Below are 57,671 nucleotides of genomic sequence, written 5' to 3' on the forward strand. Positions count from 1 at the left end.
AGAATATTTTACAGACTCCAACCTGTCTTATAGGAGGTGCCTCTTCGTGTTATTTGGTATATTCCATGACTTCAAAGGATTGGATCTTACTGAATGCTATATAATCTTTTCTAGCAGTAAATGGTCCCTTGTTAAAGTCCTTATCGAACATATAGGTTTCTTTTCCACGTCCGTCTGCACGATCATTATACCAGTCGATGAAGTTCTGCACTTCGGATGCAGTTAATTCAAACTCTTTCTCGAGTCCACTGATCATCTTGATAACAAGAAGTGCGTTATCACCAGATGGCTGAGGTTTTGGATCTGGATCTGGATCTGGATCTGGGTCTGGATCTGGATTTGGTATCTCAGCATTTCCTTCCATGAATTCAATTTCACTTATTACAGTATGAGTATTGCCATGCCCATTATTGGCAGTAATATTTAAACGATACGCTTTATAGGGCTTGGAGTTATTAAATGTAAATTCTCTTTTCTCACCAAGTTTCCATCCTGTTATATTCGTTTTTACGTCTAGGCTAATCCAGTTAGTACCATTCCATCCTTCCAACATCCAAGTGGTAGGAGCTTCTAAATGTCTATATGTCATGTCAGAGGCTAATTTTATCGTATACTTTCCTACTGCTGTTTCAGTTGGGAATTCATACCCCAAATAATAGGGGAAGTGACTAATATTAGCCGGATGCCAATAGGTTTTCTCATCATCGTCGAAGGCTTTATATGCATCAGTTTCTGTACTCCAAATGTTATTCGCACTTGCGATGCCTGTAGGTGATGTGTTACTCGTCATAGTTGGAACTAAATCAACTGAGTTTTGATCTTCGGCATGCCCAATGCTTTGACCAGAAAATATAACAGAAAACATGAATGCCAAACTAAAAATTTGCTTACGATACCTTTTTGCTAAAAACATCAATAACCTCCTTGAATTGTTAAAAATGGATAATCGGTCTATTTCCAATAAAAATATAGTATAGTTCTTTCGTTTGAGCAAAACATAAAAAGGGATAAATTACAAATTGAAGGAGGAATCTGGGATTTTATTTAGTTAGTTCAAGAAATACAAAACCCGTCCCTGATTTTAGGAGACGGGTTATTCTTATTCTGAGAATTGGTATTGTGAATTTTGTTAGATAGAGGATGTTCCTCCAGATTCGCTACTTTCCGTGTGAAAGGGACACCTCAAAGGCATCTAAAATCTCTAGAAAATGCGAGGCTTCTCTAAATACATGATCAGCGAGCAATGGGGGGATAATGCTTTTCACTTTGCATTCCTCAATCAGATCATGAGCTGTTTTTTTGAAGTCACGCAATTGACGGACTGATACGCGATTTTGATCCACGAACTGATTCAGTAGTGGTTTCGTTTGTGACTGGGGGCGCATGGAATCAAGATCCTGAGCTTGGAACAATAATTGATCAAAGTCATGACTAAATTCCCTAGCTTGTTCCACTAGCTTTCTTTCGGAAGGATCGAGCAAATGGTTAATAAATTTGGCATGGTCAGCCATGATTCGTAGAAAGAAGACATTCTCATTAATCACCGCATCAGGTAAGGGATCAAGGTTTCCCGTATTCAATTGTTCTAATCGATTTCGAAAATAGTTGGCTTCCCTGCTCACGTGATCGACTAACAGCGGAAAGTTGTTACCACCGATTTTACAACGGATAATGAGTCCGAGTACTTTGCGTTTGAAAGCCCAAATATACGAAACGGCATTGTGAACGACTCGATTAAAGTCATAGATTCGTTGAGGATCTACATCAGAAGAAAAGGCAAGTGCCTGACTTTCAATTTCTTCAAAAATACTGTAAAAGCGATTGGCTTCTTCAATCAATTTTGTGTCTTCGCAGTTAAAGCCTAATTTGAGAAACAGGGAATGTTCTTTCATGATGCGAGACCAAAAACGTATTTCCTCTAATGATCGATCAACAAATACATCTGTCATATGGACCTCCGATTAAGAATTTGGATGGATCATTGTATTTCTATGTGTTTACCCAGTTCCGTGAGTGGGCATGAGCACAGAATCAACATAAGAGAGAAGCCTATTTCTTTATACGATTGTCGCGGGGGGTTAAATTGGCTTGTCCCACAAAAAAACTCCCTGTAATGGGAGTCTTCGAAGTCATTAGCGACGCATCGAATGCATTTGCATTCTGTGGTGATGTGCCCGCATGCGATGGAAGTGTTCTCTTTCTCTAAAGGTATGATGACGCATGCGATCATGGCGATGTTCAAAAGCTAAAGAGCGATAACGATCTGCTTACCGTAAGTGATGACGCATTCTCTGTCTATGATGCTCAATCGGATCCATGACACGTTCCCCTTAACGATGGTACTTTATATGCTATGAGGACAGCTTCTTGCTTGCTTATGCATGAGTGGATACCGCAAAGAGTGAATGGAAAAGAGGCGTATAGCCTTTAGCTTTCGCCCAGAAGTGTGTAACGGATGGACCTTGACTCCCAAATGGACATAAATGGTAAAATGCTTGTAGGAGGAGCAGCAGTAAGGGGGGAGATTATGAAGAGACCTATCATAAAAATACCAAAGACAGGCAGCGAATGGTTGTGGGATGTAGTTGGTTTTTTATTTTTCGTGGGATCGATACTCTTTTTAGTCTTTGCATGGAATAAGCTTCCTGACGAGGTCCCTGCCCATTACAATGCTTTGGGGGAAGTAGATCGCTGGGGCTCAAAATGGGAACTGCTTCTTTTAGCTGGGATTGGTGTTTTTATCATTTTCCTCATGCAGGTACTCGAAAAGCATCCGGAGCTGCATAATTATCCGGCACGCTTCCAAGAATCGAATGCCAAGCAGTTTTATTTGCACAGTCGAAAAATCGTGAACCAAATAAAAAATAGCTGCTTAATTATTTTTTCCGTCATCTTATTGGAGTCGGTTTCTATAGCTTTAGGATGGGGAGGCGGTATTGGAAAGTGGTTTCTGCCTATCACGATCATTGGGATGATCGTTCTGCTTGTGATAGGGATCGTGAAACAAAAAAAGATTCAATGAGAAGCGCGAGAGGTCCTTCTAACAGGAAGGGCCTCTCCTTTGTTTTATGGGAATGAAAATCAAAAGGACATATGTCCTTCCCTATCTACCTTGCCATCCCTTTTAATTAGGAACAGATCAGTGTGAGGTGAGAGGATGAAAGGAATAATTTTTGCAATTTTGGGCGGCGTTTTCATTACCGTGCAAGGTGTAGCGAATTCAAGAATTAGTCAAGATATTGGTACTTGGCAAACCGCGACACTCACGCAGTTAACGGGCTTCCTCACAGCTTTTTTACTCCTGTTGTTTTTTCGGGATGGAAAATGGCAGGCATACAGGCGAGTGAGGCCGTTATATTTGACAGGTGGGGCATTCGCCGCATTTATCATTTTTAGCAATGTGACGGCCATCCAGCATATCGGGGTAACCATGACGATTTCAGCCCTCTTAATTGCGCAGCTAAGCCTGACTTTTCTCATTGACAGTAATGGGTGGTTTGGTGTTAAAAAACAAAAGATGAAGCTGCCGCATTTTATTGGGATCGGGATGATGATTCTAGGCGTGCTGATACTGAGAGCCTGATGGCGAAAGGGTGAAACCGAGGAATGAAGGAAATCGAAAATCGTGAGCTTTTGCAACAATATCTCCATGATCACCAGTTAGCGTCTGTCTTTCATGAGCCTTTTCTGCCACACCTGTCCTTGTATCAATTTGATCAAGGAGAACCGATTTGTGCCCAGGGTGAATCTGCCTATCATCTGTATGTATTAGTGAAGGGAAAAGTAAAAGTTTTTACGACATCTCCCGAAGGAAAAACACTGATCCTTTCCTTTAAAAAGCCGCTTGAAGTGATCGGAGATATTGAATATGTAAGGGGAATTTCTTATATGAATTCGGTGGAAGCGGCCTCGTCTGTTCAGATGATCGGGATTCATTATCGCTGGCTGAAAAAATACGGAACAGACTACGCTCCCCTCCTGCAATTTTTACTGCAAATCATTACGCAAAAATTTTGTGTAAAGTCCAACTCATTAAGCTTTAACCTTCTGTACCCCGTAGAAGTACGTTTCGCTCGTTATTTGTTATCCGTTTCTATAGAAGAGTGGAATCCTGAAAACAGAGAACAAATCAGTACGAGCAATCTCTTGGATGCAGCGAATATGATTGGAACGAGCTACAGACATTTGAATCGGGTCATCCAGCAGTTCTGCAAAGAGGGACTGATTGAGCGTGCCAATGGATTCCTCCTGATTAAGGATAGGGAAGGTTTAGCTGAAATGGCGAGCGAGATTCTGAACGAATAATGGGACAGGAGTGTCAAAATCATGGTAGTCGGGTTATTCTTCGCGTTACTGGCTGGCTTGCTGGTTAGCCTGCAAAATATTTTCAACAGGAAAGTAAGTGAACAGGCAGGAACATGGTCTACGACGACACTTGTTCTTGGGATGGGGTTTCTGTCGTCTTTGGCGATGGGGCTCATTTTGGAAGGAAATCAGTTGTTCTCGCTTCCATCTATGCAGCCGTGGTACTGGTTCAGCGGCATGGTCGGCGTTGGGGTGGTCTTTTGTCTGGTGCAAGGGATGAGACTGCTTGGCCCAACGTACGCCATCTCCATCGTTCTCACTGCTCAGCTCGGCTTTGCTTTATGGTCGGATTCAATCGGCTGGTTAGGGCTGGTTCAAGTGCCGATTACTTTTACGCAATGGTTTGGTGTTCTGGTCATTGTCGGGGGTGTGATCGTATTTAAATTAGGTGGCGAATGGCAACAGAAACGCTCAATCAGTAAGATGTAAATTTTTTGTTGACTTAATTTTATACGTCATGATAAAATAAAAATTTTTTAATTCGATAAGTGTGCTATAATGGATATAGATTGCTTTGAAGGAGGTGGACGTATGTTTCAAGTTGGAGACAAGGTTTTTTATCCGATGCACGGAGCAGGCGTAATCGAGGCGATGGAGGATAAAGAATTTCTGGGTGAAAAACACCTCTATTATGTGCTCAACATGCTGCTGAAAGAGTTAAACATCATGGTCCCGGTTGAAAAGATGTCCGCTCTTGGTATCCGAAAGGTGGTCGAAGCAGACATTCTGGAGAATGTTTTGGCCGCCATACGAGAGGGGCAGCGCGACACCACCTTGAATGCAGCGCAGCGCTACAAGCTTCATACAGAAAAAATGAAGAGTGGCGATATTTATGAGCAATCTGAGGTCATTCGCGATTTGGTTAGCATGAGTAAAGAAAAAGTATTGGGAACGAGCGACAAAATGATGCTGGATACTGCGCAGCAGCTTCTCGTTAGCGAGATTGAACTTGTAAAAGACGTAGATACGGAACAGGCAACAGAGATGCTAAAGCAAGCTGTATGCCCAGAAGAAATGTCTGAGATTGTGCCATAAATATTGTCTATACAAGGTAAGCAAGGGGAGTGATTGTTATTGCAATCGCCCCCTTTTTTGTTTGTCCGTTAGAGCAACGAGTCATGATCTAGGGAAAATTCTTGGCGACTGGCAAACTGGTAATATCCAGCACGTAAAAAGGCTTTGGCCATTGGCGTGTTTTTTACATCGGTATCTGCACGGATGTATGTTTTGCCTGCTTGTACCAGAACTTCTGTGGCCTGCTTCAGCAATCGATCAATATAGCCGTGTCCTCTTTGCTCGGGGAGAACACCGATGTATCCAATCGTAGCAAAGGTAGGGCTGACCGTAGGCATCAAAAAACCAATGAGCTCATTATTGGCTGTATAGGCAAGCTGCCACCATTCCGGTTCGTATTTCATTTGTTGCAAATCTTGGAACATTTCCTGTGCTTGGGCTAGAGGGCCTTTTTCCAAGCGCTCCTCTGTAATTTGTTGATCATGCGTGAATTGCGAGACACGCAGGATGGCATCCACAAATGCAGCCTCGCCAACCTCAGAAAGACTGCGGTACACGATTCTGTCATTCGTTTCTTGTGACGGTATTGCAGTTGCCTCAATCGGAGTATGCCATTCGAATCGGTTTGTTTCCCGGCTGATCCGAAAGCCGAGCCCTTCCAGAACATTTCTTCGCTCTTGGTGATCCGTTTGCCATTGAGGAGAGGAGGAAGGTGAATCCAGAACATAGCCGATTTTCTCCGTAAGATTTCCCGCCATGAGTGTGAAGACTTCGCGTAAGAAATGAGCTCCGAGTGAATGACATTCTGTTTCTTTCCATGGTAGCTCCCACAATACCAAATCAGACGCTTGCTTACTTCCAGGCAATGTCCAGAAGGCGAGACGACCAGTTATCTTACCATGTACCTCCAGAACGAAGCACCAGTCCTTGCGCATAGCTCCTTGTGTGAACATTTTATCGAGGTAAGCGGCAATATCATCTCGAACTGACGCAGGGTGGTCCGGGAATGCAATAAATGCAGGTAAATCCTCCGAGTGGATACGGCGAACGGTGATCATGCAAGTAATCTCTCCTTTGTAACCATCTAAAGTATTTTTGTTAGTTACAATTGGATTTTACCAAAATGTTCTGCGAATCGTCAATCGTCGTCTATGTAGAAAAATAGGGAGGGTAGGGAGCAAAATGCCCGCTCCCTCGTTTGCTCCAGTGTTATTCAATCAATACCCCCCGCGACCTACCTATGATGCGGATGGCGCGATTCCACAGCAACTGGAGCTTTTTTCTATGCAAAGGTCGCAAATATAGATCAGGGCTTTTCAGATACGAACGCATGGGGATGACACGAAAGCATATACGCCCTTGACTTACATATCGTTGCGAATACGTCGGGATGACCGAAATTTGCTCGAGTGAAATCTGATTCCTCTCATCCTTTTCGACAGTAAATCGCAGGATTGCCCCGCACTGGGATTGATCAAACGAGAGCATTTTCTCAGATGTGAAATTGCCCAAAGAGTAAGCGACGAGGGTTTGTTTCTTTGTTCCTTGAGCCGTCGTGATACTCGGGGTGACAACGGGTTGCAGAACATGTGGATGAGCCCCGAGGATGACATCAGCACCGTTGTCGAGCAGGCTTTGTACGAGCTGTCGCTGACGAGTCGTCGGTGTATAACGGAATTCAATCCCAAAGTGAAGAGAGATGATCACAAGATCGACGAGAGGACGGACTTTTCTTAAGTCGGATAATATCGTGTCAAGCTGCAGGAGTCGGACAATCCATGGTGTTTGAGCGGGGATTACCTGCTTGTTTGTCCCGTAGGTGTAAGCAAGCAGGGCGATGCGAATGCCGTTTACTTCCTTGATCAGGTAGGTATTCGCCTCCTCGGGGCTTCGATAGGTTCCGGTATGAGCAAGCTTGTATCGATCCAAAACATCAAGGGTTCGGCATAGTCCGGTTACCCCGCCATCCAAACAGTGGTTATTCACTGTAGTCAATACGTCAAATCCAGATGTTTTCAAGTCCCGAGCCAGTTCATCTGGACAGTTGAAGCGGGGGTAACCGGTTCGTGCCGAACCGATTTGATAGGGCTGTGTTTTCCCGGAAAAGGTGGTTTCTAAATTGCCAATCGTGAGATCCGCCGCTGAGAGAATCGGTGCCACGGGAAGAAACATATTCGTAAAAGAAAATTGATTGCCTCCTGGCAGGCTGGCAGTTGCCACCTGTTCTTTCCACATCAGGATGTCGCCTACAGCGGCAATGGTGGCCTTTTTTTTCATGCGCTTCACCTCCCCTCCTACTCTATTCCAGAAGTCGTCCGTCTGATTTGGATAGTAGCGGAACGTTTTCATAGATAATGGTCTATACAGGCTGTCTATGCCGTTCATACAATAGGAAAGCTGATCGAGAGAAGAACGAGGCAAAGGGGTGATGCCCGTGAAAAAGAAGAGAAGAGCTGTTGTACCTGTAAAGACACTGATTCTCGACAAGCCGGTTATCGCTGTGACGGGAAGTGCAGGGAAGACCACAACAAAGGAAATGATCTATTCCATCCTGAATCTACGCATGCCCACATATAAATCGATGTACAACAAGAACTTCCTGGGAAATACACGAGCGCATACCAAAAGAATTCGGGACGAGCACAAGGCCGTAGTGCTTGAGTATGGTATTTATCGAAGCGGCCATTTGCGGCAACATTGCAAAATCATACAGCCGTCGATGGGAGTTATCACGAATATTGGCACGGCTCATATCGGCAATTTTGGCGGGGATGTCAGGCTGCTGGCGTTAGCCAAAACGGAGTTAATTCGTCATTTGAAATCCACGGGAACCATTTTTCTCAATTGGGACTGTCCCTTTTCTCGCGAGTTTATTCAACAGCCTTACCTGGGGTCGTTCTTAGGAAAAATCGTGACATTTGGCAAGGGGCAGGAGGCGGACTATAAGGCGGGCCGAACGAAATTAGAGGACAATGGGTTTCGATTCGAATGTTCTTTACGCGGAGAGAAGGAGTCATTTTTTGTCCCTATTCCGGGAGAGCATAATTTGTCCAACGCTTTGGCTGCTATTGCTGTCGCGCATACGATGGGGATTCCCGTCGATGTTATTCGTCGCGGATTAAGTCAGTTTCGCGGACAGCGCAAACGACTAACTTGCTATCGCCTCGCGGATAACATTCAGGTGCTGGATGATACCTACAGCTCGAATCCGGATGCGGCCAAGGCAGCAATTGATGTGTTAAGCCAGGTAGGGCATACCACAAAGATTGCGGTGCTCGCCAGTATGCTGGAAATGGGCAAATATGACGTGAAAGGTCATGAGGATGTCGGAAAATATTTGAGTCAAAAAAATGTAGACTTCTTATATACACTGGGAAGAAGTGCTAGGTATATTGCCAGAGCAGCGATTCGCTCCGGATTTCCAGCAAATCGGGTCAGACATTGCTTGAGTAAGGCAGGCTTGCATCGGTGTCTAGCAAAACAGTTGAAGCCAAATACAGCATTCCTCGTAAAAGGATCGAATCGGTTGAAAATGGGAGAGACTGTACAATTTTTGTGCAGGGTAACAGCCAATCGAAACCTGCAGAATGGATGAAAGAGTGGGGACACCTGCGGGGTGGCGGACAAGGGATTTGCCTACAGGCAATTGCGGAAAAAATAGGTGAATGACGGCGGGCAAACGCACATACCATCTGTGCGTTTGCTGCATCTCCTATAGGGAGACTTGTAGGAGGTGACATGTCATGTCATATCAATTTCCACCTGGTTCCCCAGGCTATCCAGGTTCCTCCGGTGCGCCGGGAGGTTTCCCTCCGCCACCACCGGGTCCTCCGCCGGGCAGGACGCCAAGTGCACCGGGAGCAAGAGGCTACGGGGGGACACGCAGGATTGATGCAGGCGGTTTCTATCCCTGTTTATATCGCTACACATACGTTTGGCTGCGCAATGGTAGGTCTTTCTGGTTTTACCCCGTCTATGTCAGTCGTAACTCTGTAGCCGGATACCGCTGGAGAAGAAATCGGTGGGAGTATTACGGGACAGACTTGAATCGAATTTCCTATTTTACCTGCTGACTACCTTTATCAGCAAAAAGGCCATTCCCTGGGAGGATGGCCTTTTTATTTTGAAGTACTTATTTTATTGAGAGTGAAAAATCCTTGTGATCATGTATGTCTCCTTTTTCCACATGGACCTTCACGGTATAATCCCCGGCGGTAGGGAACTGTACGTTACCTACATACTGTCCTGCCGCAGTTTCCGTTGCATCGGCGAAGCTGTGCTTCACGTCATTTCCCTGCCAGAACTCGAATTTGACTGTCGCTTTGTCCAATGCTTTGTTGTCTTTCATGAGATGAACCGTGAGAGCAGCTGGTGTTACTACTTGAATATTGTCGGCTGGGGAGAAATGATAATCCACTGTTTCCGCATTCGCGTGACCTGCCGCCCCATGATCGTGTGACTGACCTGTGCCAGCTTGAGGAGCGGATGACGTTGCCCCAGGAGTATCGCCAGCCTTGCTGTTTACGGTAAACGGTGTCTTCTGCATGTTGTGGAAATCACGTGCCGTTACATGGTAGTAGACAAAATAGGAACCTGGCTCGCTAATGGTTTGTTGGGCCGTGTAGACACCGTCTCCTTGCAGCGCAGCCGGGATCGTTTCATGTTTTTCTTGTCCATCCTTCCACCATTCGAACTTCACTTCCTTGGCATCGTCCACGGGTTGTCCATCTTGTGTGACTTTAACCGAGAAGGTAACCGTGTCGCCGGCTACAAGTTCCTTTGGTTCCAATGTAAAGGCAGCCTCGACGGGAGATCCGGGTAGCAAGGCTTGTTGATCGTTCTCTTTTCCACAAGCGGCTAAAAGGAGCATGAGCATGGATAAGAGCAGAATCATTGTACGTTTCATGTTGGATTACCCTTCCTTCTTCAATTTCAACAGTTCCTGATAAATTTGTTCGGGATCGAAATCGTCTCCCATGCCGAATTTTTGAATGACGGTATTGTTATCATCCACAAGATACGTACTCGTTGTATGAGAGATAAATCCATCTTCCATCTTATTGGCCAAAAAGCCAAGTGAATTTGTAACCGTTTTGATCGTTTCGTCATCACCCCTAAGCAGGGTCCAGCCTTGCTCTTGAATCCCCAACTGCTTGGCGTAGTAACGCATGACATCAGGGGTATCGTTTTGCGGATCAATCGTGATGGTCAAAAACTCAACGTTTTGCCCCATCAAGTTTGCTTCAAGCAAGCGTTTTTGCAGCTGAACCATTTTTACCGTTGTCGTAGGACAAATATCCGGGCAACGAGTATAAATCAGCTCCACCAAACGAAACGTTTTCTTTTGCGGTGCTAACGAATAGGATTGTCCATCGATTGTTTGCAAAGTCACATCATCTGGTAATTTCGCCTGGGCGTTTTTGGGTCCGAACCAAACCCAAGAAGCGACAAGAACAATTAGGACAAGGATGGGTAATAGCAAGAGCAACCGTCTGATTCGGATAGCGGTAGCAGGGGCGATATTCACGTGTGTGTGTCGCCTCCTTTCTGATTCTTTTTGGCTATGGCGTCATGAGTCCGTCCTCTTCCTGATTCTTTTCTTTTCGATACCAGGTAGCGAAGATGTAAGCCAAGACGACCCCGTACGTTAGCTCCTGCATGAGCTTCATCACAATTCCGCCCAGCCGTTGATCTTCCAGAGGGGGCAGTGGAACGGCGAACATCGATTTGTCGATCGGCGTGGAAAAGAATGGAGCGCAGAGCATGGAAGGACCGTCTACATATGTCGTATACAATGGTGTTGCTGAAAAAATAATCAGTGCGCACGCAGGTGTAATCAAAACACCGTTAGCAAAGATGTAGGCAAGCTTTTGTAGTTCCGACAGACGATGAATTTCCGGTATCGGTGCGATAACAGGCATCCACATCAAAATCGCTGTTACCAGCAGCAGTAAATGAATCAAATTATGGAGGGCCAGGTTGTTCATCGCCAAGTCTAAAATAACTGGCATATGGTAAAACGAGAACAGGGCATTGAACATGAGAATAGCGGGTATCGGGTGACTCGCTATACGCATGAAAGTCTTGAGCCCCCGGCGATAGAACAGGGAGCGGATCAGCCATGACGGAGTCCCTGCCAAGAGCAGCAAGGGCATCGCGAGATAGAGCAGCGACTGCTGCAGCATGTGGGCGCTAAACAAAAAATGCCCAGCTACGTTCAAGGGACTCCCCATACTAAAGTAAAAACCGATTAAGCCGAGAGTGAAAAAAGTCTTTTGCTTGCGAGTAACAGGTGTGGAATCTTGAAAAGTTTGGCGTAATGGTCCGATCAGCGCGAAATAAGCCAGACCGATCAAGAAGGTCAGAAGAATCAGCTCTGGATTCCATGTCGCTCGAAAGCCAAAGGTTTCAGTGAAATAAGTGAGGGTCATGCGATTACCTCCGTTTTCAAGGATTATCCCCAGTACTCATTATAGGCAAATAACTGGAAAAGCCTAATGACTCGTTCGGGCTATTTCTTCCAAGGGAACGGAAATCTTCACATATTTGTCACGTATGTCCAAATGAAAAGAGCCTCCCGCAAAGAATCGAGGGAGGCTACCACACGTTATGATTTTTTCTGTTCTTCCAACCAAGTTTTCCATTCGCTTGCATCGCGTCCGCCGACGAGTCGAGCCACTTCCTTGCCGCCCTTGTAATGAACAAGGGTCGGGGTAAACTCGATCTGGTAATTGTTGTAGCTGCCATTGAATTCAAGCAGGTTGTGCTTTTTCATGTCGATATCCAAGCTTTTGACAATCGGCACCAAGACAGGCGTGGTCGCTTTGCAATGCTCGCAGAGTGGACTGAAGTAGTATACAAACATGTCCTCCTGATTATCGAGCTTGGTTTTGAGCTCATCAGGCATGATGAGATTATCGTACAGCGGGTCACTCAATTGTTCGAGAGTGGCGGGGTGCAAATTGGCTTTACCATAAGGGTTTCCTTCCGCAAGCTGTCGGTTCGAAATATCAGCGTACACGATCGCACCGATCAGGATAGCAGCAACAAGGATGGATAGAAAGATGATTTTCTTCATGAATCATTTCTCCTTTGCATTTTTCATAACGATGACAAGCAGGATACTGATCAAGGTGAAGGCAATGAGAGCAAGGAACGGAATGGTGATAAACCCAAGCCAGTTAATATAGTCCGTGTTGCATGGCACAATGCCGCAAGCACTACCCAGATCTTGCAGGGCAGGTATTTTTTGAATCGAGTAATGATACAGAGATGTGAGTCCTCCTATGATGGAGAGAATCAAGGCGTACGACGCGATCTTGTCATCTTTTTTCGCGGAGGCGACCCCGAGTAAGATGACGAGCGGGTACATCAAGATTCGCTGGTACCAGCACAGGTCACACGGTATGTACTTTAACACCTCTGAAAAAAACAAACTGCCTCCTGTGGCGATTAAGGAGACTCCCCATGCGGCAAACATGGCTTGTTCCACGATTTGCTGACGTTTCATATAAACACCTCGTTCATATCTTAACATATTACAAATCGAAAGTTGATTATAAAAAGTAATAATTTATTGAATGAATGGGCTTGTCTCCTGCATCATACTGGATGCACTACCCGATGCGCTTGCAGCAGGTAGGAGCACCCGTGCGTAAGCTCCCAGTTTTTCCGAGCATGATCAGTAGACCCGAACTTGTGGGGAGGATTGCCTATCCCGAATCGGTACGAAAATGGATTGGAGAGAAGGCCATTCGACAAGCATGACGCCTCGCCAATATCCTGCACCACCATCAATGCCGACTATATTGTCTCTGCGCCAAGGACCGTTGCCTGTGTATTGAGGTAATCCTGGAACAGGTGTATGGCCAAAGATGACAGGGAGCTCTCCATCATAATAAAGGTAAAAAGGCTCGCGAATCCATAGTAAATCATGCGGATTTTGTTCCTGCAAGGGGATGCCGGGTCGAATTCCTGCGTGGACCAAAAGTACGGCTGGAGCGCCTGTTCTCGGATCGGCTGGCAGCTCTATATACAAAGGAAGAGAGGACAAGGCCGGTAAAATTGTTGGATAGCGAGAAAGGATGAATTGCCGCGCTTCTTCTTGTTCCTGCAAAGAAGGCATCCGGTTAAGAAAAGCTCGCCGCAGCGGGTGATTCCCTAAGAAAGAGCGTATGGTGGCATCGCCGCCATTGTAGCGCAGGTATAACTCCGGATTGCCGTTGCCAGACAGCCAATCCTCAAGCATTTGCTCGTGGTTGCCTTTTAAGAGATAGATTTGGTTCGGGTACGCCTGCCGAAGAGCGAGTAGATCGAGCAAAACTTCCTTTGATTCAGGACCCCGATCGATCATGTCCCCCAATACGTACAGCCGATTACCAGCCTGAGGGGAGAAGGAAACGTCCCGCAGCGCCTTTTGAAAAGCCTGATTCTGACCATGTATGTCCGAGACCAAATAAGTAGCCAAACAAGATCATCCTCCTCGATTACCCGTTATGCCTTTTAGTAGGATATGTTTGTGCAAAGTGGAGGGTGAAAGGGGTGTCTCTTGCTCGTTTGTATAGATGGGTGCACATATTTTGTGAACGGGAATAGAGATACAAAAATGAGTCAAATACCCATACGGTGGGAGGATCAAACGACAGATGGCTACTTCCTATCGCGACTACACATCGCCAAATACTCAGTTCACGTACGATATGAGAAATAATCTGTTTTTCAAAAAGGACGATCGGAACTTCATCGATTCCCTAGGGATCGCACAATTAAATACATTAGGAAACAGTTCGTTGCTAGATATTTTTCTGACAACCGGAAATGTTGTCGAGCCACACATCCATCAAAATGCATCGGAGCTGGTATACTGCATCGCGGGTGAGGCCATTGTGTCCTTAATCAATCCTTTTACCAATCAATTGCTCAATTACAATATTAAACCGAGACAAGTTGCCAATATCCCGCAGGGCTGGTGGCACTATGAAATGGCCTTGACTGACGATACGCACTTACTGGCTATTTTTGATGCGCCTACTCCTGAGGTGATCTTTGGCTCGGATATTTTGCGTTTGACTCCAGCGAGTGTGTGGGCACATACGTATTGTTTAGACGAAGCAAAGGTAAAAGAAACATTTGCGCCTCTCACCAAAACAGTCGTGATTGGACCGCCAGTAGGATGTCAGCAGCAAGGGCAGTTACCAGATAGAGCTGCCTCAAGTCAGTATCCGTACTATGGTTACTCGAGCCAACTGCCAGACAGTTACGGTTATTACGATGCCAACTATGTGCAGCAGGGTGGATATGGACAGCACACAGTGACTGGTTATCCGCAATATGGCACGAGCCCCTACCATACCGGATATATGCCACAGCCCGTTTATCCATCTTATTGAATGATAAGACAGATGGCGTTCTGATGATGAGCAGGTCTCCCAAATCCGGCATTCTTCTATTACAATCAGGAGTAGAACATTTTCAAAGAAGAAGGGGAGACCATGATGGATCATCTGGCACACTGGTTGCGGACATCTTCCTATACAGTTGTATTTACCGGAGCAGGCATGTCGACAGAGAGTGGCTTGCCTGATTTTCGTTCACAGTCTGGGCTATGGCGCGGCAAAGATCCGATGCAGCTCGCGAGTACACGTGCGATGATGGAGAATCGGGAAGCGTTTGTGGAATTTTATCAAATGCGCATTCAAGGACTGATCTCTTGCAAGCCACATGCCGGACACGAGTGCTTGGCGGATTGGGAACGGCGTGGCTTGATTCATGGGATCATTACACAAAATGTAGATGGCTTTCATCAAGAGGCAGGAAACTTGGCTGTAGCCGAACTGCACGGCTCTCTTGCGAAAATCCGTTGTCTCGCCTGCGGGACCGAGTATGCCAACACACGTTATCTGGAGGAACAAGGAACGATCTGCGCATGTGGAGGATTTTTGCGTCCAGGGGTAGTCCTGTTTGGAGAATCTTTGCCGCAATCGCAAGTCGATCAAGCCATCTCGTGGACGGAAGAAGCCGATTTATTTATCGTATTAGGCTCTTCACTTACCGTGAGTCCAGCCAATTGGTTCCCGCAGCATGCAAAAGAAAGAGGAGCCAAACTGGTCATTGTCAATCAGGAACCAACCCCATTGGATGCGTGGGCAGATTTGGTCATCCAAAATGAACAGATTGGCGACGTGCTGCAAAGAGTAGGACAGTCCGTAGGAGAATAAAAGCTGGCGTGCTCGATGAAAAGAGTACGCCTCTTCTGTTTTGGGTCGGTGACGTGAATCGACGAGTGCTCTTCCTGCTTTTATTTTTGTACATGGACATGATTATGTGTATTCAAAATTTTACCATTAATGAGATAAAGTTCCAATATTTGTGCGATCTATGTGAATCACCCTAGAGCTTGCGCGAAAAACATGATACCATCGAGTGTAAGATTCATATGGCTTCTGGATAAGCAAATAGAAAAGTACAGGTGACGTTCATGCAAATATTATCAGTAGAAAATCTCTCCAAAGACTATGGAGAAAAAGTATTGTTTGATGACATTTCCTTTCATATTGCCGAGCAAGAGCGCATTGGTCTGATTGGTGTAAATGGTACGGGAAAATCCTCTTTGTTGAAAATCGTGGCGGGCTTGGATGCAGCGGATAGCGGGAAAATTGTTCACGCGAATCATTTCCATGTGGAGTATTTGCCGCAAAATCCCGATTTTGACGAAAACTCCTCCGTGCTTGAACAAGTATTTTACGGCGATTCTTTGCTCATTCAGCTTTTGCGTGATTATGAAACAGCGCTAGAGGCTGTTTCCGAATCGCCTGACGACGAGAAAAAGCAGGCGCGATTGTTTGCTGTTCAAAACAGGATGGATGCGGCTGATGCGTGGGAGAGCAATACGCAAGCCAAAATGATCTTGACCAAGCTTGGACTGCACAATTTCTCGCAAAAGGTAGGCGAGCTCTCTGGTGGACAAAAAAAGCGGGTAGCAATGGCACGTGCTTTGATCCAACCAGCAGACCTGCTCATTTTGGATGAGCCTACGAACCATATTGATAATGAGACAGTCGAGTGGCTGGAAGAGTATTTGTCTCGTTACAAGGGTGCTTTGTTGCTCGTTACCCATGATCGTTACTTCCTAGATCGTGTGACGAACCGCACGTTTGAGCTGGATCGCGGCAAGCTGTACAGCTATGAAGGCAACTACGCGATGTTCCTGGAGAAAAAGGCAGAGCGTGAAGAAAATGAAGCGGCCGTAGAGAGCAAGCGGCAAAATCTGCTTCGTCGAGAGTTGGCATGGCTTCGTCGTGGAGCAAAAGCGCGTACGACCAAACAAAAGGCTCGTGTGCAACGTGCTGAGGAGTTACGAGATAAAGTCGTAGATGGACCTGCTGCCAAGATGGAAATGGCACTCGGCGCCAGTCGGCTCGGCAAAAAGGTGATCGAGCTTACAAACATCAATAAAGCGTACGGTGAGCGAAAACTCATCAACGATTTCAACTATATCGTCCTGCCGGGTGACCGTGTAGGAATTATCGGGCCAAACGGAAGCGGGAAAACGACACTCTTGAACATGCTGGCTGGAAGAATTCAACCGGATAGCGGTTCATTGGAAATCGGGACGACCGTTAAAATCGCCTACTACACTCAGGATAATATCGAGATGGATGAAAAGCTGCGCGTCATTGAATATGTAAAGGAAGCAGCAGAGGTAATTCAAACGAGCGATGGAGAGTCGATCACGGCTTCGCAAATGCTGGAGCGGTTCCTGTTTTCGCCGCATATGCAATGGACGCCGATTTCCCGCCTGTCTGGGGGAGAGCGCAGACGTCTCTATCTGCTCCGTACGCTGATGGGAGAGCCGAATGTCCTGTTTTTAGATGAGCCTACGAATGATTTGGATATTCAAACGCTCAGTATTTTGGAGGACTATCTCGAGCAGTTCCCAGGCGCAGTCATCACGGTATCGCATGACCGCTATTTCCTCGATCGCACCGTTGACCATTTGTTTGCTTTTGAAGGGCAAGGAAACATTCGTCATTACTACGGCAATTACTCCGAGTATCTGGAAGAAAGACGTCAGGAAAAAGCAGCACAGGTGCAAGAAGCGGATCAACAGGCACAAAAGGCGCAAAGCAACAGCGGGGCCAATCGCGGAAACAACCGCACGCGCAAGCTGTCCTACAAGGATCAGAAGGAATGGGATGCGATTGAAGGCAAGATCGCGGCTTTGGAAGAGCGCAGCGTCAAACTAAAGCAAGAGATTGCTGCGTCTGGCAGCGATTACGGCAAAATAGAGAAGCTCTATGCAGAAGAACAGCAAGTGACGGCAGAGCTGGAAGCAACCATTGAGCGTTGGGCGGAATTAACTGCATTGGTAGAGGAATTGGAGCAAGGGAAATAATTAGTTGCGTACCAATCTCTGTTTGTATAGCCAGTAATTGAGGGTTGGGAAAGCGACGCCTCCACCTGTAGACTAGAAGAGATTACTAGAGTAGAGGAGTCGCTGTCGTTGCCTGCCTATAAGTTAGACCCGGAATGGGTGATGTCTTACCTAGAGCTGCAAGAACAGGAGCTCTCTTCCGAAGTGCATCCAGAGGATAAAGAAGTGATCATGAACAAGATCAGGGAAATGACGTTATCGATCATGTACAAGCAAGCGAGAAGATTTCTTGTATACTTGCAATCGGATGAAACGGAAGCAGAAAGAACGAAAAAGACTCATCTTATGTAAAGAAGACCCGCCTTGGTTTGAGAGAGGCGGGTCTTTCTTATTGCTGTCTAATTCGAACGGGCGTACCAATGGGCACGATTTTTGCGAGAGCGTTCACGTCCTCATTGTACATACGAATACAGCCGCGAGATACGTACTTGCCGATAGAGGAAGGATCGTTCGTGCCGTGAATGCCATAGTGTGGCTTGCTTAGTCCCATCCAGAATGTGCCGAATACACTCAAAGGCCCTCCCGGATAGGAATTCGGATAGGGGACTTTGTTGATGATGGTAAAATCCCCTCGTGGCGTCGATGTGGCAATTTTGCCCAAGGCAACAGGATAAGAGCGGATGAGTCGGTTCCCATCGAACAGATCGAGACGTAGCTTCGCAATCGAGATGCGGATGTTGTAGGACGGCAGCTTCTTCACCTCCCCTACAAACGATACGAAATGCCGCTGCTACTATCTTATGAAAACCACCGAAACCGGTACCATTCTCCTCGTGATTAATGTAGTTTGAAATCTAACGAAAACGTATCCGGATAGCGCAGGCCGTCACGATAGAACAAGGTTCTCACCCAGACGTACATCCGTAAAGGAATGGAAGGAAAGACAATGGCCAGCTTACCTTCCTCCAAGACAGGCAAATCGAGCGGGGATTGAATTTCATATGGGACTCCTTCTTGATCAAGCAACGTTTTGTAATGTTGGGCCTCACTCCAGCTAACAGGATAATAAAATGATTTCTCCATTCATTTCCAACACCTTTCCAGGTTTCACTGCTTCCCATTGTATGAAAAACATTTGAGATAAAAAAAGAACCAAACGCCACAAGCATTGAAAAATAGGCAGTCCAGTTGAGGTTTCAAAAGTGTCGTCCGGATAAAAAACGTCATGATTTTCCCAGGAAATGCGTGTAAAGTGGAAGTAAGCACAAACTGGAGGGACACGGGGATGAAGCAGACGCACTTGCACTTTAACATGCAAATAGGCAGAAAAAAGCCAGTGAGTGTAAACAACACAGAAACGGCCTGTCCTTTTTGTGATCGAAACAGTCTCACAGATGTTTTGGAGCAGCGGGGCTCCATGATTTGGCTCAAAAACAAATTCCCTGTTCTGGAGGATACGCATCAGACAGTTTTGATTGAGTCGGATGAATGCCAAGGGGATTGGTCTGACTATTCAAAAGAACATGTACGAGCATTGCTGGCATTTGGAGTGGAGAAGTGGCTTGAAATGGAGCAAAGCAAGTCTTATCGTTCCGTTCTATTTTTTAAAAACCACGGGCCTTATTCAGGGGGGAGTATCCGTCATCCGCATATGCAGATCGTCGGATTAAATGACTACAACTATCTGGATCAGGTAAAAGACAGTGATTTTACTGGTATGACCATCGATCAAGAGGCGGGGATTGAATGCAATCTGTCTACGCATCCGCGTGCAGGTTTTTTTGAATACAATGTCATTCTATCCGACTTTGATCGATTGCCGAAAATGGCAGACTACTTACAAATTTTAGCACATTGGATACTGACTCATGTCAATCCACGTAACCAAAGCTATAATTTTTTCTTCTACCATTGGGGAGAAAAACTGATCGCCAAAGTGGTTCCCAGGTTTGTTACCTCTCCTCTTTACGTAGGTTATTCCATCCCACAGGTAGCCAATAATTTGGAAGAGATGGTCGCTGAATTGCAACGACGTTACTTCTAACCATAGAAAGGGTGCTTACGCTTTGACGTATACGATCACGGCAAGAAAAACACTCACCCGAGAGGAACTGGCACAGATTAAAGAGTTGGTTGCGATTTGTAATGAGCAGGATGGGATTGATCTTAAAGTAAACCCGGGTATGCTGGAAAAGCGTTCGGGAGAGCATGAAGAAGATTTTGTATGTTATGCGGACGGAAAGCTGGTCGGTTTTCTGGGGCTCTACGTGTTTCATGGCGGTGAGGCAGAAGTGAGCGGCATGGTCCATCCAGCCTACAGAAGAAAAGGCATTTTCACCGACTTGCAAGCACAAGCCGCAGACGCATGCAGACGAAGAGGAATTCCAGCGCAGTTGTTTATCGTTCAGCGAGATTCCGCTAGTGGCAAGTCATATATGGAGAGAATCGGTGGGGATTATCAATTCTCGGAATATTGGATGGATTTAGGAGAGAAGAAAAGAGCAACGGTTTCTGGAAACGTGCTGCTTCGACCGGAGACCGCCAGTGACTACGAAACAGTGATTTGGCTGAACGTCCATGGCTTTCAAATGGAGGAAGAACGCGCAAGGGAAATGGTCGAGAGAATGGCGGGGGATCCCAAGGCTACCACGCATTTGATGACGGTCGAAGATAAGGTTATTGGCAAAATAAGCGTGAACAAGAATGAAGGCAAGGCGTTTATTTATGGATTTTGTGTCCACCCAGATTACCAAGGGAAAGGATATGGACGCCAGGCTTTGGCACAAACGATTGAGATGCTGGTGGAAGAAGGATATCAAGATGTATCACTTGAGGTAGCATGTGAAAACAGCAATGCTTTAGGGCTATACGAATCATGCGGCTTTTTTGTAAAGTCAGCCAATGATTACTACAAGCTGGCGTTGTAGCGGGCAAACTGCTTTTGACCTTCTCTCAGGTTGGAAAACGTAATAGCTTCCATGCTAGGATAGAAGAGAAGGCAAGGAGCGTTGTAAAAAGGAGTGACTTACTATGAAACTGTTGTCCATCGAACCGACGCCGAGTCCAAATGTGATGAAGCTGAATGTAGACGAGCGTTTGCCGGATGGGGTCCAACATGTCTATACAAAGAAAGATGCGAGTAAAGCACCAGAACTCATGAACAAGCTCTTGGAAATCGAAGGGGTTACCTCCATTTTTCATACGGCAGATTTTCTCGCGCTTGAGCGAAAGTCCAATGCAGATTGGCAGCGTATTTTGACGGTCGCGCGCGAGGTTTTGCAAGTAGGTGGAGGAGCGGCTGTTCCTGTCATGTCTGCGGAGGAAGCTGGGGCATTTGGAGAGGCGCAAGTGTACATTCAAATGTTCCGCGGTGTGCCGATACAGGTCAAGGTGACCATGGGAACGGAACAGATTCGTGCAGCGCTGCCAGAGCGTTTTGGACAGGCAGCTGTGCGTGCTGGCTCTGCTTCGCCCAACCTCATTATGGAGCGAAAATGGATCGAGCATGGCGTGCGCTACGGCGATTTGCGCGAGATTGGCGAGGAGGTCGCATTGGAAGTCGATGCCTCCTATCCGGAGAGCCGTGTGGAAGAGATCGTGCAACAGGCCATGGCGCTTGGTCCTGGGGAAACTCCAGAGCCAGTCGTGCGTGAAAAGAAAGTCGTTACGCTGGAAATGCTCGATGATCCAGATTGGCAAAAAAGATATGAAGCGCTGGATCGAATGGAGCCTACCGAAGAGGATTTGCCTGTTTTGGAAAAAGCGCTTCGTGATGGCAAGCCGTCGATTCGCAGGCTGGCGGTTGTGTATCTGGGTATGATCGGTGGCGATGATGTTTTCCCGCTGCTGTTTGAAGCGCTCCGCGATGATTCCGTTTCTGAAAGACGCACAGCGGGGGATACCTTGTCTGACTTAGGCGACACACGTGCGATTCTACCGATGTGTGAAGCGTTGAAGGATAAAAACAAGCTGGTACGTTGGCGTGCTGCTCGCTACCTGTTTGAGGTGGGGGATGAAACCGCCTTGGACGCTTTACGTGCCGCACAGAACGATCCTGAGTTCGAAGTCAGCTTGCAAGTCCAAATGGCCGTGCAGCGCATTGAAAGTGGAGAGGCGGCTAGCGGTACCGTTTGGCAGCAAATGACTCGCCGAAACGATTAGGTCGCTGCTTCAGTAGCGTAAGAGTCCTCTATCAAGCAGATTACTGCTATAGAGGGCTTTTTTGTCGTGGTTTCGTGCGCTGGATATACGGCGAATAGCGGGGCATACTGCTTCAAGAAGACCGGGAAACAAGTTGGTTCATTAGGTAAATATTGGTATGCGGCAGTATAAAAATAGACACAGTTCAATAATGGTTGACTTCCACCTTATCCATCCCTTAGACTAGGATAGGGTTTAGCTTATGTATTCAACATCGCTAGCGCGTAGGGGAGATTGTGTATGACAACCAATCACTATGACGTTGTTATTGTAGGTGCAGGACTTGCTGGACTTTCCAGCGCCGCCTACCTGTCGTCGAAAGGCAAAAAAGTTGCAGTTTTGGAACGCGGTCAATTGGGTGGACGTGCCGTTACACTGAAGATCAAAGGATTTAACTTCAACTTCGGTGCCCACGCCATTTATGCTCGCGACAGCTCCGTTTTGAGAACGTTTGAAAAAGAATTGGGTCTGAACATCGATTGGCAGGATTTCAATCCGACAAAAGCCAAGTACGATATTGGTAGCGATCTGACTGCAGTTCCGGCGAATGTACAAGGACTTTTCCAAACGAAGCTCTTAAAAGGCATGGACAAAGTATTGTTCACATTTGAGATCTTGAAAACGATGCTAAAAATGGAGAAGGGCCATCCACATATGTCGATTCAAAAGTGGATGGAGAAAAAGCAAGTCAACGAAGAAGTGCGAGAAATGATGTTGACGCTTGCATCTTCCAACTTCTTCACGCGTGAGCCTGAAAAGATTCCTTCTGACGTTTTCTTTTCTTACTACAGCCGTTTGTTTACAACGAATAAACCGGTATCGTATATCGGTGGTGGCTGGCAAGCGTTGATCAATGAATTCGTGCGTGTGATTGAAGCAAATCAGGGTACGATTCTGATCAAAACCAAAGTAGAAAAGTTCCAAGTAGAGAATGATCGCGTGGTTGGAGTGGTGACACCGGAGGGCGAATTTACGGCGGATGAATTTATTTGCTGTATTCCGCCAAAGGAGATGGCGAAGGTCTTCGCGGAGACTCGCCTGGAACATGCGGTTGCCCAGCATGCTGAATACGAGCCAACTGTTGTTATGGTGTATGACATTGGCTTGAAAGAGCGTATTGACGTACCGTTCTCCTACATCTACGAAAAAGCAAACAATATTTTCATTACCGATATCTCGTATTATGACCGCACTTGTGTACCTGAAGGCGGGCAGTTGCTGCAGGCGACTGCTTACATGCGTCAGGACGAAGTAGGAAACAAGGAAGCGGCCGAAATCCGCAAACAAGAGATTGAAAACCTGTATGACAAGCATTTCCCAGGCTGGCGTGAGCAACTGGTTGTGCCGCGCGTTTCTGCTCGTGCGATCGTACAGGAGATCAAGTGGACCATGAATCAGAAGCCAATGCCGATTTTTATGCCAGATTACCGCAACCTGTTCTTCGCGGGTGACTGGTGTGAAGGGCAAGGCCAGCTGTCTGAGCTGTCTTTCTCTAGCGCGATGAACGTTGCCAAACTGATTTTGGAAAAAGAATAAGTCAATCACGAGCGGGTGTTCCTTGACGAAAGGAATGCCTGCTTGTTTTTTCTCATTCAACGTTTCAAAGAAAAAGGCTCGCCAATCGAGTTGGCAGGCCAAATGGATTACGCTTTCTGACTATACACGTGGTACACGAGGTTGCCAATTTGCGCCATGAAGATGGCAGCATCCTTTTGTTCGAGTCCCTTGTTTAAAATGGACAGCGTGACAGCATGAGAACCGATGTAGAGGATGCCAACATCATGCGTGATTTTGGTCACAGAGCCAGTCTTGTTGGCGAATTCCCATTTTGGAATCATTCCGATCACATCACCGTCTGGGTCAGGCAAAAGGAAGGGAATGCGGTCACGGTGCTGCTGAGTCTTCAAGATGTCGACCATTTTCAAACAGCTGTCGTAGGAGATCACTTTTCCTGTTGCCAAGTATCGGAGGTGACTTCCCATGTCTTTTGCCGTCACCTCATTGTAGCCTTCCAATTCGGCTGGGACGACCATGAGCTTGTTGTAGAAGTGACTGTTTGACATTTCTGTTTTTTGCATCGTGTTGCGGATGCTCTCTGTTCCGACGAGATCAATCATCATGTTCGTCGCTGTATTGTCGCTTTGGATGATCATCAGGGTAACCAGGTCGCGAATCGTAAATTCAGTGCCAGGAGTCATATGCTGAAGAACACCTGCACCGCCAACGAGTTCTTCTGCACGCAGCTTGATCTTGTCCTCTAAGGCAAACTTGCCTGCGTACGCCTCTGCAAAAACGGCTGTCATGATTGGGACTTTGATCACACTTGCTGCATAAAAGCGCTGATCTTCGTTGAAGGATAATGTTTCACCGGTTTGCAAATCTTCAAAAAAGATTCCCCATTCCCCTCCAGCATCCTTGATCAGACTGGATATTTGGGCAAAAAGACTGGATAACATGTAGACCCATCTCCTTTTGTTTCGATGTAGACAAAATTTTCTCAAGATAATATTATTTAGTCATGCTCCTAACAATCAAGAAGAATTATTCCTAAGATGGGGGTTTTGCTGTGCATAAGTGGAAGAAACTATCATTTTGTGCCGTTCTGTTAACCAGTTTAGCATTCGCTGGTTGTGGAACGCCGCAAGCAGGCACCACGGGGGAGTCGACAGGTGCGAAGCAGGAGCAAAGTAGCGCCCCCCAAACGATGCAGGTCAACCTGAATTCTGGTGAGCCAAGTACAATCGACCCTGGACTGGCAGAAGATATCCCTTCGATGTCTGTTGCCCGTGCAGCATTTGATGGCCTCCTGCGCTTGAATGAAAAAGGCGAGCTGAAAGAGGCGGTCGCAGAGAAGTACGAGGTTTCCGCTGATGGTCTCACGTACACCTTCCATCTGCGGGAGTCCAAATGGACCAATGGAGATCCGGTAACAGCGCATGACTTCGAGTACGCATGGAAACGGGTTCTCGACCCGAAAACCGCTTCCGGTTACGCGTACCAGATGTACTATTTGAAAAATGGGCAAGCCTTTAACGCCAACAAGGCAAAGGCAGAAGATGTCGGCGTGAAGGCAACAGACGACAAGACACTGGTTGTTACGCTGGAAAACCCAGCACCGTTTTTCCCGGAACTGGTTGCGTCTATCACCTATTTCCCGGTCAACAAAAAAGCGGTTGAGGGCAACAAAGAGTGGGCTGCTAAGCCAGAGACGTACATTACAAACGGACCATTCAGCTTGAAAAATTGGGAGCACAAATCAAAGATCGAATTCGAGAAGAGCGACTCCTATTGGGATAAGGACGTTGTCAAATTGTCCAAGTTGACCTTGAACATGATCGAGGATGCGAATACGGAGTTGTCGATGTTTGAAAAAGGTGACCTAGATTGGGCAGGCTCACCACTGGGCGATTTGCCACTGGATGCGCTGGATGCTTTGAAAGAATCCGGAAAGATGCAATCACAGGCGACAGCGGGTACGTACTGGTACATTTTCAATACGACGCAAAAGCCATTTGACAACAAAAAGATTCGTCAGGCATTTGCTACGGCAGTAGGTCGCAAGGAAATCTCCGATAATGTCGTACCATACAAGAGTACGCCAGCGACGGGTATTCTCCCGCCAACCATGGCACTCACACCAGAGGGCTACATCAAAGATGGCGATGTAGAGACCGCGAAGAAGCTCTTGGCAGAAGGCATGAAAGAAGCGGGGATCAAAGAGTTGCCACCGATCACGATTGCATACAATACGTCAGAGGTCAATTCGCGTATTGCAACAGTCATTCAGGATCAATGGCGCAAAGCATTTGGCATCGAAGTCAAACTGGTCAATAAAGAGAACAAGGTTCACCGTGAAGACATGAAGCAAGGGAATTTCACAATCGGTCGTGGTAGCTGGATTGGCGATTTCAACGATCCGATCAACTTCCTGGAAGTTTTCAAGGGTGGACTGAATACATCCAAATGGGAAAACCAGGAGTTCCTCGATTTGCTCGCGCAGTCTGCCAAAGAAGGGGATGTAGCGAAGCGTAAGGAAATCCTCAAGAAAGCTGAACAAATCGTCATGGATGAAATGCCTGCGTTGCCGATCTACTATTTCACCTATGCGTGGGTGAAGCAGGATAGCGTAAAAGATGTAGTGGTAGATGCACTCGGGTTTATCGACTTCAAGTACGCTTCCAATCAAAAGTAATCACGAGTCTATGAGGGAGTGACTGGCGTGCGTCCGATCATTGGTGTGGCATGTACGAAAATGTATTTTCCGAAGAACGATCTCGACCAGTTTTTCTATGTAGGTTCAGGCTATGTGAACGGAATTGCCCGCAGTGGTGGTACTCCACTGATCTTGCCACTGCTGACGATTCAGGATGCTCCGTTTCGTGAGATGATCGAATCGCTGGACGGCTTGATTTTGTCCGGCGGTGAAGATCCTTCGCCGCATTTGTACGGCGAAGACCCGCTGCAAGGGCTGGGCGATATCAATTACGAAAGAGACATCACAGAGCTTGAGATTATCAAGATTGCACTGGAGCTGAAAAAACCGATCTTGGGCATTTGCCGCGGGATGCAAATTTTGAATGTGGCGTGTGGCGGCACCCTCGTTCAAGATATCCCGAGCCAAGTACCAGGAGCCCTGCAGCATGCACAGAAGGGTTCCCGACAATACGGGGCGCACAAGATTACGCTGCAACCTGGCTTTGTAGCGGATGCCCTTGGAAAGACAGAGGTGCTCGTGAACACCTCTCACCACCAAGCAGTCAAAGACATAGCACCGGGCTTCAAAGTCACAGGATGCGCGGCTGACGGTGTGATTGAGGCGATGGAAAGCCTCGACGGGCTACATGTAGGCGTACAGTGGCATCCAGAACGGATGTGGGCACACGACGACGACATGTTGAAGATAGCCGAGGCATTTGTTGCCCGGGTAAAGCAGCAGAAGCTGCAAGCGGCGAAATAGAATAGAGAAGAGAGAAACCGTTCTGGGATTGCCCAGAGCGGTTTTTTGCATGCAGGAGGGCTTCCTAATCTAGTGATAAAGGAAACGGCCTCCACACAAAAGCCTCACGAATCTCAACGGATACGTGGGTGTTTTCCATTATTCACTGTCATGTGGCGAAACAAGGATAAAGGACTGGTAGAATCGAACTTCACGGAGAGGATGTATTTCCGTGAGGTGAGTTTTTGAAGAAAAGATATGTCGTCATTGTGATTTTTTTACTCGTTTTGCCAAGATTCTGCAGTACTAGGAGGAGGAAGATCCGTTCAGAAAGTATCGGGATGGGAGAATGAATTTTGATATTCCGGTAGCCCCTTCAAAATGAGCATAGAGGTGAGAGAAATGTTAAAGGTCGGAGATTCGGCGCCCGTCTTTACAGCGGCGAGCACGAAAGGAACCATTGATCTTAATGCGCATATCGGCAAAGCAAATATCGTCCTCATCTTCTATCCGGGAGATGATACCCCGATTTGTACGAAGCAGCTGTGTGCGGTGCAGGATCACTACACGAAAATCGAACAAGCAAATACAGTCGTTTTTGGCATCAATCCAGGCGGCATGGACAAGAAACGCACGTTTGCTGATAAGTTCCATTTTGAATTTCCATTGATCGTGGACGAAGACGAATCCATTCGAAAAGCATATGATGTAGGAAAGGTTCTCGGATTGTTTTTCCAGCAACGCATCGTGTACATCATCGGTAAAAACGGAAGAATCATCTATGCCAAAAAAGGAAATCCGCCAGTACCTGAGCTGATGCAGGTCATCGAAAGCCAAGCTTAGGACGTTCTTGCTTGCGTCAATGGAACAAAAAAGGGATAATAGAAATGAGAATGTATGTTTGGTGGGTATCCCTATGAAAAAAATTCTTCACTTGGATATTGACGCATTTTTCGCGAGTGTAGAGCAGTTAGATCGTCCCGAATTGCGGGGGAAGCCGGTCATTGTCGGTGGAACTGGCAATCGCGGTGTTGTATCGACCTGCAGCTACGAGGCACGAAAATACGGTGTTCGCTCCGCAATGCCTGTAGCGATGGCGAGAAAAAAATGTCCGCAAGGCTTTTATTTGCCTGTCCGCTATAGCCGATATATCGAAAAATCTGCTGAAGTAAGACAAATATTTACTTCTTATACAGAGCGCTATCAAACAGTTGGGCTAGACGAGGCTTATTTAGACGTGTCCCATTATGAGAATGCGGTTCCCATCGCCCGCGATATTAAGAGGCGAATTAAACGGGAGACCGGACTTACTTGCAGCATCGGACTTTCCTACAATATGTCGTTGGCTAAGATTGCCAGTGATTTGAAAAAGCCGGATGCTTTTGTGATCATCCGACCTGAGCAGGCTTTGGATGTGCTGCGGTTGCTGCCGATTGGCACCTTGCATGGGGTCGGCAAAAAGTCGCAAGAGCTGCTAGCGAAGAAGGGCATTGAGACGGTAGAGGATTTTTGGCGGCTTTCACTGGATGAGGCCACCACATTAATTGGGAAGTTCGGTCGTTCCCTTTATTATCGGGCGCGAGGAGAAGACAATCGCGAAATCGAAATGGATCGTGCGCCGAAATCAATGAGTCGCGAAACGACACTGCCCTTTGATTTGTTTGACAGGGATGCGATTACTCCGATTGCCACCTCACTTTTGCGTGAGGTCGAAGAGGACATCCGCGAAGAAGGGGTCGAGCCCCAGACGATTACGTTAAAAATCAAGTACGCGGACTTTACCCAGCGGACCAAGCAGCACAAGGCAGTGGCCGGGGCCAACTGGCAGGAGTTATTGGACGATTTGCTCGACGCTTTTGACTATACAGCGGGCGTTCGATTGGTAGGCGTAGGCTTTTCGAATTTTGCCGAGCAACAAGGGGAGCGGTACGAACAGCTCTCGATGTTTTCGTGGAAGCTGGGGAAGTAAGGGAGGGAGAGTAGTGGAGACAGAGAGTGCCTATCATTGCTGTGCGACCTGTATTCATTTTCGCGTGGAGAAAGGTACGGGAGGAGTCAGCTATCGATGTTCTCGCCTTACTTACGAGACACGTCCTGACTATCGCTTCCAATGCTGGACCCCGACAGAGAAGGTCAAGCGACTGATGGAAGCGCGTAAAAGCCAACCATAGCTACAAAAAGAGGCACCCCCCTTCGTCATAATCGACAGAGGGAGTGCCTTTTCTATTCATTTGTCAGGTTGAGGACCATCACTTCCTCTGGACCATCCATTTCGCCATTTGAGGTAAAACCGAACGACTCATACAGCTTGCGAGCGAACTCGTTTTCAGGATGAATACTCAAGTAAATGCGCGTACAGCTGTAGCGTCTGGACATTTCTTCGACCAGCATGCGCAGGAACTTTTTGGCGTAGCCCTTCCCCTGATGACCAACGTCAATCATAAAGCGATCCAACCAAATTCGGCCATTCTCTACATCGATTCCGTGCATGGCATAACCGACAGCGATGTCATGGTCATACAGACCACATGATATCCATTCCGGTTCAAATCCCGATTGGGCGATGGAAAAAGCGTTGCTCTCGATGAAGGAGTATTGGCCTTCCGCTACAGTCAAGCAGGCAATTTGGCGCCAATTTTCTTTCGTAATTTCACGAATAGACAAGCTCAAAATTTCATCTCGCTTTCATGGGTGGTGAAACGGGAGACTTTGCTTGTTTTCAACTGGACAAACAGCAGAATGCTAAAACCAAGGATAGACGCTGCCACGATCAGGAAGGCAGAGGATACAGGCAGTAAATCCGTCAGAATTCCCCCAGCCAATGGACCTGCAACCATGCCGATCCCATGAAACATGTTGAAGAGAGAATAGGCAGTCCCATATGCGCCGCTGCCTCCCTGATCGATAATGGCTCCTAACGTAGGCAAGGTTGGCGATAAGGTGAAGCCGATGCTAGCCCCGACCAAGGCCATAACGATCATTGCCTGCCAGAGGGAGTCGGCCCACGCCAAGAATGGCATGAAGACAGCCAACGTCATGATCCCGCCAAACATTAGTTTATACGGATTAAATCGACTGGAGAGTGAGCCGGCAACCGGGGCGATCAGTCCATAGGCAAGTGTCATGACTCCAAACAAAAGACCAATCGTTGTCGGCGTCATGCTGAGCTTCTCTGTAAAAAATACGGGCAGAGTCGGTTCGAGCAAACAAAGAGAAATCTCAGCTAACAGGACGATTCCAGCGATAAAGATGACTTGTGGATTGCGGATGAATCCGCCGACATGAAGCTTTTCACTGACGGTTCTCGTCGCGTCTTCCTTCAAGAACAAGTAGACCAGTACAATGTTGATCACGGTAAAGGCTGCTGCTGCCAGGAAAGGCATGCGATGGTCACTGATTTCAAACAACCAACCTCCAATCGGCGCACCTAGCAATGTTCCGGTCGAAATCGCCGTCAAGGCTATTCCCATAACAGCTCCGCGCATTTTGGACGGGAACAAATCCGCCAACAGGGCAAGGGCAGTTGGCCATGTAGCCGCAGCAGCTATACCTTGGACAAAACGAGCGGTAATCAACAAGGTCATCGTCTCAGAGAATGCAAACAATAAGGTGGAAGCGGCGAGACCAAGCAAGCCAACTAATAACATGGTCCGTCTGCCGACTCGATCGGATATCGGCCCGAAAATGGGGGTGGCAATGAGCATCGCGACGGCATAGCTGCTAAATAGCACGCCCATCATGGTGGAGGAGGGCTGCAACGTTTCAGTAAAATAAGGAACAATCGGAATCAACAAGCTATACAAAAGCATGTCGATGAAAAGGATAAGGATGACAAACAAAAGTCCTGTACGTTGTTGTTTGGTCATTTGTGTAAAAATTGACATGATGGAACACCTCTTAACTATAAAAACTATTTTTGTTTTATTGGTTTTCTTACAAAAAACGATTTTGTGGTCTCCCAACACTATTGGAACGACCACGATTCATTTGCTACCTTTTATCCGCTGGTACCAATCCAAACAAGAGGACATCTACAATAGCGGAAAGCGCCTCTGAGACTGTAATCTGGTTTTTCATGTAAAAACGCTGGTCAAGTGTGGAATTCAGAGCATCGACAATTACTTTTAGCATGAGCGTGACGTTCATATTGACGATGAGTCCTTCTCGAATCCCTTGCTCGATCAGTACGCGAAGTGTCTGCCAATCCTCGGATAGAGAAGCCTCGACCTGGGCATATTGCTCAGGATAATATCGCTTCATCTGTTCGATGATGCGTAAATCATAAAATTCATAGTGTGTCGGTAAAACCATCATGACGCCTTTGATTTTATCGATAAGCGAGAGACTGTCGTCTGCGAGTATTTTATTTGTTTTTTCATCGCCCTCTTCAAAGGACTGCCGAATGATTGTTTCCAGAATTTCTACCTTGGATGAGAAGTGCTCGTATAGCGTGCGTTTGCTGATCCCGAGCCGCTTCGCCAAATCATCCATGGAAAATTTCATGCCTTTATCGTGAATCTCTTCAATAAAACCTTTCATGATCCGGTTTTTAATAGCAATCGACCCCCAGCCAAAACAGCGTAAGAGAAAACTATAAAAACAAAAACAGTTTTCTTGGTAACGTCATTTTACACAGGATTATGGATCAATGCAAGAGGGGTCAGTGCTTTTTGTTTTGCAACCAAGTGGTCGATTATGGTATAGTAGGTGCCGAAATCGCGGTTGATTGCTTCACATCATTTGGAGGTGCCCCGTGTTTTTAGAGAAGCTGATGCCTAGTCAGTTCGTCGAATCGATCCATCACATTGACATAGATCAATTGAAACGAAATAACATCCGTGCGGTGATTACAGACTTGGATAATACCTTGGTGGAATGGGACAGGCCACATGCAACCCAAGAGGTCATTAATTGGCTTGCTCGCTTGGATGAGGCAGGTATACAGGTCACTGTTGTATCCAACAACAACAAGGAGCGTGTAGACCGCTTCTGTTCACCACTCGACCTCGGATTTATTTGTGCGGCCAAAAAGCCGACAAACCGTGCCTTTTTGCAGGCAGTGCGGCAGATGAATGTAACCATCGCTGAGACTGTTGTCATTGGCGATCAATTGTTTACCGATGTGCTGGGGGGGAATCGATTGGGATTTCATACGATCCTGGTTGTTCCTGTGGCCCAGACGGATGGTTTTTGGACGCGCTTTAATCGTCAGATGGAGCGTGTGGCCCTTATTTGGATGGAGAGGAAAGGAATGGTTTCGTGGAGGAGAAAAGCATGACGGAACAAACGCATGGCTCTTGTGCTGGATGTGGGATTACCATTCAGATTACAGACGCGAAAAAGCCTGGCTATGCACCTGAATCCGCGCTTGGCAGAAAGGTAGTCATTTGCCAGCGTTGTTATCGCATCAAGCATTATAATGAAGTAGCTCCCGTAGGAATGGGCGATGACGACTTCCTTAAGATTTTGGACGGCATCGGCTCTACGCAGGCGCTTGTTGTGATGGTTGTCGATATTTTTGATTTCCAAGGCTCCTGGCTCAAAGGATTGCCACGCTTTGTCGGGAAAAACCCGATCTTGCTCGTGGGTAACAAGGTTGATCTGCTGCCAAAAAATATCAATTTAAACCGCGTACGCAACTGGATGCAGCACGAAGCGAAGGAACGCGGATTGCGCCCGGAGGATGTCGTGCTCATCAGCGCGCAAAAAGGGCTTCACATCGATGAGCTGTTAAATCGCATCGGGGAGCTGCGCAAAGGACGCGATGTTTACATTGTAGGTGTGACCAACGTAGGGAAATCGACAATGATCAACCGCATCTTGCATGACTACGGTGCGGCTGAGCTGGAGATTACCACATCGCCATTCCCAGGTACGACGCTGGACAAAATCGAGATTCCACTCGAGGACGGCCGCTCCATTTTCGATACGCCAGGAATTATTAATCGCGATCAGATCGGACACATGGTATCCCCGACTGACCTCCGAAAGATTACACCGACCAGCCGTATCAACTCCAAGGTATATCAGCTTGACGATGGTCAATCACTCTTTTTGGGTGGCCTAGCTCGTATCGACTTTGTACGCGGAGAGAGACAGCCGTTAATCGTCTATGCGGATAACGACCTGTACATTCATCGGACGAAACTGGAAAAAGCGGATGAAGTGATGGAAAAGCATCACGGAACCTTGCTGGTACCACCAACAGGGGAGGAGGCTGCGAAGGCACTTCCGCCATTTGTAAAGCACACCTTTAAAATCAACAAGTCCACCACGACGACTGACATCGTGATCTCCGGTTTGGGCTGGGTCAGCATCCAAGGAAAACACGAAGCGAGTGTTGTCGTTCATGCACCTAAAGGCGTAAGTGTTGGGATGCGCAAAGGGCTGATCTAGCGTAAGCAATAAAAGTCGAGTTAGCCTTGCCCCTTGCCATATGCTATAGAGAGACGTCCGGGGAGGAAAAGCTCCATGATTACAAGCAAAACACAGCTGGTTGGCCTGTTTGGGCATCCAGTTTCCCACTCGCAATCACCGATGATGCACAATACAGCTTTTTCAGAGACCGGGTTGGGATTTGCCTATGCTGCGTTCGACGTTGAACCGGAAAATCTGGAAGATGCAGTCGCGGGTATTCGCGCATTAGGCTTGAAAGGGATTAACGTCACGATCCCCCACAAGGTTGCTATCATGCCGATGCTGGATGAAATCGATCCGCTTGCCAAACGAATTGGTGCCGTCAATACCGTCGTTTCTCGTGATGGACGCTTGATCGGCTACAACACAGATGGGATGGGCTATGTTCGTTCGCTTGTGGAAGAGACGGGAATCGTTCTTGAAAAGCAAGTAGTCACCATGGTAGGGGCTGGAGGCGCTGCGCGTGCAGTGGCGTTTACCTTGGCTGAACAAGGAGTCAAGGAAATTCGCATCATCAATCGTTCCCGTGAAAGAGCCGCAGTATTGGCTGAGCATGTTGGTACGATTGTACCTACGAAAATCGTAGAACAAGGCGAAGGTGAAGCTGCCATTGCAGACTCTTCGCTGTTGATCAATACGACATCGATCGGAATGCTGCCAAACGTACAGGAGACACCTGTGCCAGCAGAATGGCTTCATTCTGGATTAACGGTAAGCGATCTGATTTATAACCCGCTCGAGACACGTCTGCTCAAAGAAGCGCGTGCCATCGGAGCCACTGTTCATTCCGGCATCGGCATGTTCGTGAATCAAGGTGCACTGGCTTTCGAGCTGTGGACGGGCGAACGAGCACCAACTGGGGTTATGCGTGAGGTCGTCTTGCAACAATTAAAGAAAACAACCTGATTGCAGGATGTAAAAGGAGGCATTGCCGATGTTGACTGGCAAGCAAAAGCGCTTTTTGCGCGCAGAAGCACATCATCTCACCCCCATTTTCCAAGTAGGAAAAGGCGGCGTAAACGAAAATATGATCACGCAGATCAAAGAAGCGTTGGAAGTACGTGAATTGATCAAGGTAGCGATTTTGCAAAACAATAATGACGATAAACATCAAGTAGCAGAAGATTTGGCAGCAGGTGCAGGAGCAGAGCTCGTGCAGTTGATTGGCCATACGGTTGTCTTGTACAAAGAGTCCCGGGAGAACAAGACGATCAAGCTGCCATAAGTGACCTGCATGCGATGAGACAGCCAATCAAGCAAGTAGGGATCATGGGTGGAACGTTCGACCCGATTCATTGCGGGCACTTGCTGGCGGCCGAACAAGCCAGAGAGCAAGCGGACCTGGATGAAGTCTGGTTTATGCCAACACACGTTCCACCGCACAAAAAGAGAGAGAGTCTGACGCTGGCGCATCACCGCTTGCAAATGGCTCAGCTCGCCGTGTCTGATCACGAGGTGTTTCGTGTTACAGATGTAGAGTTCGAAAGAGAAGGTCCATCGTACACCTATGAAACGATGGTTCAGCTCATCAGGCAGTTTCCGGATTGCCGGTTTTCCTTTATCATGGGAGGAGATATGGTAAAAATCTTGCCCAAATGGTACCAGTACCAAGAGCTGATTCATATGGTACGCTTTATAGGTCTGGCGAGGCCAGGAACCGAACTGGATCGGGAATCGAGCGAGGACGTCACATTTGTGGAAATGCCTGTTTGGGACATTTCCTCTACGATGATTCGCGAGAAGGCAGCTGCCGGGAAAAGCATCCGTTATCTTGTGCCTGATGCCGTGGAGCGTTATATAAAGGAGAACCGAATCTATGAAACTTTTGGATAATCGGGAAGAGCTTCTCGTTCGCGTACGGCAACAAATGCATGAGAAACGCTACAAGCACACGCTCGGGGTGGCTGCGTCAGCTCGCGAGCTGGCAGAGAGATTCGGTGCGGATCCTGACAAAGCCGAGCTTGCTGGTCTCTTGCACGATTACTGTAAGTGCTGGCCTGTGGAAAAAATGTTCGAGATTCTCGTGCGCCACGATATGCCTACAGAGCTTTTGGAAGGGGAAAAAGAGCTGTGGCACGCCTTTGCAGCAGCTATTGTGATACAGACTGATCTGGGTGTGACGGATACAGATATTTTACAAGCCGTTCGCTACCATACAACAGGTCGGGCTGGCATGTCCCTGTTAGAAAAAGTCGTTTGTGTGGCAGACTATATAGAACCAAACCGGGTTTACCCTGGTGTCGATTTTATTCGCGCCAAAGCCATGCATGATTTGGATGCCGCCCTGGCACTTGCCTTGGGAGGCACGATTCAATTTTTGATAGAGAAGCAGAAGACGGTTTTCCCGTTGACATTGACCGCATATAACGATTTGATTTCCCGCAAAGGGAGAGAAGGAGGTTTTGATGGTTAAAACAGTAGAAGATTTGGCACAATTGGTAGTGAAGGCAGCAGAGGACAAGAAGGCAGAGAATTTGAAGGTGCTCGATATTAGAAAGCTTTCCGTGATCGCAGACTACTTCATGATTTGCCACGGTAACAATGAACGTCAAGTACAGGCAATTGTTCGCGAAATTCGTGATCAAGCCCACAAAAACGGCTTTGACGTTCGCGGTATCGAGGGAGCGGACGAAGGTCGCTGGGTACTGGTTGATCTGGGCGATATCGTCATTCACGTCTTCCATCGCGAAGATCGCGAGTTTTACAACCTGGAGCGCCTGTGGAAGGACGCAGAGGAAGTTTCCTTCAGCGCGCAAGGGTAAGGTCAGATGGCATATGCACACATGGCCGCTGTATATGACAGACTGATGGCCGATACCCCTTATGACCAATGGCTCGATTGGGTTGAGCGCAATTGGGGAAAGGGAGAGAAGCCTGTGCGGGTCATTGATCTGGGCTGTGGGACGGGCACGATTGCAATCCCACTCGCCAAGCGGGGATACCGTGTTTCGGGTGTGGATCTCTCCACAGAAATGCTTGCAATTGCCTATGACAAAATGAGGCAAGAGCAAGTGGATGTGTCGTGGGTCGAACAGGATATGCGGGAGCTTTCGTTGCCAGAAGCGGATGCGGTCATCTCCTTGTGTGATTCATTGAGCTACCTGACGGAGGAAGCGGATGTGCAGGAAACGTTCAAGCGCGTTTTCGCTCATCTCGCGCCTGGTGGGAGCTTTCTGTTTGATGTGCACAGTCCATACAAGATGCTGCACATTTTCGGAGATGAGACGTTCACACACGTAGAAGATGAAGTTTCGTACATTTGGCAATGTTTTTGCGACCCGCTGCGACTGGAGGTAGAGCATCAGCTAACGTTTTTCATTCGTCAGCCAAACGGTTTGTATGAGCGGATGGAAGAAGAGCATTGGCAACGGGCTTATCAGCCTGTCCAACTGATGCGCTGGCTGACAGATGCCGGCTTCACAGACATTGTCATCACCGCTGATTACTCGGATATGCCGCCACAAGAAGCGAGTGAGCGCCTATTTTTTTCAGCCCGCAAGCCGAAAAGTTTGACATGATTGGTTCGGATTGACTATAATGGCGTTATAACTACAGATTTCGACGCGTTTAAGAGGAGTAGTAAGAATAGGATTCGAGCATTCACAGAGAGTTGACGGATGGTGCAAGTCAACCCGGATCTATCTGAACTCACCTCCCAGCACTTGCCCCCAAGGTCATTCAAGCAATGATTGCGTAAGGGTGAGCGGCTTATCCCCGATACGGATGAAACAAGTGGGTGAATGCATGTCATTTGCCAATCTGGGTGGTACCGCGGGAATGTTAAATAACCTCTCGTCCCTTTCGCAAGAGCGATCTGGGATGTGGGGTTTTCTTTATTATTTTCACCTATTTTAAGATGGGAGTGCTTTACCATGGTATTCAGTCATCAAAATGTCGAAAAGAAGTGGCAGCAATATTGGGAGCAGAACAAGACCTTCAAAACCTCAGAGGATGAGGGCAAGAAAAAGTTTTACGCACTCGACATGTTCCCGTATCCATCCGGTGCCGGACTGCACGTAGGACATCCGGAAGGCTATACGGCTACTGATATTTTGTCCCGCATGAAGCGGATGCAAGGATATAACGTTCTCCATCCAATGGGTTGGGATGCGTTTGGCCTGCCAGCGGAGCAATACGCGCTCGATACCGGAAACGATCCGGCAGAATTCACCGAGCACAATATCAACACCTTCCGTCGCCAGATCAAGTCGCTCGGATTTTCTTACGACTGGGATCGCGAAATCAATACGACCGATCCGCATTACTACAAGTGGACACAATGGATTTTTACGAAGCTGTATGAGCACGGCTTGGCTTATATTGACGAGGTAGCTGTAAACTGGTGCCCTGCTCTGGGAACGGTTTTGGCAAATGAAGAAGTCATTGACGGGAAAAGTGAGCGTGGCGGACATCCAGTAGAACGCCGCCCGATGAAACAATGGGTTCTGAAAATTACAGCGTATGCTGAAAGACTGATCGCTGACCTGGATGAACTGGATTGGCCAGAGAGCATCAAGGAAATGCAGCGCAACTGGATCGGTCGTTCTGAAGGGGCAGAAGTAACCTTTGGTATCGAAGGTCACGACGAAACCTTCACCGTCTTTACGACTCGTCCAGACACTCTCTACGGCGCAACCTATGCGGTACTGGCTCCTGAGCACAAGCTGGTTGAGCAAATTACCGTACCAGCTCAAAGAGAAGCAGTGGAAGCGTACCTGGATCAAGCAAAACGCAAAAGCGACCTGGAGCGTACCGATCTGGCGAAAGAAAAAACAGGGGTATTTACCGGAGCGTATGCGATCAACCCGGTGAACGGCGAGCGTCTGCCAATCTGGATTGCAGATTACGTACTGATCAGCTACGGAACAGGCTCTATCATGGCGGTTCCAGCGCATGATGAACGCGACTATGAGTTCGCGAAAACATTCGATCTGCCAATCAAGCAAGTAATCGCTGGCGGAGATATCTCCAAAGAAGCGTATGCAGGCGACGGAGAGCACATCAACTCCGGCATGCTCGATGGTTTGAACAAAGAACAGGCTATCAGCAAAATGATCGAGTGGCTGGACGCGGAAGGAAAAGGAAATCGCAAGGTAACGTACCGTCTGCGCGACTGGTTGTTCAGCCGTCAACGCTACTGGGGTGAGCCAATTCCGATTCTCCATCTGGAAGATGGCACGATGAAGGTCGTTCCAGAATCCGAACTGCCAATCGTGTTGCCAAAAACAAAAGAAATCAAACCATCCGGTACAGGTGAATCGCCATTGGCAAACATTACGGATTGGGTAAACATCGTCGATCCGGAAACAGGCATGAAAGCACGACGTGAGACAAACACGATGCCGCAATGGGCGGGTAGCTGCTGGTACTTCCTACGCTTCATCGATCCACACAATGACAAAGCATTGGCTGATCCTGACAAGCTGAAAGAATGGTTGCCAATCGACATTTACATTGGTGGTGCTGAGCACGCAGTACTGCACTTGCTCTACTCTCGCTTCTGGCACAAGTTCCTGTATGATATCGGTGTCGTACCAACCAAGGAACCATTCCAAAAGCTGTTTAACCAAGGGATGATTCTGGGTGAAAACAACGAGAAAATGAGTAAGTCCAAAGGCAACGTCGTAAACCCAGACGATATCATCGACAGCCATGGTGCCGACACGCTGCGCATGTACGAAATGTTCATGGGACCACTGGATGCTTCGATCGCTTGGTCGACAAAAGGTTTGGATGGCGCACGTCGCTTCCTGGATCGTGTCTATCGCCTGTTCGTAAATGACAACGGTGAGCTGAACGAAAAAATCGTGGATACGTCCAAAGTGGCTGGCATGGAGCGCGTTTACCACCAGACCGTGAAAAAAGTAACCGAAGACTACGAGGGCCTGCGTTTCAATACAGGTATCTCTCAGTTGATGGTATTCGTTAACGAAGCATACAAAGCAGAAGTTCTGCCGAAGAAATTCATGGAGGACTTTGTGAAAATGCTGTCTCCAATCGCTCCGCACTTGGGTGAAGAGCTGTGGGCGAAACTGGGCCACAGCGAAAGCCTGGCATACGAAGCATGGCCTACGCATGACGAAGCGAAGCTGGTCGAAGACGAGGTAGAAATCGTCCTGCAAATTAACGGCAAAAACAAAGAGAAGCTGCTCATCGCTTCTGATTCCACCAAAGAACAGATGGAAGAGATGGCGAAAAACAACGAGATGATTAAAGAAATGATCGAAGGAAAAACGATCGTCAAAGTCATCGCTGTTCCGGGCAAGCTGGTAAATATCGTCATTCGTTAAGTAAAGGACAGTGAGAAATGAGAAGAGGAGTGGAGCCTGTGAGTGACAGGTATCCACTCCTTTTTTCGTAGAGCAACGCTTCTTCGTCTTGCGCTAAAGTGGCTGATTGTTCAAATTTCGTGCAACCAGTTCCTGATCCTCGGCAAACTTTGCTTGTGTACGACGAAATACTTGGGCGAAAAGACCAGGAATACCGTCTTGCAAAGGAATCAGTCCTTCCCCAGTAATTCCACCGGGCACGCAGACCCTCTTTTGTAGAGTAGGAAGGGTGAAAGCTTCTTCGCGTAAAAGATCTGCGATCCCAATTAGCATTTGCGTGGTCATGTAGGTAGCAGCATCTTCGGAAATGCCAGTTTCTTCAACAGCTTCGTGAATCATTTGCTGCAAAATATAGCTAATAAACGCTGGCCCGCAACTGACAATGTCAGAAGTAATTCGTAAAAAAGGCTCCGAAATCTCAATAGGGGAGCTAATATGGGCAAACAGGCTACGTATAATTTGACGTTGCTCCTCTTGGATGCGTGATCCAAATTCACATAAGCTGACACCACTCATTACGGCATTTGTTATAGAAGGAACGACTCTGGCAACCGCGCATGGAACTTGAGATTCTAAATCCGCAAGCTTGATCGGACTGGTGATCGTAATCAATAAGTGGTCTGGCGTTAAGGCAGGAGCAATTTGTTCGAGCATCACGCTATATTCCAGTGGCTTGACGCACAGCACGATCGTTGTCGTTTCTTTGACCAGATCGGCATTGCTGGGCGCGACAATGAGCCCGGGATGTTTTTCTGCTAGTTGCTGCGCCTTTGCTGGGGTTCTGTTGCTGATAGTGACATGACCAGGAGTCAGCGCCTTGGCTGACAGTAATGATTCAATCAAGATACTGCCCATGCTGCCCGTACCAATGAACCCGATTCTATTCATGGGCATACCTCCCTCCAATATTCTTTTCCCATTCTATGTAGGAGTGCCTATGATCATGACCGGATGCTGAGTAACTCATTGTACGATCAGCCGATCCTTTATCCGTGAGAACATCTTCTCGCCAATTCCTTCAATCTGTTTCAGGTCATCCGCTGAACGAAAAGGCCCTTGTTTTGACCGGTAATCCACGATTGCTTTGGCACGTGCTTCTCCAATCCCGGGAAGGCTCATGAGCTCTTCTACAGTTGCCGTGTTGAGATTAATGGCTGTGGAGGCACCAGTGGCCGATACGCGGGCAGCAGATTGTACAAGTCCAATGGATGTAGAGACGGGGGGCTTTACCCCTTTTGGCGGTATGACAACAGCAGATCCATCTGTGAGCGGCTCTGCCAAATTGATCTGTACAAGGTCGGCATCAGGCAGTGCTCCTCCTGCTTTTTCGATGGCATTTGCGACACGCGTACCTGGTTCAAATTGGTATAAACCGGGATTTTTCACTTGCCCTTTTACATCGACATAGAGCGGAGGGGGGAGTGCTTCCTTATTCTTCTCTTTATCCTGATCTCTTTCCGGTATCGATTTTACAGGCTTGGCAGGTTGAGCAGCTGCTGAATCTTCTTTCAGTTCTTTTGTTTCCAAATTCGATGCTGCATAAGCAGGAGAATGCAATGGTAGTTCATCAGTCTTATGCGATTGGTCGCGTTGATATAGCCAATAGCTACAACCGACAAATAGAACAGCCGCAGTTAGCAAGATAAAACGACGATAACGCTCCCACCATTCCAGCACCATAACAAAAAGCCCTCCCGTCCTTCACATAGCGATACGTTCATAGAGAGAACTTGTTCTCTATCAACGATGCTACGAAAAGTAAGAGAGGGTCTGCAAATCTATTTATCGCGTTTTCGCTGTTAGCCGATATGCAGCAGCGAATTTTTTTTGCGGCGAAGTTCTACATTCGGGCTGACATAAGGCTCGAAATTATGCTTTTGCTCAATGAAGATTTGATGCCACAGCATGAAGACCAGGATCGTCCAGATTTTGCGACTGTAATCGGCATTGCCTTCGCGGTGTTCATCGAGCATGTAAAGCACATAGGCCTTATTGATCAAATTATCCACCTTGGATTCGAAAATGATCTCTTTTGCCCATTTGTAAAATTCGTTTTTGAGCCAATGACGAGTCGGAACAGGGAAGCCCAGCTTCTTTCTCGTTTGGATCTCAGGTGGTAGGAAGTCTTTCATCGCTTCCCGAAGCACGTGCTTGGTCGTGCCGTTGGCAATTTTGTACTTCGTTGGAATGGTAGCGGCGAATTCAAATACCTTCAGATCAATGAATGGCACACGCAGCTCCAAAGAATTGGCCATCGTCATCTTGTCAGCCTTCATCAAAATGTTGCCTCTGAGCCAAGTGTGAATATCCAAGTACTGCATCTTGGTCACATCGTCATATTCGGAAGCGCGTTTGTAAATCTCTTCTGTAATGGAGAAAGGAGATACGTACGATTCCGAGCGGGTAATATCATCCATGACGACACGCTTTTTCATCTCTTCACTGAAAATCAGTGCGTTTCCGAAGAAGCGTTGCTCAACCGTTTTCGATCCGCGGATGAGGAAGTTTTTCCCTTTTACCTGGTCGGGGAGGCGTTCTGCCATGTATCCGATGGATTGGCGCATCCAGCCAGGCATCCCGGAAAACATTTTGAGAGAATGAGGCTCTCTGTAAATATTGTATCCGCCAAAAAATTCATCTGCACCTTCACCGGACAATACGACGGTTACGTGTTCACTCGCCATCTGCGCTACGAAATAGAGCAGAATAGCAGATGGGTCCGCTACCGGTTCGTCCTGATGCCAGATGAGTCGTGGCAATTCATCCATGTACTGCTTGGCGTTTATCACGCGCTCGAAATGCTCTGATCCCAAATACGCGGCGGTTCGCTTTGCATAATCGAGTTCGCTGTATCCAGGAATATCCGAGCCGACAGAAAAAGATTTGACTGGCTCGAAAGTACGCAGCATACCAACGATACTGCTAGAGTCAACACCACTAGATAGGAAGGCTCCACGAGAAACTTCGCTAATCCGGTGTTTGTCGACAGATTCAAGCATGACACTGCGCGTACCCTCAACAAAATAAGAGAACGGTTTGCTTTCATCGGGCTTGAATTCTACATCCCAGTATCTTTCGAGTTTGATCTGGTCGTTTTCAATAATGAACGAGTGCGCAGGCGGTATACGGTAAATGCCAGCAAACATCGTGTCAGGATCAGGAACATATTGGAATGTCAAATAGTGATAAAAAGCGGTTGGATTCACTTCACGCTTGAATCCTGGCAACTCCAGCAAGCTTTTAAGCTCGCTGGCAACCCCGATTGAATCATTTGTCTCGACATAGTAGAGCGGCTTGATTCCAAAATGGTCGCGTGCCCCAAACAGACGTTTTTTACGGGAGTCGTAGATCGTAAAGCCAAACATCCCGCGCAAATGCTTAGGTGCATCTGTTCCTACCTCTTCATAAAGGTGGAGGATGGTTTCAATATCAGAATCGGTATGGAAAACGTGACCGATGTCCTTTAACCATTGTTGTAACTCTTTGTAATTGTAGATTTCACCGTTACCAATAATCCAGATGTCACGTGTTTCGTTAAACAGCGGTTGATGTCCGCCTTCCACGTCAATGATGCTTAAACGACGAAAGCCCAGGGCGATGTTGTCTTCAAGGTGAAAACCATCGTCATCTGGACCACGGTGCAGGATGACACCCGTCATTGCACTAATCGCTTCTTGTTGAACAGGCTTTTGCCGCTTGTTATAGAGTGATACGATTCCGCACATAAGAAATGACTCTTCCTCTCACTGGATTGCTCCTGCTAACTCTATCATGTATCGACCATCAGCGCAATCTCTTATGAGTGCCAGTGATTGACCTCGAAAACGCTGATTCTACAAGGGAATTAGCCTTTCATCTTTTCTATTTTTGTCCCCATTCTGTTAGATATACTCCCTTAGGAGACCATTTATCGTTCGACAAAACGGTTTCATGGATAGAACAAGACGGGGGGATTGCAGTGTCAGTATGGAGAGCAAGCCTAGCGATGATGATCGGCCTTATTCTGTCAGCCTATTTGCATCCTGCTTGGCTGCTGTTGGCTACAGGCGTATCATGGGCACTCGTTGCATGGATCCCGTTTACGTACCGCAAATACGTTGCATGCTACTCACTGATTTCTATTCTAGCAGGCCTCTTTTTTTATGGGTACGAGAATCTCCACAGCTCTGAAGTGAAACCAGTGGCAGAAAGGGAGCAGAGGATCTGGGTAGAAGGTGTCATTGATTCACCCGTGAGACGGGACGGGGATGTAGCACGATTTTTTATCACGATAACATCCTGGGGTGAAAATCAGCGTGATCAGAATGAGCATCGGTCTCTCGAAAAAATCGCGCTTCGTGTTAAACTTGCTTCTTTCCAGGAAGCTGCACAAATAGAGCAATGGAGACGTGGCGGTGTTATTGTGGCTCCGATCCGACTATCCTTACCAGCTCGTGCGCGCAATCCTCATTCCTTCGACTATGCCAGCTATTTGTACAGGCAAGGTGTCCATGTGACTGGGGAAACAAACTATCAAACAGTTGATATGACACCTGCTTTTTCCGTGTGGGCGAGCTTTCAAGAATGGCAGGACTCGGGTGCAAAGCGAATTGAATCATTATTTCCAGATCCAGAAACAGCGGGTTACATGAAGTCGCTGCTGCTTGGTCTTGGACAAGAGGTGAACCCTGAGCTTGAATCGATGTATTCGAATTTGGGTTTAAGTCATATTCTCGCGATCTCCGGTTTGCACGTGACCTTGGTCAGCTCCATGTTTATGTGGTGTTTGGAACGGATTGGTATCAGACGCAGACTGGCATTTGTCGTAACCATTTTCTTTTTGATCGGGTATGTGCTTTTGGTAGGAGCCAGCGCGTCTGCGATCCGATCTGGGCTGATGGGGAGTGTGGGTCTTCTATGTCAGGTATTTGGAAAGAGGTTGGACGGCAAAGACGTCTGGGCAGGTGCACTCATTCTGATGCTGATGGTGAATCCGTATCAGCTGTGGCATGTCGGTTTTCAGCTTTCCTTTGCGGTCACGCTTGGTCTCATTATTTTTGTGCCATTCAGCTTGCATGTGTTTGTTCGGGTACCCGTTTGGATTCGTACACTGGTGGCAGTCACCTTGTCGGCCCAGCTCGTTTCCTTTCCGTTTCTCATCTACCATTTTCATTTGTTTTCACCTGTGTCCTGGCTCGTTAATTTGGTAGTAACACCGATTCTCTCGGTACTAGCGCTACCGTTCGGGTATATCGCGGTTGTCCTCGATTTCTTTCACCCGTTTTTGGCCGTAATCCCTGTCTGGATTTCGACGGAATCATTGAAATGGATTCATCTCCCGTTGTTTGCTATTGAAAAAATGAGGCTCCCCTTCACCTATTGGCCGCATCCTTCGTGGTGGTGGCTTGTTTTGTATACCTGCTTTCTAGTTGTTCTGCCCATTTCATGGAAGTTGGGCTATCATCGAAAGCGTGATATAATGCTTACTTTCGTTATATTTCTCTTGTTAATTGTCGCGGCCAGACAGCCGTTTTCTGGAGTCGAAGAAGTGCGAATTACCTTCCTTGATGTCGGACAAGGGGATTCCATCGTTGTCGAAATTGGTGATCAGAAGGTATACTTAATGGATGCGGGTGGGACAATGCGGTTCCCAGCTGCTGAACCATGGATGGAAAAGCGAGACCCATTTGAGGTGGGGAAAGATGTCGTTCTGCCGTTTCTGATGGCGAGAGGAATCGAGGAAATCGATCGCGTCGTCATGACGCATGGCGATCTGGATCACATCGGTGGATTAAAAGCGCTTGTTCCTCATTTTTCTTTTGGAGAGGTATTGGTGAATGGAACAGCACCGTCCAAATTGGAGGGCGAGATCGTCCGGCTTTTCCAACAAGAAGGAGTTCCGATTCTAACCGGGCTCCCGGGTCAATCTTGGTCAGATGGGCCGGGAATCGAGTGGAAGTGGCTGCATCCAGGTGAATCGACCTTCTCAGGAAATGATGCATCCGTAGTACTCCAGCTGACAGCTTTCAATAAGACTGTATTGTTTACGGGTGACATTGAAAAGGATGGGGAAAGTCAGCTTGTTCAAAACGGTTTGACTTCTGTGGATGTTTTGAAAGTAGCCCATCATGGAAGCAATACCTCGAGCACCGAAGAGCTCCTTGCAGTCACAGCACCAAAAGTTGCTGTCATCTCTGCCGGGGTGAAAAATCGGTACGGGCATCCATCGTCCGAAGTACTGCATCGCTTAAAAAAATTGGGTTCCGTTGTTTACAGGACTGATGCTCATGGAGCGATTACGCTGGTTATTACACCAGAGGGATTATATTGGCAGGCCCAAATATTGGATACATAATCTGTTTGCAACTTTTTCAATGAGCGAACCGTCTGTAGGGGGGAGAAGAGAATATGCATGAAGCAGAGTTGATCAGGATGGCGCAATCCGGGGATCATGACGCGCTAGTCGAACTGCTTCGATCCATTGAGACCTCCGTTTACCGTAGCGCTTATTATATTCTAGGGAACGAACAAGACGCGCTTGACGCCTCCCAGGAAGTCCTCATTCGAATTTATCGAAAATTGGACACCTATCAGGAAAAAGCAAAGTTCTCTACCTGGGTACAACGCATCGTCAGCAACGTCTGTATGGATAAATTTCGCGCGAAGAAGGAAACGGTCTCAATTGACGAGCACGAGTTGATCATTCCTGATCGTAACAACGTAGAAGAAGAAATCCTTCTCACCGGGCTGTCGAATGACATTCAGGAAGCCATCGGAAGATTGCCCAAGCAATATCGGATGGTTGTAGTACTCCGCTATATAGAGGATTTGTCCTATCAAGAAATAGCGGAGGCATTAGATTTGCCGCTTAACACGGTAAAGTCGTATTTGTTTCGGGCTAGGCAACAGTTACAGGAGCTGTTGTACGACTACCAGAAAGGGGGGATCGGTTGATGACCAACGAAGAGATTTTTGAACTCATGCAGCGGGATCTGGATGGAGATCTGTTGGAGTCAGAGCAGCAAACGCTCCATCGTTTGATTCAAAAAGATGCTGAACTGCAGCTTATGTACAACCGTTTGAAAGATGTGTCACAACAATTAGAACATCTGCCCCCTGTCGTACCTCCGTTCAGCATCGTAGATTCTATTCTGCCGAAGCTGGAATCAGCCGCTGCAAAGCCTGCTGCGGTGAAATCTACGGTGAACGAGGAAATCCTGCCCACTCTGGAAGTTAAGCGCGAGTCGTCTTCGCTGCCGGAAACAAAAAAGTGGAAGCGGATGAAAGTATGGACGGCTAGTCTTGGTAGTACGGCCGTCGCTGCTAGCTTATTGGTTGGCATGTTGTTTTCAGGCGGTGATGGTAAGAAACATGACGTCGATTCGTTCCAGAACGGAACGGACATGACGCCAGCGGTCGCGGAACAACCCAAAAACGTTGATCCAAAAGATCCTACTCCTTCAAGCACTAATCCAATACCATCGAATTCAAAAGAGGACGAGGACAAGTCAAAAAAGACTTCTGGAGCGGCTACTCAGACGAAGAGTAAAAAGCCACCGGCTAAGACCGTTAAAAAGCAAACACCGCCACCGAAGAAAACGAATCCGACACCGCCACCAAAGAAAGCTGTACCTCCAACTCCAGTAATTACAGATGATCAACCATCGGGATGGCCGATCGGACTGGACGAAAATCCGGACAGAGAAGACAAAGAACCTGCTAATGACGATAAGGACGACGGCGGGGACAAGCAAGAGGAGAAAGACAAGAGAAAAAATAAAGAGAAGAAAAAAGATAAAGATAATGACTAACTTTTTTCCACGTATGGACCGGCACCGCTTGCGGGGATTTTGCGTATAGTACATTATCAAGCACCCCCTGCTTACCGTTTGGGGAGGAGGAATCCCGGGGCTTTTCCCTAAACGTTTACATAGAGGTGCCAACGGATGAAAAAACCGCTACCGATTCACTGGTGGCGGTTTTTTTTCGCTTTGCTCTGATCAACATGTGCTATAATAACGCAGGTAAGAAGAAGGAAAGGGGAGAAAACGTATGCCACTCCTATCGGCTATTCGCGAAATAAGGCAAAAACAATTCTCGCCGATCTACGTCTTATACGGTCCGGAGTCTTTTCTGGCCGAAGATTTTTTGGCGTTGGCTCGTAAAGAAATGATTGATCCAGAATTTACGGATCTGAATATGAGTGTGTATGATTGTACCGAAACGGGATTGAGTGAAATCCTGCAGGATGCGGAAACCTTGCCGTTTTTGGGTGAGCATCGATTGGTGATTGCCAGACAAGCCTACTTTTTAACGGGAAGTAAGCCTTCGACTAAGGTAGAAAGTGACCCGGATGCTCTGCTCGATTATTTGCAAAACCCGCCTTCCTATACCACACTTATTCTACATACAGAAGCTGACAAGCTCGATGAACGAAAAAAGCTGGTCAAAACGCTTCAGCAAAAAGCAAAAGTGATGCCTTTTCCGTTGTTAAAGGACGGAGATTTGTACGGCTGGATAGAGCGACAAGCGGGTAAGTACGAGGCGAAGATCAATCGTCAGCAAGCCATGAAGCTTGTGGAGCGAGTGGGCGCCGAGCTGCGTCTTCTGGACAAGGAAATCGAAAAGATGGCTCTGTTTGTCGGGGCGGGAGAAACGATCACGGAGGACGTCATTGAGCTCCTCGGTGCACGTACGCTGGAGCAGGACGTATTCGCGCTGATCGAACAGGTAGCTTCAGGGCGATTGGACAAGGCACTCAGGATGATGTACGACTGCATGAAAACAGGAGAGGAGCCGATCAAGCTGCTGGCTCTCTTGGCGAGGCAGTTCCGCATGCTGTTGCATGTCAAGCAATTAGCTCCGCGCGGTTATTCACAGCAACAGATGGCAGGAATGATAAAAATGCATCCCTACGCGGTGAAAAAAGCAATGGAACAAGCGCTTCATTTTTCCGAGGAGTCGTTGAAAAAACTGCTGGGCATTCTGGCGGAAGAAGATTTTCGTATGAAGTCAGGGCAGGTGGACAAGCGTCTCGCCCTCGAATTATTCGTTGCACGTGCACACGACGAACGATCAAAACGGTCGTGACGTTTTTTTACAGTAAAAAACCCCTAGAACAAAGATGTTCGCGGGGTTTTTTGCGCTTGGTCTCTTACGCTACAGGAGCGCTCAGAACGTTAAGCTTTTTCATCAAACGAGACTTTTGACGGTTTGCTGCGTTTTTATGAATGAGACCTTTCGAAGCGGCCTTGTCCAGCTTTTTCACAGCCACCAGAAGAGTAGAATTCGCCAATGCTACATCGGAAGCAGCGACAGCTTTCTCAAAGTTCTTGATGGAAGTACGCAGATCAGACTTTTGAGAAGCACGGTGTGCGCGTCGCTTTTCGATTGTTTTGGTGCGTTTAATCGCGGATTTAATGTTTGGCATGTGTGTCACCTCCTTAGACGACCATAGACATACAGTCATACAACAAAGTAATTCTAGCATGGGGCGAACCCATTTGCAAGAAAGGATTCGGAATAAAAATGAAGGATTCAAGCAAGCTAGTAGCAGGAACAAAATGGTCAGTACTTTTTTACATTGAATGACAGGAGCTGATGAACATGGCACATAACATCGATTTGTCAGGCTATTCGATTCGTACGGATCTTGCCTTGGAGGCACATGAGCTTGCCCAACAGCAAAACCAGAGCAGCATTGAGGGCGTTTGGCTGCAAGCTGACGACAGCGAGCCCAATATAAAAGTAACGAGAGTACATGTGGAATCTGAGGAAGCGGGGAAGGAAATCGGCAAGCTTCCGGGGCATTACCTAACGATTGAAGTGCCTAAGCTGCGGGATAATGATACATCAATCGAGGAGCAGGTGGCGAAGCGATTCTCCTTAGAATTTGCGATGTTCCTCAAACAACTAGGAATCACCGAGGACAAAAAGGCTCTCGTCGTTGGTCTCGGCAACTGGAATGTGACCCCGGATGCGTTGGGGCCGATGGTCGTGGAAAATCTGTTGATTACACGCCATCTGTACACGCTGGCGCCTGAAACCGTTGGAGAAGGGTATCGGGAAGTCAGTGCGCTATCACCGGGTGTCCTTGGGATTACGGGTATTGAAACAAGTGAGATCATTTTTGGAGTCGTGGAAAAAAGCAAACCCGATTTTGTCATTTGTATTGATGCGCTTGCGTCCCGAGCTCTGCATCGGGTCAACACGACCATTCAAATATCGGACACAGGGATTCATCCCGGATCTGGGGTTGGAAACAAGCGCAAAGCGATTGATCAGGCGACACTTGGTGTGCCGGTGATTGCGATAGGAGTGCCTACGGTCGTTTTTGCCTCCACGATAGTAAATGATGCGATTACGTATTTGCTGGGGCATTTTGGACAATCGATGGTAGAGAGTAAGCGGGCGTTTAACAAGCTGGCATTAAGTACTTTGCCAGAGCGCAAGGAACCGTATTCGGAAGAGGACATGCCCGACATGGAATCACGCAAGACATTCATGGGATTGGTAGGTTCACTGCCAGAAGAAGAGAAACGGCAATTGATTCATGAGGTCCTCCGACCGCTGGGACAGGATCTGGTCGTCACCCCAAAAGAAGTGGACGATTTCATTGAAGGCGTAGCGAATGTGATCGCAACAGGGCTGAATCGCGCCTTACACAGTGCTGTAAATGAAGAAAATAGCGGCTCGTATACCCACTAAGCCGTGAAAAGCTAGAGTGAGAGAGAAAAGCTAGAAAAGGGTTCTATCGTCTCTATGAGCCTCATAAGCTAAAGCATAGACAAGCACGAGGGGAAGTTCTCCCGACGTGCAACCATGCTACAGCTAGAGGAGTGAGACAGATGGCGACCCTCATTCAACGCCAATTCGTTGTTCTTTCCTTTATAACCGCCTTCCTGTTTGTCATGACAGGAGTGCTTTCGTTAGGCGGGAACCGAATCGCAATTTCTTCCTCCGCTATACAACAGGCCGCTTCGCATATTTCCAGTCTGGCGATTTTGGGGTGGATGGGGCAAGAAATTCCGGTTTTGTCCGAAACGGTGCAAGCACAGGCTGATGATCGCACGAATAGCGTAACGGGTTTTCTCTTTCGCTTGGCAACGAATATACAACCGGGAGACTTGCGCAGCTTGCTAGGCAGGGAGCTCCCAGGGATGGTGACGACCGAAGATGCCAGGTTTGTCGTACAGGGAAAAGGAGCTTCTCTCGCAGATTTTTATTTGGAGTATCCCGCACATCCGAGACAGGTAGCGGATCATTCGCAAGTTGTTCCGATCGTAGAGCCAAAGCCAGAGGACGCCACGAAGTCGGGCGAAACGAAGCCAGCTCCTGTACCCAATTCAATCACGAACGGTAAAAAAATCGTTTACGTCTACAACTCGCACAATCGGGAATCGTGGTTTAGTGAGACGAAGCCAGTGGGAACCTCCGTCGATCATCCTACGAGAAATATATCGTTAATCAGCAAGCATTTATCAGAAGCGTTGAATGACAGAGGAATTGGTTCGGACGTGAGCACCGACGACATCTATCAGCAGCTGTTGAACAAAAAAGTGCATTACTCCTTCTCCTACGCGGAATCTCTGCAAGTGGTCAAAGGAGCAACGGAGAAAAACAAAGAACTGTACTACTTTTTCGATCTCCACCGAGACACAGCGCCACGCGAACGTACGACGGTCACGATCAAGGGAAAAACGTACGGTAGAATATTGTTCGTCATCGGAAAAAGAAACAAAAGCTACGAGAAAAATGAAGCATTTGCGACGGAGCTTCATGAGCTGATGGAAAAAATGTACCCGGAGCTTTCCCGTGGCGTGATGGAAAAAGGCGCAAAAACGGATCACGGCGAGTATAATCAGTCCCTCTCCCCGGGAAGCCTGTTAATAGAAATAGGTGGTACGGAAAACAGCGTGCAGGAAAGCATAAATACGGCAGAAGCATTGGCTGATGTTTTCGCGGCCTATTATCAGCAAGCTGAAAAAGTAGGCAAAACAGTTTCTGACGAGCCTGCAAAGAGGTGACGGGCATGAACGTGACGATGAAGCTGACTGGATTGTTAATCATCTTGCTGGTCGGGGTGGTCTTGGGATTGCAAACGGCTGAGCGTGGAATATCCAAGGTGAGTGGAGTGCCTGAAGGGCAGGCTCAAACCTTTTCCATCAAAAAAGTGGATCAAGGGCAAGTGGAGATCGCGGTAATGGGCAAACAGGTTCAGACAGCCAACCCGAAGGAAATGGTCAACTACGTCAGTCGGATCGGTTTGACTTTGGGCGGAAGCATTAAAAGTGGGGCGCAGAGTTTTGTCGATTGGGTAGGGAGTTTCTTTGAACCGTGAAAATGGTTTACGCGCAAAAAGAAGGGGTGCAGAAAGCCCCAGTGACAAAAGACCCGTACTAGCGGGTCTTTTGCATGCGCCCACGGATGTTCTATTCAATTGGCTTAAACTGTGCAAGTGAGGCTACATCTACAATGAAAGGGCTATCATAAAATTCATTTACATAATTTCCAAGCGTGAAGAAAATATTCTTTTTAGTCAGTATAGAGATAATAGTTTGAATTTATTGTGTTGCGAAAAAATTGAATAAATGGCATAATGTCTACTGATAGGTCTATTTTGGAAGTATATATCGGTGAGAGAGGTGAGCCACGTGTCACATCCTGTCCTACAAATCGAAAACCTGCAAACGCACTTTTTCACGGACCGCGGCCAAATCCCTGCCGTTGATGGCGTGACGATCACGGTACAAAAAGGAGAAGTAGTCGGTATCGTAGGTGAATCCGGCTGCGGAAAGAGCGTTACCTCCCTATCCGTTATGAAGCTAGTACCCAATCCCCCAGGGAAAATCGTGGGAGGCTCGATTAAATTCAAGGGGGAGGACCTCGTATCTGTTGACGAAAAGCGAATGAGAGACATCCGCGGAAATGAAATTGCGATGATCTTTCAGGAGCCGATGACGTCTTTAAATCCGGTGTTTACGATTGGAGACCAGATAGGAGAATCAGTCCGATTACATACGAAGGCGAGCAAAAAGGAAGCAAGAGCACGGGCAATTGAGATGTTGAAAAAAGTCGGAATTCCTCGAGCAGAAGCCATCGTCGATGAATATCCGCACCAGCTTTCGGGGGGCATGCGACAACGCGTCATGATTGCGATGGCCATGGCATGCAATCCAGAGCTATTGATTGCAGACGAGCCGACTACGGCGCTCGACGTGACGATTCAAGCGCAGATTTTGGACCTGATGCGCCAACTCAACCGGGAAGCAGACACAGCAATCCTACTCATTACCCACGATCTTGGGGTCGTTGCGGAAATGTGTCACCGCGTCGTGGTGATGTACGCGGGCAACGTGATTGAACAAGGCGATGTCCGTACCATTTTAAAAAGTCCGAAGCATCCTTATACGATCGGCTTGCTGAATTCGTTGCCGAAGCTGGAAGGATCACAGGAGCGTCTCTATTCGATTCCAGGCAACGTCCCGATTCCGGGTTCGCTTACTGTCGGATGCCGTTTTGCACCTAGATGCGATAAGGTATCAGACAGATGCCGCAGTGAGATGCCAGAACTAAAAGTAGTAGGGGACAATCACCTTTCCCGCTGCTGGCTGACCGAATAACCCGAGAGGAGCATGCAGGTGGCTGAAGATCTTCTGATCGTAAAAAATTTGAAAAAATACTACCCAATCACAGGCGGTGTTCTTGGAGGGGAAGTAGGTGTAGTAAAGGCAGTAGATGATGTATCGTTTACCGTTAAGAGTGGAGAAACATTGGGGCTGGTAGGCGAGAGTGGCTGCGGAAAGTCAACCACAGGTCGTTCCTTGCTGCGACTGATTGAACCAACCTCCGGTGCAATTAACTTTGACGGGATAGATGTCATGTCGCTTTCCACAGATGCGATGAGAAAGATGAGACGTGACATGCAAATTGTCTTTCAGGACCCGTTTGCTTCGCTTAACCCTAGACATAATATTGAAAAAATTTTGGAAGAGCCCTTGATTGTACATGGTTTGGGTTCTTCGGCAGAGCGAAAAAAGCGCGTGCAGGAAATGCTGGAGATCGTTGGTCTGAGCAGTTATCACGCGAGCCGCTATCCACATCAATTCAGCGGAGGACAGAGACAGCGGATCGGCATTGCGAGAGCGCTGATGCTCAAGCCCAAATTGATCGTTGCGGATGAGCCTGTGTCTGCACTGGACGTATCCATTCAGTCGCAAGTGCTCAATCTCATGCAGGATTTGCAACGCGAGTTCGGCCTTACATACTTGTTCATTGCTCACGATTTGAGTGTAGTGCGGCACATCAGTGATCGGGTAGGCGTGATGTACCTTGGCAGAATTGTCGAGCTGACGACGAGTAGCCAATTGTATTCCAATCCGCTTCATCCATACACGAAAGCACTACTGTCGGCGGTACCTTCGCCGGATCCTGATGCGGTACGAGAAAGAGTCATCCTCCAGGGAGATGTGCCGAGCCCTGCAAAACCTCCAAGTGGCTGTACATTCCATACGAGGTGCCCCCATGTAACAGAGGAGTGCCGTACTGTGCGACCAGAATTTATGGACGCAGGCGACGGACACTTTGTTGCTTGTCACTTATACAAGTCCTAATCGACAAAAGGGAGTCTGCCTGCCGAATAGGAAGTCTTGTAAAGGGGGGATGCAAAGCAATAGGTATTGTATCGACCATCTACCAAAAAGGAACATGCGAACATTATTAGAAAAAGGGGGATGTTTTCATGAAGAAGAGAGTTCTCTCCGCAACCATGACCAGCCTAGTGGCCCTGGCCATGCTGATTGCTGGATGCGCTAGCACTCCAACGACACAAGCGCCGGCAGAACAACCAAAGACAGAAACTCCGGCACCTGCAGCTGAGCCTGCAAAAACTGGACCGAAGCAGTTAATCGTCGGTCGCGGTGCAGACACAAAGGGGCTTGACCCAATCACCCAAACAGATGGTGAAACATTCAAAGTAACTGAGAACGTCATGGATACTTTGATTGGCTTCGCCGATGGCTCAACAGAGCTGGCTCCATCATTGGCTGAAAAGTGGGAAGTATCTCCTGATGGTCTCGTTTATACCCTTACACTAAGATCAGGCGTGAAATTCCATGATGGAACTGATTTTAATGCAGAGGCGGTCAAATACAACTTTGAACGCTGGAGTGACAAGAGTCATCCACAACATTCACCAGAGGGCTTCGAGTATTACATCAGCCAATTCGGTGGATATAAGGGTGACGCGAATCATGTCATCAAATCTGTGGAAGCAGTCGATCCAACCACTGTAAAATTCACCTTGACTCGTCCATTGGCTCCATTCCTTGCTAACCTTGCGATGTCTCCTTTCGCGATTGGTTCTCCTGAAGCATTGAAAAAGGATGTTAAAAAATTCAATGAGCACCCAATTGGTACAGGACCTTTCAAATTCGTAGAGTGGAAGCGCAACGACACGATCACACTCGAGAAAAACCCTGATTACTGGAGCAAAGGATATCCCAAGCTGGATAAACTCGTGTTCAAGGTCATTCCTGAAAACACGGCACGTCTGACTGCTTTGGCGTCTGGTGAGATCGACTTGATGGATGGTCTGAACACAGATGATATGCCGGCAGTAAAAGACAACAAAGACCTGCAACTCTTCCTTCGTCCTACCAATAACATTGGATACATTGGCTTTAACGTAGAGAAAAAGCCACTCGACAATCCAAAAGTTCGTGAAGCCATTGCCTATGCGATTAACAAACCTGAAATCGTAACAGCCTTCTTCGATGGCGTTGGACAACCGGCAGTCAACCCAATGCCAAAAACCATGTGGGGACATAACAACGACATTAAAGATCGTGAGTTCAATCTCGATAAAGCAAAACAATTGCTCGCAGAAGCAGGACATCCAAACGGTTTCAAAATCAAGTTCTGGGCAATGCCAGTTCCGCGTCCTTACATGCCAGAAGGTGTGAAGATTGCAGAAGCAATCCAGCAAGACCTGAAGAAAATCGGGATTGATGCTGAGATCGTGACGATGGAATGGGCAACTTATTTGGAAAAGACTCGCTTGGGTGAGCAAGAAATGTTCATGCTTGGTTGGACGGGTGACAACGGTGACCCTGACAACTTCCTGGCTGTATTGCTCGACAAAAACAGCATCGGCAGCAACAACTATACACGCTGGGCAAACGATGAAGCTTCTCAATTGATGATGAAAGCTCAATCCACTCCAGTGCAAGCTGAGCGTGAAAAACTGTACAAACAAGTACAAGAGATCATCTTCAAAGACGTGCCGATGGTTCCGCTGGCACACTCTACGCCAGCATTGGCAGGAAAAGCAAATATCGTAGATTACAACCCGCATCCAAAAGGAACTGAAAGTTTGGAAAAGGTAGATTTCAAGTAAGCTGGTTGATAGCAAAAGGGTAAGAGGAGTGCATACCTCTTCTTACCCTCCTTTCATTATTAAGCGATTATTTTATGCAGGAAGGCGAGGAGATGGCATTGCTAGCTTACAGCATTCGAAGAATTTTAATGCTCATTCCTGTCTTAGTGGGCATGTCAATCATCGTTTTTTCCATTATTCGTGCCATCCCTGGTGATCCGGCTTTAACGATTTTGGGAGAAAAGGCGACACCACAAGCGATTGCAGACATACGAGAAGCATTGGGTTTGAATAATCCGTGGTACATACAGTATTTCGATTACATGAAAAATATTTTGAGCGGGAATCTTGGGGAATCATTGCAAACGAATGCGCCAATTTCAGATGAAATCATGCCTTATTTGGCGGCGACGACTGAACTTACAATTGTGAGTATGCTGATTGCGGTGTTTATCGGTGTAAATGCAGGGATTCTTTCTGCGTGGAAGCAAAACTCCTGGTTTGACTACTGTGCGATGTTGATCGCATTGGTTGGTGTATCCATGCCAATTTTTTGGCTAGGTTTGATGGAGCAATGGGTGTTTGCCCAAGAACTGAAATGGCTGCCATCAGTTGGTCGCGACAATTCGCGTAATCCCGTAGAGGCCATTACGCACTTTAATATACTGGACACGATGATCGCTGGTCGTTGGGATCAGCTATGGGAAGTCATCAAGCATTTGATCCTGCCAGGGATCGCGTTAGGTACGATCCCGATGGCGATCATTGCACGCATTACTCGTTCGAGCATGCTGGAAGTCATGCGTGCCGACTATGTCAGAACCGCTCGTGCAAAAGGGCTGGCCCAGTTTTGGGTCGTGTACAAGCATGCTCTGAAAAATGCGATGATCCCTGTCTTGACGGTAATTGGTTTGCAAACAGGGTTGCTGTTGGGTGGAGCAGTTTTGACAGAGACAATCTTCGGATGGCCAGGTGTCGGTCGTTATATTGTGACCGCCATTGGAAACCGTGACTATCCGGTTATCCAATCCGGTATCCTTGTGATCGCGACGATTTTCGTTCTGATCAATCTCTTGGTCGACCTTCTGTACGCCTATATCGATCCGCGTATCAAATATCGCTAAGGAGGGACGAAGAGACATGGCACAACCACAATTACAACCACGAGATCAGGCAGTACCTTTAAAAGTGAAGCAAGAAGAAGTAGTCTCTCCTTGGAAGGATGCATGGAGGACGCTACGTAAAAACAAGCTGGCATTGGTGGGCTTCGGGATTATTTTGTTTTTCATTGCTGTGGCGGTTTTAGCACCATGGATTGCCCCGTATCCGTACGACGAAGGCAAGCTCGTGATGAAAAACAAGCCACCTTCCGAAGAGCATTGGTTTGGGACAGATTACAATGGTCGCGATGTGTTCAGTCGTGTGATTTATGGGGCACAAATCTCCTTGTGGGTAGGGACGTTCTCTGTCATTGGCTCCGTTCTCGCAGGGACCTTGCTCGGTCTTATGGCAGGATACTATGGCAGGTGGATCGATACGATCATTTCGCGTATCTTTGATATTATGCTTGCCTTTCCAAGCATTCTTCTGGCGATTGCCGTTGTTGCCATCTTGGGGCCTTCCTTGCAAAACGCCTTGATTGCGATTGCCATCATTAACATTCCGACATTTGGACGCTTGGTA

At 47.4% G+C, this 57,671-nt stretch carries 61 protein-coding genes and 1 other annotated feature (1 of these 62 running past the window's edge); of the genes, 41 read left to right on the forward strand and 20 right to left on the reverse strand.

Translation table 11 applies throughout. The annotated features are described in order from the left end of the window. Positions 1–49 precede the first annotated feature (49 nt). Positions 50–913, reverse strand: a complete 864-nt coding sequence (locus C7R93_RS23925) for a discoidin domain-containing protein (protein WP_106841166.1) — start codon at positions 911–913, stop codon at positions 50–52. A gap of 244 nt (positions 914–1,157) precedes the next feature. Then, positions 1,158–1,949, reverse strand: coding sequence for a DUF2935 domain-containing protein (locus tag C7R93_RS23930; protein WP_106841167.1), 792 nt, complete (start codon positions 1,947–1,949; stop codon positions 1,158–1,160). Between the two features lie 578 nt (positions 1,950–2,527). On the opposite strand from C7R93_RS23930, the gene C7R93_RS23935 reads away from it, so the two are divergent. The 5 genes from C7R93_RS23935 (at position 2,528) to C7R93_RS23955 (ending at position 5,400) form a co-directional block, all read left to right on the forward strand. Beyond that, positions 2,528–3,022, forward strand: a complete 495-nt coding sequence (locus tag C7R93_RS23935; protein ID WP_106841168.1) for a DUF1648 domain-containing protein — start codon at positions 2,528–2,530, stop codon at positions 3,020–3,022. A 135-nt stretch (positions 3,023–3,157) separates the two neighbouring features. Further along, a complete protein-coding gene (locus C7R93_RS23940; protein WP_106841169.1) occupies positions 3,158–3,583 on the forward strand; it encodes a DMT family transporter in 426 nt (141 codons plus the stop codon). A gap of 23 nt (positions 3,584–3,606) precedes the next feature. Beyond that, entirely contained in the window at positions 3,607–4,305 is a 699-nt protein-coding gene (locus C7R93_RS23945) for a Crp/Fnr family transcriptional regulator (RefSeq protein WP_106841170.1), read from the forward strand. Between the two features lie 21 nt (positions 4,306–4,326). Beyond that, the gene (locus C7R93_RS23950) at positions 4,327–4,794 is read left to right on the forward strand and encodes a DMT family transporter (protein WP_106841171.1); all 468 of its coding nucleotides are present in this window, start codon (positions 4,327–4,329) and stop codon (positions 4,792–4,794) included. Between the two features lie 102 nt (positions 4,795–4,896). Then, complete coding sequence (locus C7R93_RS23955; RefSeq protein ID WP_106841172.1) at positions 4,897–5,400, forward strand: CarD family transcriptional regulator; 504 nt, start codon at positions 4,897–4,899, stop codon at positions 5,398–5,400. A gap of 68 nt (positions 5,401–5,468) precedes the next feature. On the opposite strand, the gene C7R93_RS23960 is transcribed toward C7R93_RS23955, so the two are convergent. Together C7R93_RS23960 and C7R93_RS23965 are read right to left on the reverse strand one after the other, a co-directional pair. Beyond that, positions 5,469–6,437, reverse strand: coding sequence for a GNAT family N-acetyltransferase (locus C7R93_RS23960; RefSeq protein ID WP_106841173.1), 969 nt, complete (start codon positions 6,435–6,437; stop codon positions 5,469–5,471). A gap of 151 nt (positions 6,438–6,588) precedes the next feature. Further along, the gene (locus tag C7R93_RS23965; RefSeq protein WP_244191646.1) at positions 6,589–7,656 is read right to left on the reverse strand and encodes a CapA family protein; all 1,068 of its coding nucleotides are present in this window, start codon (positions 7,654–7,656) and stop codon (positions 6,589–6,591) included. 151 nt (positions 7,657–7,807) lie between these two features. On the opposite strand from C7R93_RS23965, the gene C7R93_RS23970 reads away from it, so the two are divergent. Then, positions 7,808–8,974 carry a UDP-N-acetylmuramoyl-tripeptide--D-alanyl-D-alanine ligase gene (locus C7R93_RS23970; RefSeq protein WP_106841174.1) on the forward strand — a complete coding sequence of 389 codons (1,167 nt, stop codon included), beginning with the start codon at positions 7,808–7,810 and terminating at the stop codon, positions 8,972–8,974. A 148-nt stretch (positions 8,975–9,122) separates the two neighbouring features. Continuing rightward, positions 9,123–9,452: a transporter gene (locus tag C7R93_RS23975; RefSeq protein WP_106841175.1), complete on the forward strand. Its 330-nt coding sequence runs from the start codon at positions 9,123–9,125 to the stop codon at positions 9,450–9,452. A gap of 59 nt (positions 9,453–9,511) precedes the next feature. Here the strand turns inward: C7R93_RS23975 and C7R93_RS23980 are convergent, their stop codons facing one another. The 6 genes from C7R93_RS23980 to C7R93_RS24005 form a co-directional block, all read right to left on the reverse strand. Next, on the reverse strand, positions 9,512–10,285 hold the full coding sequence (locus C7R93_RS23980) for a FixH family protein (protein WP_106841176.1): 774 nt from the start codon (positions 10,283–10,285) through the stop codon (positions 9,512–9,514). A 6-nt stretch (positions 10,286–10,291) separates the two neighbouring features. Continuing rightward, on the reverse strand, positions 10,292–10,906 hold the full coding sequence (locus tag C7R93_RS23985; protein ID WP_106841177.1) for an SCO family protein: 615 nt from the start codon (positions 10,904–10,906) through the stop codon (positions 10,292–10,294). 34 nt (positions 10,907–10,940) lie between these two features. Beyond that, on the reverse strand, positions 10,941–11,810 hold the full coding sequence (ctaG, locus tag C7R93_RS23990; RefSeq protein WP_106841178.1) for a cytochrome c oxidase assembly factor CtaG: 870 nt from the start codon (positions 11,808–11,810) through the stop codon (positions 10,941–10,943). Between the two features lie 176 nt (positions 11,811–11,986). Beyond that, on the reverse strand, positions 11,987–12,457 hold the full coding sequence (locus C7R93_RS23995) for a thioredoxin family protein (RefSeq protein WP_106841179.1): 471 nt from the start codon (positions 12,455–12,457) through the stop codon (positions 11,987–11,989). 3 nt (positions 12,458–12,460) lie between these two features. Continuing rightward, positions 12,461–12,889: a disulfide oxidoreductase gene (locus C7R93_RS24000; protein ID WP_047072664.1), complete on the reverse strand. Its 429-nt coding sequence runs from the start codon at positions 12,887–12,889 to the stop codon at positions 12,461–12,463. 171 nt (positions 12,890–13,060) lie between these two features. Further along, positions 13,061–13,846 carry a metallophosphoesterase family protein gene (locus tag C7R93_RS24005; RefSeq protein WP_106841180.1) on the reverse strand — a complete coding sequence of 262 codons (786 nt, stop codon included), beginning with the start codon at positions 13,844–13,846 and terminating at the stop codon, positions 13,061–13,063. Between the two features lie 178 nt (positions 13,847–14,024). Between C7R93_RS24005 and C7R93_RS24010 the strand changes: the two genes are divergently transcribed. From C7R93_RS24010 to C7R93_RS24025, 4 genes are all read left to right on the forward strand, one after another. Beyond that, positions 14,025–14,768, forward strand: coding sequence for a cupin domain-containing protein (locus C7R93_RS24010; RefSeq protein WP_106841181.1), 744 nt, complete (start codon positions 14,025–14,027; stop codon positions 14,766–14,768). Positions 14,769–14,873: 105 nt separating this feature from the next. Next, a complete protein-coding gene (locus C7R93_RS24015; protein WP_106841182.1) occupies positions 14,874–15,596 on the forward strand; it encodes an NAD-dependent deacylase in 723 nt (240 codons plus the stop codon). Positions 15,597–15,856: 260 nt separating this feature from the next. Next, positions 15,857–17,773, forward strand: a complete 1,917-nt coding sequence (locus C7R93_RS24020) for an ABC transporter ATP-binding protein (RefSeq protein WP_106841183.1) — start codon at positions 15,857–15,859, stop codon at positions 17,771–17,773. 108 nt (positions 17,774–17,881) lie between these two features. Continuing rightward, the gene (locus C7R93_RS24025; RefSeq protein WP_106841184.1) at positions 17,882–18,103 is read left to right on the forward strand and encodes a hypothetical protein; all 222 of its coding nucleotides are present in this window, start codon (positions 17,882–17,884) and stop codon (positions 18,101–18,103) included. Between the two features lie 37 nt (positions 18,104–18,140). Here C7R93_RS24025 and C7R93_RS24030 read toward each other — a convergent pair whose 3' ends face one another. Next, positions 18,141–18,512 carry a L,D-transpeptidase gene (locus C7R93_RS24030; protein ID WP_106841185.1) on the reverse strand — a complete coding sequence of 124 codons (372 nt, stop codon included), beginning with the start codon at positions 18,510–18,512 and terminating at the stop codon, positions 18,141–18,143. Between the two features lie 77 nt (positions 18,513–18,589). Then, complete coding sequence (locus C7R93_RS24035) at positions 18,590–18,835, reverse strand: hypothetical protein (RefSeq protein ID WP_007727802.1); 246 nt, start codon at positions 18,833–18,835, stop codon at positions 18,590–18,592. 202 nt (positions 18,836–19,037) lie between these two features. Between C7R93_RS24035 and C7R93_RS24040 the strand changes: the two genes are divergently transcribed. From C7R93_RS24040 to C7R93_RS24055, 4 genes are all read left to right on the forward strand, one after another. Continuing rightward, the gene (locus C7R93_RS24040) at positions 19,038–19,796 is read left to right on the forward strand and encodes a DUF4931 domain-containing protein (protein WP_106841186.1); all 759 of its coding nucleotides are present in this window, start codon (positions 19,038–19,040) and stop codon (positions 19,794–19,796) included. A 22-nt stretch (positions 19,797–19,818) separates the two neighbouring features. Then, positions 19,819–20,679, forward strand: coding sequence for a GNAT family N-acetyltransferase (locus C7R93_RS24045; protein WP_106841187.1), 861 nt, complete (start codon positions 19,819–19,821; stop codon positions 20,677–20,679). A 103-nt stretch (positions 20,680–20,782) separates the two neighbouring features. After that, a complete protein-coding gene (locus tag C7R93_RS24050; RefSeq protein WP_106841188.1) occupies positions 20,783–21,913 on the forward strand; it encodes a virulence factor in 1,131 nt (376 codons plus the stop codon). A gap of 279 nt (positions 21,914–22,192) precedes the next feature. Beyond that, positions 22,193–23,488 (forward strand): phytoene desaturase family protein, encoded by a 1,296-nt coding sequence (locus C7R93_RS24055; RefSeq protein WP_106841189.1) that lies wholly within the window; start codon positions 22,193–22,195, stop codon positions 23,486–23,488. Positions 23,489–23,595: 107 nt separating this feature from the next. On the opposite strand, the gene C7R93_RS24060 is transcribed toward C7R93_RS24055, so the two are convergent. After that, positions 23,596–24,408, reverse strand: coding sequence for a serine hydrolase (locus C7R93_RS24060; protein WP_106841190.1), 813 nt, complete (start codon positions 24,406–24,408; stop codon positions 23,596–23,598). A gap of 110 nt (positions 24,409–24,518) precedes the next feature. Here C7R93_RS24060 and C7R93_RS24065 point away from each other — a divergent pair, with 110 nt between their 5' ends. From C7R93_RS24065 to C7R93_RS24085, 5 genes are all read left to right on the forward strand, one after another. Next, a complete protein-coding gene (locus C7R93_RS24065; protein ID WP_106841191.1) occupies positions 24,519–26,144 on the forward strand; it encodes a peptide ABC transporter substrate-binding protein in 1,626 nt (541 codons plus the stop codon). 27 nt (positions 26,145–26,171) lie between these two features. Beyond that, entirely contained in the window at positions 26,172–26,909 is a 738-nt protein-coding gene (locus tag C7R93_RS24070) for a gamma-glutamyl-gamma-aminobutyrate hydrolase family protein (protein WP_106841192.1), read from the forward strand. Positions 26,910–27,290: 381 nt separating this feature from the next. Further along, positions 27,291–27,731 (forward strand): peroxiredoxin, encoded by a 441-nt coding sequence (locus C7R93_RS24075; protein ID WP_106841193.1) that lies wholly within the window; start codon positions 27,291–27,293, stop codon positions 27,729–27,731. Between the two features lie 73 nt (positions 27,732–27,804). Next, positions 27,805–28,857 carry a DNA polymerase IV gene (locus C7R93_RS24080; protein ID WP_106841194.1) on the forward strand — a complete coding sequence of 351 codons (1,053 nt, stop codon included), beginning with the start codon at positions 27,805–27,807 and terminating at the stop codon, positions 28,855–28,857. A 13-nt stretch (positions 28,858–28,870) separates the two neighbouring features. Beyond that, positions 28,871–29,059, forward strand: coding sequence for a hypothetical protein (locus C7R93_RS24085; RefSeq protein ID WP_106841195.1), 189 nt, complete (start codon positions 28,871–28,873; stop codon positions 29,057–29,059). A gap of 52 nt (positions 29,060–29,111) precedes the next feature. Here the strand turns inward: C7R93_RS24085 and C7R93_RS24090 are convergent, their stop codons facing one another. The 3 genes from C7R93_RS24090 to C7R93_RS24100 all read right to left on the reverse strand — a co-directional run bounded on the left by C7R93_RS24090 (position 29,112) and on the right by C7R93_RS24100 (position 31,427). After that, on the reverse strand, positions 29,112–29,558 hold the full coding sequence (locus C7R93_RS24090; RefSeq protein WP_106841196.1) for a GNAT family N-acetyltransferase: 447 nt from the start codon (positions 29,556–29,558) through the stop codon (positions 29,112–29,114). Further along, positions 29,555–30,772, reverse strand: coding sequence for an MFS transporter (locus tag C7R93_RS24095; protein ID WP_106841197.1), 1,218 nt, complete (start codon positions 30,770–30,772; stop codon positions 29,555–29,557). The genes C7R93_RS24090 and C7R93_RS24095 overlap by 4 nt, the downstream gene beginning before the upstream one ends. 106 nt (positions 30,773–30,878) lie before the next feature. Continuing rightward, complete coding sequence (locus C7R93_RS24100; RefSeq protein ID WP_208637847.1) at positions 30,879–31,427, reverse strand: TetR/AcrR family transcriptional regulator; 549 nt, start codon at positions 31,425–31,427, stop codon at positions 30,879–30,881. A gap of 214 nt (positions 31,428–31,641) precedes the next feature. Here C7R93_RS24100 and C7R93_RS24105 point away from each other — a divergent pair, with 214 nt between their 5' ends. The 9 genes from C7R93_RS24105 to leuS all read left to right on the forward strand — a co-directional run bounded on the left by C7R93_RS24105 (position 31,642) and on the right by leuS (position 39,595). After that, positions 31,642–32,166, forward strand: a complete 525-nt coding sequence (locus C7R93_RS24105) for a YqeG family HAD IIIA-type phosphatase (RefSeq protein WP_106841199.1) — start codon at positions 31,642–31,644, stop codon at positions 32,164–32,166. Further along, a complete protein-coding gene (yqeH, locus tag C7R93_RS24110; protein ID WP_106841200.1) occupies positions 32,163–33,284 on the forward strand; it encodes a ribosome biogenesis GTPase YqeH in 1,122 nt (373 codons plus the stop codon). The genes C7R93_RS24105 and yqeH overlap by 4 nt, the downstream gene beginning before the upstream one ends. 75 nt (positions 33,285–33,359) lie before the next feature. Then, positions 33,360–34,211: a shikimate dehydrogenase gene (locus C7R93_RS24115; protein ID WP_047072628.1), complete on the forward strand. Its 852-nt coding sequence runs from the start codon at positions 33,360–33,362 to the stop codon at positions 34,209–34,211. A gap of 28 nt (positions 34,212–34,239) precedes the next feature. Beyond that, the gene (gene yhbY, locus C7R93_RS24120) at positions 34,240–34,530 is read left to right on the forward strand and encodes a ribosome assembly RNA-binding protein YhbY (protein ID WP_007727776.1); all 291 of its coding nucleotides are present in this window, start codon (positions 34,240–34,242) and stop codon (positions 34,528–34,530) included. Between the two features lie 14 nt (positions 34,531–34,544). After that, a complete protein-coding gene (locus tag C7R93_RS24125) occupies positions 34,545–35,138 on the forward strand; it encodes a nicotinate-nucleotide adenylyltransferase (protein WP_106841201.1) in 594 nt (197 codons plus the stop codon). Further along, positions 35,122–35,718 (forward strand): bis(5'-nucleosyl)-tetraphosphatase (symmetrical) YqeK, encoded by a 597-nt coding sequence (yqeK, locus tag C7R93_RS24130; RefSeq protein ID WP_106841202.1) that lies wholly within the window; start codon positions 35,122–35,124, stop codon positions 35,716–35,718. The genes C7R93_RS24125 and yqeK overlap by 17 nt, the downstream gene beginning before the upstream one ends. Continuing rightward, entirely contained in the window at positions 35,711–36,067 is a 357-nt protein-coding gene (gene rsfS, locus C7R93_RS24135; protein WP_012685704.1) for a ribosome silencing factor, read from the forward strand. The genes yqeK and rsfS overlap by 8 nt, the downstream gene beginning before the upstream one ends. Before the next feature lie 6 nt (positions 36,068–36,073). Continuing rightward, positions 36,074–36,823 carry a class I SAM-dependent DNA methyltransferase gene (locus C7R93_RS24140; protein WP_106841203.1) on the forward strand — a complete coding sequence of 250 codons (750 nt, stop codon included), beginning with the start codon at positions 36,074–36,076 and terminating at the stop codon, positions 36,821–36,823. 39 nt (positions 36,824–36,862) lie between these two features. Continuing rightward, positions 36,863–37,108 (forward strand) — a binding site (T-box leader). A gap of 69 nt (positions 37,109–37,177) precedes the next feature. After that, the gene (gene leuS / locus C7R93_RS24145) at positions 37,178–39,595 is read left to right on the forward strand and encodes a leucine--tRNA ligase (protein ID WP_106841204.1); all 2,418 of its coding nucleotides are present in this window, start codon (positions 37,178–37,180) and stop codon (positions 39,593–39,595) included. 93 nt (positions 39,596–39,688) lie between these two features. On the opposite strand, the gene comER is transcribed toward leuS, so the two are convergent. From comER to asnB, 3 genes are all read right to left on the reverse strand, one after another. After that, the gene (comER, locus tag C7R93_RS24150; RefSeq protein WP_106841205.1) at positions 39,689–40,522 is read right to left on the reverse strand and encodes a late competence protein ComER; all 834 of its coding nucleotides are present in this window, start codon (positions 40,520–40,522) and stop codon (positions 39,689–39,691) included. Positions 40,523–40,597: 75 nt separating this feature from the next. Further along, a complete protein-coding gene (locus tag C7R93_RS30985; RefSeq protein ID WP_106841206.1) occupies positions 40,598–41,314 on the reverse strand; it encodes a helix-hairpin-helix domain-containing protein in 717 nt (238 codons plus the stop codon). 119 nt (positions 41,315–41,433) lie between these two features. Continuing rightward, positions 41,434–43,359 carry an asparagine synthase (glutamine-hydrolyzing) gene (gene asnB / locus C7R93_RS24160; protein WP_106841207.1) on the reverse strand — a complete coding sequence of 642 codons (1,926 nt, stop codon included), beginning with the start codon at positions 43,357–43,359 and terminating at the stop codon, positions 41,434–41,436. Positions 43,360–43,592: 233 nt separating this feature from the next. Between asnB and C7R93_RS24165 the strand changes: the two genes are divergently transcribed. From C7R93_RS24165 to holA, 4 genes are all read left to right on the forward strand, one after another. Continuing rightward, positions 43,593–45,968 (forward strand): DNA internalization-related competence protein ComEC/Rec2, encoded by a 2,376-nt coding sequence (locus tag C7R93_RS24165; protein ID WP_244191647.1) that lies wholly within the window; start codon positions 43,593–43,595, stop codon positions 45,966–45,968. A 53-nt stretch (positions 45,969–46,021) separates the two neighbouring features. Further along, a complete protein-coding gene (locus C7R93_RS24170) occupies positions 46,022–46,567 on the forward strand; it encodes an RNA polymerase sigma factor (RefSeq protein ID WP_106841209.1) in 546 nt (181 codons plus the stop codon). Further along, a complete protein-coding gene (locus C7R93_RS24175) occupies positions 46,567–47,424 on the forward strand; it encodes an anti-sigma factor family protein (RefSeq protein WP_106841210.1) in 858 nt (285 codons plus the stop codon). The genes C7R93_RS24170 and C7R93_RS24175 overlap by 1 nt, the downstream gene beginning before the upstream one ends. Before the next feature lie 241 nt (positions 47,425–47,665). Then, complete coding sequence (holA, locus tag C7R93_RS24180) at positions 47,666–48,703, forward strand: DNA polymerase III subunit delta (RefSeq protein ID WP_106841211.1); 1,038 nt, start codon at positions 47,666–47,668, stop codon at positions 48,701–48,703. 64 nt (positions 48,704–48,767) lie between these two features. Here holA and rpsT read toward each other — a convergent pair whose 3' ends face one another. Beyond that, on the reverse strand, positions 48,768–49,043 hold the full coding sequence (rpsT, locus tag C7R93_RS24185) for a 30S ribosomal protein S20 (protein WP_106841212.1): 276 nt from the start codon (positions 49,041–49,043) through the stop codon (positions 48,768–48,770). Positions 49,044–49,219: 176 nt separating this feature from the next. On the opposite strand from rpsT, the gene gpr reads away from it, so the two are divergent. From gpr to C7R93_RS24225, 8 genes are all read left to right on the forward strand, one after another. Next, positions 49,220–50,320 carry a GPR endopeptidase gene (gene gpr, locus C7R93_RS24190; protein ID WP_106841213.1) on the forward strand — a complete coding sequence of 367 codons (1,101 nt, stop codon included), beginning with the start codon at positions 49,220–49,222 and terminating at the stop codon, positions 50,318–50,320. Between the two features lie 140 nt (positions 50,321–50,460). Further along, positions 50,461–51,639 carry a stage II sporulation protein P gene (gene spoIIP / locus C7R93_RS24195; RefSeq protein WP_106841214.1) on the forward strand — a complete coding sequence of 393 codons (1,179 nt, stop codon included), beginning with the start codon at positions 50,461–50,463 and terminating at the stop codon, positions 51,637–51,639. A gap of 5 nt (positions 51,640–51,644) precedes the next feature. Beyond that, a complete protein-coding gene (locus tag C7R93_RS24200) occupies positions 51,645–51,953 on the forward strand; it encodes a YqxA family protein (RefSeq protein WP_007727739.1) in 309 nt (102 codons plus the stop codon). Between the two features lie 313 nt (positions 51,954–52,266). Continuing rightward, complete coding sequence (locus C7R93_RS24205; RefSeq protein WP_106841215.1) at positions 52,267–53,235, forward strand: ABC transporter ATP-binding protein; 969 nt, start codon at positions 52,267–52,269, stop codon at positions 53,233–53,235. An 18-nt stretch (positions 53,236–53,253) separates the two neighbouring features. Continuing rightward, positions 53,254–54,225: an ABC transporter ATP-binding protein gene (locus C7R93_RS24210; protein ID WP_106841216.1), complete on the forward strand. Its 972-nt coding sequence runs from the start codon at positions 53,254–53,256 to the stop codon at positions 54,223–54,225. 128 nt (positions 54,226–54,353) lie between these two features. After that, entirely contained in the window at positions 54,354–56,009 is a 1,656-nt protein-coding gene (locus C7R93_RS24215) for an ABC transporter substrate-binding protein (protein ID WP_106841217.1), read from the forward strand. Positions 56,010–56,101: 92 nt separating this feature from the next. Then, the gene (locus C7R93_RS24220) at positions 56,102–57,112 is read left to right on the forward strand and encodes an ABC transporter permease (RefSeq protein WP_106841218.1); all 1,011 of its coding nucleotides are present in this window, start codon (positions 56,102–56,104) and stop codon (positions 57,110–57,112) included. Between the two features lie 16 nt (positions 57,113–57,128). Then, positions 57,129–57,671 carry the 5' portion of an ABC transporter permease gene (locus C7R93_RS24225; RefSeq protein WP_106841219.1) on the forward strand. It continues 363 nt past the right edge of the window, so only the first 543 of its 906 coding nucleotides appear in the window; the start codon lies at positions 57,129–57,131; its stop codon lies off the right edge, out of view.

Source organism: Brevibacillus fortis (assembly GCF_003013395.1).
Taxonomy (GTDB): Bacteria; Bacillota; Bacilli; order Brevibacillales; family Brevibacillaceae; genus Brevibacillus; species Brevibacillus fortis.

Bases quoted from the DNA above. Each gene is read 5' to 3' on its own strand.
- C7R93_RS23960 (WP_106841173.1), bottom strand. From the start codon at position 6,437: ATGATCACCGTTCGCCGTATCCACTCGGAGGATTTACCTGCATTTATT.
- C7R93_RS24040 (WP_106841186.1), top strand. From the start codon at position 19,038: ATGAAGCAGACGCACTTGCACTTTAACATGCAAATAGGCAGAAAAAAG.
- C7R93_RS24035 (WP_007727802.1), bottom strand. From the start codon at position 18,835: ATGGAGAAATCATTTTATTATCCTGTTAGCTGGAGTGAGGCCCAACAT.
- C7R93_RS24060 (WP_106841190.1), bottom strand. From the start codon at position 24,408: ATGTTATCCAGTCTTTTTGCCCAAATATCCAGTCTGATCAAGGATGCT.
- C7R93_RS23945 (WP_106841170.1), top strand. From the start codon at position 3,607: ATGAAGGAAATCGAAAATCGTGAGCTTTTGCAACAATATCTCCATGAT.
- C7R93_RS24200 (WP_007727739.1), top strand. From the start codon at position 51,645: ATGAACGTGACGATGAAGCTGACTGGATTGTTAATCATCTTGCTGGTC.
- C7R93_RS23950 (WP_106841171.1), top strand. From the start codon at position 4,327: ATGGTAGTCGGGTTATTCTTCGCGTTACTGGCTGGCTTGCTGGTTAGC.
- asnB (WP_106841207.1), bottom strand. From the start codon at position 43,359: ATGTGCGGAATCGTATCACTCTATAACAAGCGGCAAAAGCCTGTTCAA.
- C7R93_RS24000 (WP_047072664.1), bottom strand. From the start codon at position 12,889: ATGAAACGTCAGCAAATCGTGGAACAAGCCATGTTTGCCGCATGGGGA.
- C7R93_RS24080 (WP_106841194.1), top strand. From the start codon at position 27,805: ATGAAAAAAATTCTTCACTTGGATATTGACGCATTTTTCGCGAGTGTA.
- spoIIP (WP_106841214.1), top strand. From the start codon at position 50,461: ATGGCGACCCTCATTCAACGCCAATTCGTTGTTCTTTCCTTTATAACC.
- C7R93_RS24020 (WP_106841183.1), top strand. From the start codon at position 15,857: ATGCAAATATTATCAGTAGAAAATCTCTCCAAAGACTATGGAGAAAAA.
- rsfS (WP_012685704.1), top strand. From the start codon at position 35,711: ATGGTTAAAACAGTAGAAGATTTGGCACAATTGGTAGTGAAGGCAGCA.
- C7R93_RS24100 (WP_208637847.1), bottom strand. From the start codon at position 31,427: ATGAAAGGTTTTATTGAAGAGATTCACGATAAAGGCATGAAATTTTCC.
- C7R93_RS24050 (WP_106841188.1), top strand. From the start codon at position 20,783: ATGAAACTGTTGTCCATCGAACCGACGCCGAGTCCAAATGTGATGAAG.
- C7R93_RS23965 (WP_244191646.1), bottom strand. From the start codon at position 7,656: ATGAAAAAAAAGGCCACCATTGCCGCTGTAGGCGACATCCTGATGTGG.
- C7R93_RS23930 (WP_106841167.1), bottom strand. From the start codon at position 1,949: ATGACAGATGTATTTGTTGATCGATCATTAGAGGAAATACGTTTTTGG.
- C7R93_RS24125 (WP_106841201.1), top strand. From the start codon at position 34,545: ATGAGACAGCCAATCAAGCAAGTAGGGATCATGGGTGGAACGTTCGAC.
- C7R93_RS24115 (WP_047072628.1), top strand. From the start codon at position 33,360: ATGATTACAAGCAAAACACAGCTGGTTGGCCTGTTTGGGCATCCAGTT.
- C7R93_RS24015 (WP_106841182.1), top strand. From the start codon at position 14,874: ATGGATCATCTGGCACACTGGTTGCGGACATCTTCCTATACAGTTGTA.
- C7R93_RS23940 (WP_106841169.1), top strand. From the start codon at position 3,158: ATGAAAGGAATAATTTTTGCAATTTTGGGCGGCGTTTTCATTACCGTG.
- yhbY (WP_007727776.1), top strand. From the start codon at position 34,240: ATGTTGACTGGCAAGCAAAAGCGCTTTTTGCGCGCAGAAGCACATCAT.
- C7R93_RS23935 (WP_106841168.1), top strand. From the start codon at position 2,528: ATGAAGAGACCTATCATAAAAATACCAAAGACAGGCAGCGAATGGTTG.
- C7R93_RS24010 (WP_106841181.1), top strand. From the start codon at position 14,025: ATGGCTACTTCCTATCGCGACTACACATCGCCAAATACTCAGTTCACG.
- C7R93_RS24220 (WP_106841218.1), top strand. From the start codon at position 56,102: ATGGCATTGCTAGCTTACAGCATTCGAAGAATTTTAATGCTCATTCCT.
- yqeH (WP_106841200.1), top strand. From the start codon at position 32,163: ATGACGGAACAAACGCATGGCTCTTGTGCTGGATGTGGGATTACCATT.
- C7R93_RS24075 (WP_106841193.1), top strand. From the start codon at position 27,291: ATGTTAAAGGTCGGAGATTCGGCGCCCGTCTTTACAGCGGCGAGCACG.
- leuS (WP_106841204.1), top strand. From the start codon at position 37,178: ATGGTATTCAGTCATCAAAATGTCGAAAAGAAGTGGCAGCAATATTGG.
- C7R93_RS24095 (WP_106841197.1), bottom strand. From the start codon at position 30,772: ATGTCAATTTTTACACAAATGACCAAACAACAACGTACAGGACTTTTG.
- rpsT (WP_106841212.1), bottom strand. From the start codon at position 49,043: ATGCCAAACATTAAATCCGCGATTAAACGCACCAAAACAATCGAAAAG.
- gpr (WP_106841213.1), top strand. From the start codon at position 49,220: ATGGCACATAACATCGATTTGTCAGGCTATTCGATTCGTACGGATCTT.
- C7R93_RS23955 (WP_106841172.1), top strand. From the start codon at position 4,897: ATGTTTCAAGTTGGAGACAAGGTTTTTTATCCGATGCACGGAGCAGGC.
- C7R93_RS24215 (WP_106841217.1), top strand. From the start codon at position 54,354: ATGAAGAAGAGAGTTCTCTCCGCAACCATGACCAGCCTAGTGGCCCTG.
- C7R93_RS30985 (WP_106841206.1), bottom strand. From the start codon at position 41,314: ATGGTGCTGGAATGGTGGGAGCGTTATCGTCGTTTTATCTTGCTAACT.
- C7R93_RS24175 (WP_106841210.1), top strand. From the start codon at position 46,567: ATGACCAACGAAGAGATTTTTGAACTCATGCAGCGGGATCTGGATGGA.
- C7R93_RS24170 (WP_106841209.1), top strand. From the start codon at position 46,022: ATGCATGAAGCAGAGTTGATCAGGATGGCGCAATCCGGGGATCATGAC.
- comER (WP_106841205.1), bottom strand. From the start codon at position 40,522: ATGAATAGAATCGGGTTCATTGGTACGGGCAGCATGGGCAGTATCTTG.
- C7R93_RS23970 (WP_106841174.1), top strand. From the start codon at position 7,808: ATGCCCGTGAAAAAGAAGAGAAGAGCTGTTGTACCTGTAAAGACACTG.
- holA (WP_106841211.1), top strand. From the start codon at position 47,666: ATGCCACTCCTATCGGCTATTCGCGAAATAAGGCAAAAACAATTCTCG.
- ctaG (WP_106841178.1), bottom strand. From the start codon at position 11,810: ATGACCCTCACTTATTTCACTGAAACCTTTGGCTTTCGAGCGACATGG.
- C7R93_RS24055 (WP_106841189.1), top strand. From the start codon at position 22,193: ATGACAACCAATCACTATGACGTTGTTATTGTAGGTGCAGGACTTGCT.
- C7R93_RS23975 (WP_106841175.1), top strand. From the start codon at position 9,123: ATGTCATATCAATTTCCACCTGGTTCCCCAGGCTATCCAGGTTCCTCC.
- C7R93_RS23995 (WP_106841179.1), bottom strand. From the start codon at position 12,457: ATGAAGAAAATCATCTTTCTATCCATCCTTGTTGCTGCTATCCTGATC.
- C7R93_RS24140 (WP_106841203.1), top strand. From the start codon at position 36,074: ATGGCATATGCACACATGGCCGCTGTATATGACAGACTGATGGCCGAT.
- yqeK (WP_106841202.1), top strand. From the start codon at position 35,122: ATGAAACTTTTGGATAATCGGGAAGAGCTTCTCGTTCGCGTACGGCAA.
- C7R93_RS23980 (WP_106841176.1), bottom strand. From the start codon at position 10,285: ATGAAACGTACAATGATTCTGCTCTTATCCATGCTCATGCTCCTTTTA.
- C7R93_RS23925 (WP_106841166.1), bottom strand. From the start codon at position 913: ATGTTTTTAGCAAAAAGGTATCGTAAGCAAATTTTTAGTTTGGCATTC.